Source organism: Lacrimispora amygdalina (assembly GCF_900205965.1).
Lineage (GTDB): Bacteria > Bacillota > Clostridia > Lachnospirales > Lachnospiraceae > Lacrimispora > Lacrimispora amygdalina_A.
The window spans coordinates 1-57,671 of the sequence record NZ_OAOF01000007.1 but is presented as its reverse complement, the minus strand read 5'-3'; the positions used below and the strand labels follow the sequence as shown (position 1 = coordinate 57,671).

The 57,671-nt window shown below is 37.7% G+C and carries 47 protein-coding genes and 1 pseudogene (1 of these 48 running past the window's edge); 7 read left to right on the top strand and 41 right to left on the bottom strand.

The features are described from left to right. From CRO04_RS11335 to CRO04_RS11260, 18 genes are all read right to left on the bottom strand, one after another. A protein-coding gene (locus tag CRO04_RS11335) for a LysR family transcriptional regulator (RefSeq protein WP_097004356.1) crosses the window boundary here: on the bottom strand, positions 1-45 show its 5' portion. The gene continues 834 nt to the left of window position 1, outside the view; 45 of the gene's 879 nt are visible here — the first part of the coding sequence; the start codon lies at positions 43-45; the stop codon falls past the left edge of the window. 129 nt (positions 46-174) lie between these two features. Further along, positions 175-660 carry an MFS transporter gene (locus tag CRO04_RS26820; RefSeq protein WP_330400842.1) on the bottom strand — a complete coding sequence of 162 codons (486 nt, stop codon included), beginning with the start codon at positions 658-660 and terminating at the stop codon, positions 175-177. Next, positions 612-1,217, bottom strand: a complete 606-nt coding sequence (locus CRO04_RS26815) for an MFS transporter (protein WP_242974436.1) — start codon at positions 1,215-1,217, stop codon at positions 612-614. Before CRO04_RS26815 ends, CRO04_RS26820 begins: the two co-directional genes overlap by 49 nt. 134 nt (positions 1,218-1,351) lie before the next feature. Continuing rightward, entirely contained in the window at positions 1,352-1,828 is a 477-nt protein-coding gene (locus tag CRO04_RS11325; protein ID WP_097004355.1) for a MarR family transcriptional regulator, read from the bottom strand. A gap of 163 nt (positions 1,829-1,991) precedes the next feature. Next, positions 1,992-3,776 (bottom strand): YcaO-like family protein, encoded by a 1,785-nt coding sequence (locus CRO04_RS11320; protein WP_166432534.1) that lies wholly within the window; start codon positions 3,774-3,776, stop codon positions 1,992-1,994. Next, positions 3,773-5,545 (bottom strand): ABC transporter ATP-binding protein, encoded by a 1,773-nt coding sequence (locus CRO04_RS11315; RefSeq protein ID WP_242974454.1) that lies wholly within the window; start codon positions 5,543-5,545, stop codon positions 3,773-3,775. The genes CRO04_RS11320 and CRO04_RS11315 overlap by 4 nt, the downstream gene beginning before the upstream one ends. 40 nt (positions 5,546-5,585) lie before the next feature. Further along, on the bottom strand, positions 5,586-7,307 hold the full coding sequence (locus CRO04_RS11310; RefSeq protein ID WP_097004352.1) for an ABC transporter ATP-binding protein: 1,722 nt from the start codon (positions 7,305-7,307) through the stop codon (positions 5,586-5,588). A gap of 4 nt (positions 7,308-7,311) precedes the next feature. Next, a complete protein-coding gene (locus CRO04_RS11305; RefSeq protein ID WP_097004351.1) occupies positions 7,312-8,076 on the bottom strand; it encodes an ABC transporter permease in 765 nt (254 codons plus the stop codon). A gap of 1 nt (position 8,077) precedes the next feature. After that, entirely contained in the window at positions 8,078-8,839 is a 762-nt protein-coding gene (locus CRO04_RS11300) for an ABC transporter permease (RefSeq protein ID WP_097004350.1), read from the bottom strand. Further along, complete coding sequence (locus CRO04_RS11295; protein ID WP_097004349.1) at positions 8,839-9,765, bottom strand: ABC transporter ATP-binding protein; 927 nt, start codon at positions 9,763-9,765, stop codon at positions 8,839-8,841. Before CRO04_RS11295 ends, CRO04_RS11300 begins: the two co-directional genes overlap by 1 nt. A gap of 18 nt (positions 9,766-9,783) precedes the next feature. Next, positions 9,784-11,253 carry a ParLac system radical SAM/SPASM peptide maturase gene (gene prlB / locus CRO04_RS11290; RefSeq protein ID WP_097004348.1) on the bottom strand — a complete coding sequence of 490 codons (1,470 nt, stop codon included), beginning with the start codon at positions 11,251-11,253 and terminating at the stop codon, positions 9,784-9,786. 121 nt (positions 11,254-11,374) lie between these two features. Beyond that, positions 11,375-11,521 (bottom strand): ParLac system Cys-rich RiPP peptide, encoded by a 147-nt coding sequence (prlA, locus tag CRO04_RS26230; RefSeq protein ID WP_166432533.1) that lies wholly within the window; start codon positions 11,519-11,521, stop codon positions 11,375-11,377. Between the two features lie 64 nt (positions 11,522-11,585). Further along, the gene (locus CRO04_RS11285; protein ID WP_166432532.1) at positions 11,586-14,150 is read right to left on the bottom strand and encodes a B12-binding domain-containing radical SAM protein; all 2,565 of its coding nucleotides are present in this window, start codon (positions 14,148-14,150) and stop codon (positions 11,586-11,588) included. Between the two features lie 40 nt (positions 14,151-14,190). After that, positions 14,191-17,103 (bottom strand): insulinase family protein, encoded by a 2,913-nt coding sequence (locus CRO04_RS11280; RefSeq protein ID WP_097004346.1) that lies wholly within the window; start codon positions 17,101-17,103, stop codon positions 14,191-14,193. A gap of 41 nt (positions 17,104-17,144) precedes the next feature. After that, positions 17,145-18,560: a radical SAM/SPASM domain-containing protein gene (locus CRO04_RS11275; protein ID WP_097004345.1), complete on the bottom strand. Its 1,416-nt coding sequence runs from the start codon at positions 18,558-18,560 to the stop codon at positions 17,145-17,147. 19 nt (positions 18,561-18,579) lie between these two features. After that, positions 18,580-19,983: a radical SAM/SPASM domain-containing protein gene (locus tag CRO04_RS11270; RefSeq protein ID WP_166432531.1), complete on the bottom strand. Its 1,404-nt coding sequence runs from the start codon at positions 19,981-19,983 to the stop codon at positions 18,580-18,582. Then, the gene (locus CRO04_RS11265) at positions 19,980-21,374 is read right to left on the bottom strand and encodes a radical SAM/SPASM domain-containing protein (protein ID WP_097004343.1); all 1,395 of its coding nucleotides are present in this window, start codon (positions 21,372-21,374) and stop codon (positions 19,980-19,982) included. Before CRO04_RS11265 ends, CRO04_RS11270 begins: the two co-directional genes overlap by 4 nt. A gap of 62 nt (positions 21,375-21,436) precedes the next feature. After that, entirely contained in the window at positions 21,437-22,321 is an 885-nt protein-coding gene (locus tag CRO04_RS11260) for a UPF0489 family protein (protein ID WP_097004342.1), read from the bottom strand. 777 nt (positions 22,322-23,098) lie between these two features. On the opposite strand from CRO04_RS11260, the gene CRO04_RS11255 reads away from it, so the two are divergent. From CRO04_RS11255 to CRO04_RS11240, 4 genes are all read left to right on the top strand, one after another. Then, positions 23,099-23,785: a response regulator transcription factor gene (locus CRO04_RS11255; RefSeq protein WP_097004341.1), complete on the top strand. Its 687-nt coding sequence runs from the start codon at positions 23,099-23,101 to the stop codon at positions 23,783-23,785. Between the two features lie 9 nt (positions 23,786-23,794). Beyond that, entirely contained in the window at positions 23,795-24,832 is a 1,038-nt protein-coding gene (locus tag CRO04_RS11250; RefSeq protein ID WP_097004340.1) for a sensor histidine kinase, read from the top strand. Between the two features lie 95 nt (positions 24,833-24,927). After that, on the top strand, positions 24,928-25,611 hold the full coding sequence (locus CRO04_RS11245) for an ABC transporter ATP-binding protein (RefSeq protein ID WP_097004339.1): 684 nt from the start codon (positions 24,928-24,930) through the stop codon (positions 25,609-25,611). After that, a complete protein-coding gene (locus CRO04_RS11240) occupies positions 25,608-27,935 on the top strand; it encodes an ABC transporter permease (RefSeq protein WP_097004338.1) in 2,328 nt (775 codons plus the stop codon). Before CRO04_RS11245 ends, CRO04_RS11240 begins: the two co-directional genes overlap by 4 nt. Before the next feature lie 148 nt (positions 27,936-28,083). On the opposite strand, the gene CRO04_RS11235 is transcribed toward CRO04_RS11240, so the two are convergent. Both CRO04_RS11235 and CRO04_RS11230 read right to left on the bottom strand, forming a co-directional pair. Next, positions 28,084-28,860: an SDR family NAD(P)-dependent oxidoreductase gene (locus CRO04_RS11235; protein ID WP_097004337.1), complete on the bottom strand. Its 777-nt coding sequence runs from the start codon at positions 28,858-28,860 to the stop codon at positions 28,084-28,086. A 279-nt stretch (positions 28,861-29,139) separates the two neighbouring features. Next, positions 29,140-29,460: a MazG-like protein gene (locus CRO04_RS11230; protein WP_097004336.1), complete on the bottom strand. Its 321-nt coding sequence runs from the start codon at positions 29,458-29,460 to the stop codon at positions 29,140-29,142. A gap of 486 nt (positions 29,461-29,946) precedes the next feature. Here CRO04_RS11230 and CRO04_RS11225 point away from each other — a divergent pair, with 486 nt between their 5' ends. After that, positions 29,947-30,813 (top strand): GNAT family N-acetyltransferase, encoded by an 867-nt coding sequence (locus tag CRO04_RS11225; protein WP_097004335.1) that lies wholly within the window; start codon positions 29,947-29,949, stop codon positions 30,811-30,813. A 398-nt stretch (positions 30,814-31,211) separates the two neighbouring features. Here CRO04_RS11225 and CRO04_RS27445 read toward each other — a convergent pair whose 3' ends face one another. From CRO04_RS27445 to CRO04_RS11155, 16 genes are all read right to left on the bottom strand, one after another. Further along, complete coding sequence (locus tag CRO04_RS27445; protein WP_420323210.1) at positions 31,212-31,595, bottom strand: carbohydrate-binding protein; 384 nt, start codon at positions 31,593-31,595, stop codon at positions 31,212-31,214. A gap of 22 nt (positions 31,596-31,617) precedes the next feature. Next, on the bottom strand, positions 31,618-32,688 hold the full coding sequence (locus tag CRO04_RS11220; RefSeq protein ID WP_099458945.1) for a glycoside hydrolase family protein: 1,071 nt from the start codon (positions 32,686-32,688) through the stop codon (positions 31,618-31,620). 105 nt (positions 32,689-32,793) lie between these two features. Continuing rightward, positions 32,794-34,560, bottom strand: coding sequence for a glycoside hydrolase family 43 protein (locus CRO04_RS11215; RefSeq protein ID WP_097004334.1), 1,767 nt, complete (start codon positions 34,558-34,560; stop codon positions 32,794-32,796). 22 nt (positions 34,561-34,582) lie between these two features. Beyond that, the gene (locus CRO04_RS11210; protein WP_242974434.1) at positions 34,583-35,539 is read right to left on the bottom strand and encodes an alpha/beta hydrolase; all 957 of its coding nucleotides are present in this window, start codon (positions 35,537-35,539) and stop codon (positions 34,583-34,585) included. A 63-nt stretch (positions 35,540-35,602) separates the two neighbouring features. Next, positions 35,603-38,257, bottom strand: a complete 2,655-nt coding sequence (locus tag CRO04_RS11205) for a carbohydrate-binding protein (protein WP_242974432.1) — start codon at positions 38,255-38,257, stop codon at positions 35,603-35,605. A gap of 115 nt (positions 38,258-38,372) precedes the next feature. After that, positions 38,373-40,469, bottom strand: a complete 2,097-nt coding sequence (locus CRO04_RS11200; protein WP_242974431.1) for a sialate O-acetylesterase — start codon at positions 40,467-40,469, stop codon at positions 38,373-38,375. Positions 40,470-41,243: 774 nt separating this feature from the next. Then, positions 41,244-41,606, bottom strand: coding sequence for a 4Fe-4S binding protein (locus CRO04_RS27440; RefSeq protein ID WP_420323209.1), 363 nt, complete (start codon positions 41,604-41,606; stop codon positions 41,244-41,246). A gap of 342 nt (positions 41,607-41,948) precedes the next feature. Continuing rightward, a complete protein-coding gene (locus CRO04_RS11195; protein ID WP_242974430.1) occupies positions 41,949-43,367 on the bottom strand; it encodes a glycosyl hydrolase family 18 protein in 1,419 nt (472 codons plus the stop codon). Positions 43,368-43,425: 58 nt separating this feature from the next. Continuing rightward, complete coding sequence (locus CRO04_RS11190) at positions 43,426-44,775, bottom strand: glycoside hydrolase family 64 protein (RefSeq protein ID WP_097004333.1); 1,350 nt, start codon at positions 44,773-44,775, stop codon at positions 43,426-43,428. A gap of 861 nt (positions 44,776-45,636) precedes the next feature. Continuing rightward, positions 45,637-45,963: a putative quinol monooxygenase gene (locus CRO04_RS11185; protein ID WP_097004332.1), complete on the bottom strand. Its 327-nt coding sequence runs from the start codon at positions 45,961-45,963 to the stop codon at positions 45,637-45,639. 130 nt (positions 45,964-46,093) lie between these two features. Further along, on the bottom strand, positions 46,094-46,546 hold the full coding sequence (locus CRO04_RS11180) for a MarR family winged helix-turn-helix transcriptional regulator (protein ID WP_166432529.1): 453 nt from the start codon (positions 46,544-46,546) through the stop codon (positions 46,094-46,096). A gap of 1,202 nt (positions 46,547-47,748) precedes the next feature. Continuing rightward, entirely contained in the window at positions 47,749-48,684 is a 936-nt protein-coding gene (locus CRO04_RS11175) for a CPBP family intramembrane glutamic endopeptidase (protein WP_097004330.1), read from the bottom strand. A 23-nt stretch (positions 48,685-48,707) separates the two neighbouring features. Then, positions 48,708-49,817, bottom strand: coding sequence for a helix-turn-helix domain-containing protein (locus CRO04_RS11170; RefSeq protein ID WP_097004329.1), 1,110 nt, complete (start codon positions 49,815-49,817; stop codon positions 48,708-48,710). Between the two features lie 95 nt (positions 49,818-49,912). Then, on the bottom strand, positions 49,913-50,161 hold the full coding sequence (locus CRO04_RS11165; protein ID WP_097004328.1) for a hypothetical protein: 249 nt from the start codon (positions 50,159-50,161) through the stop codon (positions 49,913-49,915). Positions 50,162-50,180: 19 nt separating this feature from the next. Then, the gene (locus tag CRO04_RS11160) at positions 50,181-50,921 is read right to left on the bottom strand and encodes an SDR family NAD(P)-dependent oxidoreductase (RefSeq protein WP_097004327.1); all 741 of its coding nucleotides are present in this window, start codon (positions 50,919-50,921) and stop codon (positions 50,181-50,183) included. Between the two features lie 22 nt (positions 50,922-50,943). Further along, the gene (locus CRO04_RS11155) at positions 50,944-51,867 is read right to left on the bottom strand and encodes an ACP S-malonyltransferase (protein ID WP_097004326.1); all 924 of its coding nucleotides are present in this window, start codon (positions 51,865-51,867) and stop codon (positions 50,944-50,946) included. A gap of 279 nt (positions 51,868-52,146) precedes the next feature. On the opposite strand from CRO04_RS11155, the gene CRO04_RS11150 reads away from it, so the two are divergent. Next, a complete protein-coding gene (locus CRO04_RS11150; RefSeq protein WP_097004325.1) occupies positions 52,147-52,788 on the top strand; it encodes a TetR/AcrR family transcriptional regulator in 642 nt (213 codons plus the stop codon). Further along, positions 52,778-53,935: a macrolide family glycosyltransferase gene (locus CRO04_RS11145; protein ID WP_207654439.1), complete on the top strand. Its 1,158-nt coding sequence runs from the start codon at positions 52,778-52,780 to the stop codon at positions 53,933-53,935. The genes CRO04_RS11150 and CRO04_RS11145 overlap by 11 nt, the downstream gene beginning before the upstream one ends. Positions 53,936-54,419: 484 nt before the next feature. Here the strand turns inward: CRO04_RS11145 and CRO04_RS11135 are convergent. From CRO04_RS11135 to CRO04_RS27430, 5 genes and pseudogenes are all read right to left on the bottom strand, one after another. Continuing rightward, positions 54,420-54,707, bottom strand: a pseudogene (locus CRO04_RS11135) (transposase); the annotation flags it as partial. Between the two features lie 252 nt (positions 54,708-54,959). Continuing rightward, entirely contained in the window at positions 54,960-55,049 is a 90-nt protein-coding gene (locus tag CRO04_RS27435) for an SEC-C metal-binding domain-containing protein (RefSeq protein ID WP_242974452.1), read from the bottom strand. Positions 55,050-55,172: 123 nt separating this feature from the next. Next, positions 55,173-55,874, bottom strand: a complete 702-nt coding sequence (locus CRO04_RS11125) for a hypothetical protein (RefSeq protein ID WP_097004323.1) — start codon at positions 55,872-55,874, stop codon at positions 55,173-55,175. A gap of 408 nt (positions 55,875-56,282) precedes the next feature. Beyond that, complete coding sequence (locus CRO04_RS11120) at positions 56,283-57,116, bottom strand: PLAT/LH2 domain-containing protein (RefSeq protein ID WP_097004322.1); 834 nt, start codon at positions 57,114-57,116, stop codon at positions 56,283-56,285. A 180-nt stretch (positions 57,117-57,296) separates the two neighbouring features. Beyond that, the gene (locus tag CRO04_RS27430) at positions 57,297-57,632 is read right to left on the bottom strand and encodes a LytTR family DNA-binding domain-containing protein (RefSeq protein WP_097004321.1); all 336 of its coding nucleotides are present in this window, start codon (positions 57,630-57,632) and stop codon (positions 57,297-57,299) included. Positions 57,633-57,671 lie beyond the last annotated feature (39 nt).

The window sequence follows — 57,671 nt, the reverse complement described above, 5'->3', positions numbered from 1 at the left end:
TAGCTTAGCCACACTTACGAAATATTTCAACCGGTATAAACTCATTCTTAGCTCTCCTCTGTCCAACTGTGTATACTCATTTCAATATTCTTTTCTAATTATAACTTACAGCCTGTCAAGAAAAAAGTGGACAATTTTCCGGTTACCCATTTACCTTCTGTTCCTGCCCTCCGGTCAGTCATGTGTTGCTTTATATAAAACAGGTATTGCAAGTGTGATCAGAATAATCCCCATAATTGCCGGTGCAGCATGACCGATCGATGTATAAATCTGACCGCCAATTACAGGCCCGATTATTCTTGCTAATGCCTGTATAGATTGACTGCCTCCCTGTATCCGTCCTTGCTCACTTGCAGAAACTGCCTTAGAAACCATACCATTAAATGAGGGTCCAAATATCGAATCTCCAAAAGCAAAGATAAACATTCCAATAATCAATAAAGGATAGAATACAAATAGTGCAGAAGCAGCTATAAAAATGTAACCTGCAATTTCTGAAATCATTCCAATGGTTGCTATATCTGTATCTCTCAGTTTTTGTAATAACTTTGGCATAATAAAGCTTTGTGAAATTATATCCTGTATTCCTATGATTGAAAACATAAGTCCAATTAACGCAGGCTTCCACATAAATGTATCAATTGAAAACTGAGAAAAAATTGCTTGTAAAGCGCAATTGGGTATCCAGAATAAAAAAGCTGCAGCCAGTATCCTTCCTGTCCTCCTAACGTTGGTCCAAAAGCAGTTCCTATTCCAACCACAGCACTTACCCAGCCAAATATTTTGGTTCTTTGATTCTCTGGTGTAATATCGGCAAAATATGCAAAAATAGTACTAATATCTCCACCCGTCAATCCTTCTATTACACGGCCAAGAAATAATATCCAAATCGCACCGCCAATTCCAAAAATCGTATAACCAATTACGGAACCCAATAAAGATATGAGCAGCACCGGACGCCTTCCATATCGATCACTGACCGCCCCAAGTCCAGGTGCTGCTATAAACACGCAGAATGCATAAACCGAGGTTAATAATGAAACTACAACTGCTTGATTTTGTACAGTTGTATAAGGTTGTACCAGATATGGGATAACTGGAATTACTATAGTAAATCCTAAACCAACCATAAATACTGAAATAAGTCCAAATAGTAAAGCTTTTGGATCGATGGTCTGCTCTGTCTTTTCGACTTTATTTGATTTAATTTTAAACATATCATTCTCCTTTAAGTTATTATTGTTTCCTTGTCAACATAAAATATAGCACCTTATTGTTTCCTTGTCAACAATATTTCAAAACAAAAAATGCAGCTTATTCTTTTCAGAAATTGGCTGCATCTCAATCTTATTTATTTAGTTAACATGTCATCTTTATTCATCTTACTAATCTCAGAATCTAAATGTTCATCGTACTTCTTTAAAAATGCAAGCATGTTATCAAACTGCTCTTCTGTTATATCTTCAAAAACAATACTATCTCTATCATTAAATTCTTTGTGTAATTTTTCATGAATATCATATATTTCCTGACCTGATTTTGTAAGCCGAAAATAAATTTCTTTTTTATTATCCGGTTTTTGATAACTCTCAATAAGTCCTTTATTCTCAAGCTTTTTTGTCATTTTGCTAATGGCTCCTCTTGTCATATAGAGTACTTCTGCAATCTTCGTAACATTGGATTCCGAATGGCTTCCAATACATTCAATGTAATGAACCTCAACAGACTTATACTCTTTTAAGCATTCTTCCATCTTGAGCTTATTAAACCAAGCCAGTTTATTAATTAATTCTCTAAAATTTACCAGAACCTGTTCTCTTTTATTCATGATAAAGCCTCCTGGGATATCTATAAAGAATAGCATATCACATTTTTGTTTCTAATTCAACAATTACAAGTTTAGTGTGATACCAGGTGTCTGGTTTATGGTTCCTTGTTTATGGCTTCTCCCACTCCGGCAGCGGATTCGAAGGGAACACTTAATCTACCTTTTAAATTTTTTGTAAGAAAGCTGACAAACGTTCCTCTCCAAAAGGAAAAGAATCAATTTTATCCTGCATTTTCTGAGTATATTGAGTCCAACTTAAATAAGAACATTTACCATTATAGCTACAAATAGAACAATCACCACAATTTGGCAAATCATATACTTCAAATATTTTTTCAGGTTCTGACATATCTTCTATTACTTTTTTCGCTGTTTGACCATATATTGGTATCAATATTTCATTTAAATTTTTCTGCTTACCTTCGTTATGCAATTTTAAATAATGTAGTACACACGTGAAATATGTTATGTTTTGAATCCTGTCTCCTCTAATATCAATATATTTTTTCAAATGAAAATATGCCTTTGTATAATTGCCAATGCTGCAATAAAGCAAGGTCATAAAATAGTCAAACTCATTCAACAAATACTGAAAATCACTCCCCTGTTCAAAAATAACTTGACAAGCGTTATATAAATCCTGTGCTAAAAAACCCGAATCTGCCGACATATCCTCAATTCTTTCAGCTAATTCCCCTAGTTCTTCTTTGCTTAATTGTTTAATTCTCAACATATATCTCTTTAATGATTTTTCACTATGAAACGCATCTTTCAGTTCTTCTAATGATTGCTGGTACATCTCTGACATTCCATTTACATAGATGCGGTAAGCAGGAAATCCAAGATACGACGCGTCTCTTATGAATATCTCGAAGCCCATTTCTTTCAATCTATTTAACATAAATTTTAAGGATATGTCATTGGATTCTGGATTTTTAAGAAAGGCATTTTTGTATAAGTCACTTTCACAATTTGTTTCAAAAATAGAAAGATTTCCCACGTATGCTCCAATGATTGATTGATTAATATCCAAACTGTCTTTACTTTCATCTGCATTTAATTTACTCCTGCTATCAAAAAGAGAGAGAAAAGAAAGCATCTTATGCTGGATTTTACTTGTCTGAAACACCTCTGTTATACACCGCTGCAAAGCAATATCAAAGACCGGATGAGCCCCTAACGAAATTGTATATTTCATATTTCTGCAATCCATAAGTATTACACCCAGACATGGGAATTTTCCGCCTAATGTAAAATCTTTAATGATGAGTTTATAACCTTTATTTTCAACATCTTTAATCATCTCAATCAATATACTATTATCGATATCTTTGACCGGTATATCAGGGAACTCATAATGGTCATCTATCATCTTTTTAGAAACATAGCGCTCCATTATCTCAGACAATCCCTGCACAATTGCTTCACTTGCATTATTACCAGCACACATACCATTAGAGCCAATCGTCATATTAATCAATGATTCCGGTAAGTATACAACCGATTCACTGTTGACATGATAATATGGAAAGCAGCTCAATTCCAATCCGCTAAATACATGTTCCAATTCATATATCTTTACTTTTAACATTGTGGAAAGTATATCTCCATAATTTGAGATTAATTTGTTTGCATCCACGGCTTTAGCACCAGGATATTTTAGAAATGTTTCACTCATTAATCCATATTGACGCTTGAACATCATACCGCACTGGATTCTTTCCATCATTTCACCATATGCGCTTGCTAAAGCATAACTCTTAGTTACCCCTTTACCATTAACGCCTTTTCCTGGAAATCCATCCAATCCTAAACGAAGAGCATGACAATTTTTAACATGCATTGTCCAATCCATTTCATATGGGAATAGACCTGCCGAATATAAAATTTCTCTAATTTTTTGTATTGTTTGTTCAGGTAAACAATCCTTCCTGCTTTGGTATCTCATACACATTTCTCCTCTATTCTTTTGAATTTATTAAAATATAGATCCGTAGGTAACAGTAGATTTGGACCTGGTCTGCCTTCTTGAATAATAGTGCCCTCCTCCATAACAACAATCCGGTCTAACCAATCAAGCATTTGTAAATTGTGGCTTATAAGAATTAAAGTATGGTTTTTAGGAATCTTTGACAATGTATTATAAAGTGACAGCATATTTTCTTTATCTAACGAAGATTCTGGTTCATCCAAAATTATTATTGGTGCCTTTCTGAAAAATGCCCTGGCAAGTGTGATTCGTTGTTTTTGCCCGCCTGAAAGATTGCTTCCTGACTCTGTCAATTCAGTATCATAACCTTTTTCCAGTCTAAGAATGAATTCATGGGCTCCAGCTTTTTTTGCCGCTTCTATTACATCTTCAAGATTGTCATTTCCACAAGCCCCACAAGATATATTATCCTTAACCGAAGCTGAAAACACTCCCAATGATTGAGACACATATGCTATCATTAGTCTGATTTGTCCCATATCCTTAATAGAATCCCGCCCGAATATTTTAATGCTTCCCTCATCTGCCGGAAATAGGCCAGAGATAAGCTTTATCAGTGTAGATTTGCCGGAACCGCTCAAGCCCACAATTGCTACCTTTTCACCATTCTTAATTTTTAAATTTATATTATTCAGTACTTTATTGCAATTCTGGTACATAAATCCTACATTAGTCAACTCTACCGCTATATCTTCACTTTCGTGATATAAATTATCCTTACTGTTATTTATGTATTCTGTTGGAAACTCTGAAATATATAAAAGTCTCTCAGCCGATACGATCCCCTGCTGTATTTGAGTCAATGAGCGGCTTATATTAAACAGCGGTGTCTGGACTTTACTTATCAAAAATATAAATGACAAAATCGATCCAATTGAAATCACTCCTTTTATGGATAATATACCTACATATAAAACAGCTGTGCTGATAATGACTTTATTGAGTATCGGTACTAAGCGACTTGCGATACTGGTGATTAGTGATCGTTTAATAAATAGCCCTTTTACTTTATTTAATTCTTTATTATATTTTTCTATCAAAACCTCTTGCAAATTATAAACACGAATAATCGACATTCCCTTCAGATAGTCAATTACCATACCAGTTACGATTCCATAAATCCCAGAAATACTTTTGGAGATCTTCTTTATTGAGAAATCAAATAAACGGCTGAAAATAAAAGTTATTAATAAGAAAATTAAAATTACGAATCCTGCTGCATGATTAATGCTGCACAGATATATATATGCAGTAATACAGATAAGAGCATCACGAAGGATTAAAAAAATATTTTCCAGCAATACATCTGAAATCTTTTCGGAATCAAAATTCAATCGATATATGATATCTCCTATTTCGCATTCAGATATAACCTTAAATGGCGCATGTAATATCTTATCAAGAGCATCTGTAGTAAGTTTTTCAACAGCTAATGACCTGAAAATTTTGCGCATATATTGTCCAAACCACACAAGTATTATAAGTATAATTGCTATTGGTGCACCTATTTTCAAATGACTGACAGCGACTTCCATTTCTCCTGCCTCTATGTAATCGGTTATTTTACCAAAAAATACAACAGATCCAATCAAAAAAATAATATCTGCAAGTATCAATACTGTGCTAAATAAAAAAAGCCATGAAAATTCCTTACAGCTTACAAAAATCCTATATAAAATGTTAATCTCCTTATGTTTTGATTTCTTCATGAACTTATGCTCTATCACACGCAAGAAAAGTTCACCTCCTTAACATCTTACTAAAAAATCAGATTTTTTGCTCCATAAGTTTTCCATTACATAGACAAAACACTTTATTGACTTTATTAAAATGTGCTTGTTTATGACTAATAATAATAACTACCTTGTTTTCTAATAAATCATCCAAAAAATCAAAAAACAATTTTTCATTTTCAACATCCAAATGAGAAGAAGGCTCATCCAATATAAAAATATCCGATACACGCAATAAAGCTCGTGCAATAGTCAGCCGCTGTAATTCCCCACCCGAAAGCTGTGCACCACCCAGACCTAATTGTGTAATGTATCCCTGTTCTTTTTTTATAATAAAATCATGAATACCCAAACGCCTTGATATATTATAAATGTTATCATCTGATGAATCTAGATTTCCATATCGGATATTTTCAAGTATCGAACCTGTAAACAGAATAGAATCCTGTGAAACATAAGCTATTTTATTTCTCCACTCTTGTAATTTAGTGGTATAAATAGATGAACCATTCCAAAAAATATCTCCATTTTCAGGTTCATAGAATCTTAAAATCAAATTAATTAATGTACTTTTTCCATCACCACTCTTACCATAAATAAGAGTTTTTTCACCTGGAAGTATATGTAGTGATACATCTTCCAGAATATTTTTTCCTTGAGGATAACAATAAGAAATATCTTTTAAAAATAAACCCATTGTACAATCTGTTTTTCTAGTTTCCAAAGTGCAGCCTGCTGACATACTTTTTTCCAACGAACTTTCCTCTGGTAAATCTAATAGTTCCAAAAAGCGCAATGCGTTGGCGATGGATTTTTGTAATCGACTCCAAATCTGTATAATTGATGAAATCGGGTCCACTATTCTTTCAAAGAGTATGAGAAAGCTGAAAATCCCCCCGATACTCAACTCATTTTTAGAAACTAGAAAAGCCCCATAGCCTATAATAAAGAAATCGCCAATCACCAACAGGCAATTCTGCAAATTCTCCATAATACCTTCCCAAAGATAAGCTTTTCTCCTCCATCTTTGAATTTCAGAATATTTTCCCCTAAATATACCTTTAAATTTATCCTCCAGCGAATAAGCTTTAATGACCTCTAAATTCTGAACAGCATCATTTATAAAAATATTCTTTGCAGCAGTTTGAGATTGTTCATTATAATAAATCTTTCTTAATTTGGCGGAGAGAAAATTCATAATAAATGGAATCACAGATATAAACAAAACCGAAGAAAACATGAGTTTCCAATTTATTATTACTAAATAAGACAAACTTAAAAAAAGCATAAATACGTCTTTCGAAGTTTGCCTCGTCTGATTCACTATTCCCGTCTGCGCTTGTGATACCGAATCCTGAACCCGCGACAAAATGTCTCCCGAATGATACTCTTTTAGAACCAGCATCTTAACCCTGAAAAGCTTTTTAACCAACAATGTTTGAATATTTAATATGGATAAAATATCAATATTAGTTCCTAAATAGCTTGCCAAAAAATACAGGATACCATTACTTACAACAATACCAAGTGTGATAAAAAAATAATTTTTCAGCACTTCTAAATTTGCAGCTGATACTGCATCGATCATATGCTTTAGGGCATCTGTTTCAAATAATTCTAAAAATGAGGATATTACAATCAATAATACAATACCAGCCTGTGGTAAAATGTATTCCCAATTCAGCGCCAATATACGTTTAAGCACTTGCAATGGTTTTAAAGAACTAATTACCTTAGTATCATTTACTGAATCCATTTTGTCAGTGCTTCACCTCCATGGTGTTGTATCGATGCAGTGAAAGTAAATAAAGAATCACACAATATATCAATATTACAACAAGCTTTGCAGCTACCTGGTACCAATCTGGCTGTGCCCTTATAATATCCTTCCATATAAGTAAATGATATGATGGTAAAAGGAATTTTAAAGCATGTACGCTTTCAAGAATTTTGCTCATTAAAAAAATAAAAATAGTAGAGATTACGCCCAATACTGTTGAATTTGAGAATATGGTAATAGTCAGGCTGATACATGAGACTAAGAAGAGGGGCATGGCTTCAAATAAAAATGCTAAAAGTACAAATAACATTCCATCTCTGGCCAAAATAATATTACTATCATATTTTACTGTAAAATCAGCCATAGGGAACACAGTAACTGCTAAAATAATATCTATTAACCAAATAGACATAATAAATATGAGTACAACAATAAACGCAGTTAAATATTTCGCTCCAATCACTTTCCAACATGATATATCCTTAGAGCGTATAATCTTTAACGTATTCGCCTGTAATTCGACTCCATATATGTAAGCCGTAAAGCTTATAAATGCAACAATAATTAATGTCTGGGTCAGATTTGAAATACTACTCAGCGGAATAGAAAATGCCGAAGTCCTTGCATCCCCCAAAAAACTCAATAGGCTGAATGCCAACGAAAATACAAATATAATGCGTACAATCTGCATCTTCAACGTCTTATGAAGCTCTGTTCTAATTAAATGTACCATACTTATTTTCATATTATCCTACATCCTCCCTCTTTAGCTTAGCCAAACTTAAAAAACTAAAAAAAGCTCCATATATCTGGGTTATTAAAATGCCAAAAATAATATGGCTCCAATCTATAGAAGCATTGAAGATGTAAGGCTTCAGTGTGATATAATTAATAGGCGTAAAATCTAAGATTGAATCACTAACGAATCTCGTCAGGAACAAAACTACAAATATCGCACTGAAAGTAACAACTATTGTATTAATATTGTTCTTGAGCAAAATTGATATATAGGTTGTCAACTGAATTATAAAAAATGTATTAATCCAAGTTCCAATGTAAAAGATTATAAAACGCAATAAAGGCTGGCTTAATTCTATCTGGTTTTCCCCATGCAGGACGCCTGTTCCAAAAAGAGTTGTTCCAACCAAAAAGCTGACTATAGAAGTAAGTAAAAGTATAATTCCTGCAAAAATCCATAAAGCAATATATTTATTTATTAAAAGTTGTTTCAAAGATACTGGTCTCATCATTAAATAACGATAAGTTCCATAATTAAATTCATTGGCAACAACCAGACTTGTCATTAGTATCATAACAAAATATATCATTATATAACGGTTGAAATTACCAAGAGTAAGAAAAACTGAATCAATATTGCTTACTCCTGAAGTATCTCCCATTTTGAAGCTTATAATTATGATAAAAACCATTACTATAGTAAACAAATAACTAATCTTTGATTCTATGGATTTGCTTATCTTCAGAAGTTCTACTGACAAATATTTCATTATTCGTCCTCCCTTGTAACCTGAAAGAAAAAATCTTCAAGGGTGATCTTCTTAGGTGAATAAGATTTCAGTCTTGCCCCTTTATTAACAATAGAAACCAGTATATCCTCCGGAGTTCCGTCATTTATATAGAAACAAATACTATCTGATTCATTTTCTTTCGAATCTATCAAAGTAATGTTTTTTTCGCTCTTCAAAATATCATTCAGTCCTGTTTTATCTGAACCAGCCACTTCATAAATCTTCTTTTCAGAGTTCAGAAGAGTTTTTGTATCACCTGTCACAACCAGCTGTCCTCGATTAATTATTGCTACTTTGTCACAAATCATTTCTACCTCTGAAAGTATATGACTGGATAATAATACCGTAACACCTAAATCTCTGCTGAGTTGTTTGATAAGTACACGGATTTCCTGAATCCCGTATGGATCAAGACCATTTGTAGGTTCATCTAAAATAATCAGCTCTGGTTTATTTAGTAAAGCCTGCGCGATACCTAATCTCTGCTTCATACCATAAGAATAGTTCTTTGCTTTGTCATTTCTCCTATTGTATAATCCAACTATTTCCAATACCTCGTCAATGCGCTTCTCGGTTATATTGCCAGAGTAAGCTCCAAATACCTTCATATTGTCTCTAGCTGAAAGATAATCATAGAAAGCTGGTCCTTCAACTAAGGCTCCTACCTTTTGTAAGACTTTATTCCTGTTTTCTTTTATACTAGTGCCATCAATATAAACCTCGCCTTCATTCGGTTTGATTAAACCAAGAATCATACGAATACTTGTTGTTTTTCCAGCACCATTAGGTCCTAAAAATCCAAAAATCGTTCCAGCTTCTATTTTTAGATTTAAGTTTTGAACAGCTACAAACTTGTTACCAAAAATCTTAGTCAAATTTTTAGTTTCTAAAATAGTTTTTGTCATTTTTTATTTCCCTTTCATCTACGAAAGACTCTGTGTCTCTGCTTTCCTTATATTTTTTATCTTATTATAGCACTTTTCTACCTCCCGAACATCTCTGAAACTGGATTTCAGAATTTTATTTAAATATTCCGGGTTATTCATATAGAGTTCGCCATAAAGAAACAGACTGTCTAAAAAACTGTCTTTAATTTCAGCACAGCTTTCTTCAATTGGCTTGTCAAAACTCCCATACTTTACATATGCTGAATAATAGCACATACCATCACAAATGTCATTAATCCAGCAATCTTTACATATTCCTCTATTCTTTAAAGGTGGAGGTGAACAATTAACCAGTTTGTTCAAATCTATTCCAGAATTAACATCACCAATCTTGAACTTTGAATTGCCAACAGTTTCCTGACAGCTAAAAAAATTACCCATTGGATCAACAACCAGTTTCCCATTCATAGCGAATGAGCATTCACTTCTTTTAGGTTTTTTATATATCTTTTTTAACCACTGTAAATGTCGGTCAGATACCTTTAAATCACCGTCCAAAAGTCTGTTTCTAAAATTATCAGCTATTTTCTCTATTTCGCTTTCAAATATTGGTAGATCATCACTGGCTACAATTAGTTTTTCAGGACAGGCACCAACTAATTTATATGCGATAGCGTCAAAACCCATAGCAAAAAGTTGATCAAAAGAATCGGAAAGACTTGAGTAATTCTCCTTTGTCACAGTTACCCTTGCGCCTAAATAGTCAAATTGCTCTTTCAACAATTGAACACCATTTCTAACCATTTCAAAGCTGCCTTCACCATTAGAAAAGAATCTTGTTTTGTTATGCTGCTCCTCACCACCGTCTATACTAACTGTAACAAAAAAATCATACTGTTTGAGGAATTCTGCAATTTCAGATGTTATACAAACTGCATTTGTTGAAATGCTAAAGCTTGTTTTTATATCATATTGATTCGACTTTTCTAAAATGTATGGAACAATTTGCTTAATGAGAGGAAAATTTAATAATGGTTCTCCTCCAAAAAAATTTACAATGGTTGTTTTGTCTGCGTATTTTGGGAAAAAAACATCCACAGCCTTTTTTGCAGTTTCATAACTCATATTAGAATTAAACATTTTCTTACTATCTTCATTATGGTAGCAATAGGAACATCTCAAATTACAGGCATCTGTTACGAGCAGCCAAAAATTTCCTGGTTTATTTTCTTTTAAATTAAAATCACTTTTTTTCTCTTCTTCAGATGCATATAGGAAGTTTAACTGATTCAGCAATTTTTCAACGTCAATCATTATGTTCCCATCATGCATCGCTTTAGAGATCACAGCCTTAGATTTACCATCCCATTCCTTTAACAAAAAGTATATCGGTTCTTCCACCTTGGCAAAAACACCCATTTTAAGGTTATATAAAAAATAATGGGAATTTAAATTAAAGAACACTGTTTTATTATTTTTATTTATGTAATACTCTGCATTTTTCATATTATCATTCCTTATTATTTATATATTCATTGGTATATATTTGATATCTTCCGACCTCTGCTGAAGGATGTAAAACAATATTACATATTACATAATAGCTATAAAATATTTATTTCTAAAATCAACCCCAAGTGCAAACACCATCACAACTTGCACATGAATCGCTTCTACATCCAATAAAGCAAACAGCCATATCTTCTGGCATTTCTTCTGGTTTGTTATTAATGATTGTAACCATTTCTTCATCATTTAATATTAATTTTTCCATGTTATAATCCTCCTTATATGTATTTCCTTCAGCAAAGTGCGGAAAATATCAAATTTATATTACCTTATGCCAATCTTATAACCAACAAATCACCTTCCTGTGTTAATCTGACATCAGCCATTTGAATGCTTTGCCCATCAGAAAAGATTATTTCCAGAGTTGATGCAACATCTTTATTTGTTATTTCTGTCAGGGTATGTACAAAGTCATTTGCATTATGTTTTAAGTCAAACCTGATCGTAGATGTTTTTGAAAAATATTCTTTATGAATAAAGCTTAATTCAAAGAAAAGCTTAATCAAATTTTCATACTCCATCGTTTTTAAGAATTCATAACCATTTTGTATTTGAATCTTCTCTATAAATGTATCCAAATACTTAGTTTTAAAATTTGGATACACATCCTGTATTGAATTGCCTAATGTTTTTATTAGCTGTTGAGTCTTACTAAAACAAGTCAGGAAATCATCTGTTTTTTTAATACTAAGCAGTATCTTTTCATTTTCTTTATCAATACTGCTTTTTATAATTAAGTCACCAATGACTCTGCATCTCAATTCATCCAGATAGTGCTCATACTCATCAGGCTTTAACTTTTGCTCACATAGTTTTAAACAAAGATAATATGCCTCAAAAATCTCACGTCGTGTCATATAATCAGTTTCTGTATAAGATAAGTTATCCAGTTCATCCAATTCCCTGTTATGTGGAATCGTCATGTCTAAATAAGGATACGAGTCATCACTATTTATAATTCTAATAAGATTTTTGTTCTTAATATCGGTTCCTGGATATGGAGTTGCTATCGCCCAATTACTTTCAGATGGACAATTTTCATTTATAAATTGAACAGATTTGAAGATACTCTGCCAGTCCTGTTTCGGTAGTCCGACCATCATGAAATAGGTAATCCATACACCAGTTTCCTTAACCTTTCTAGTTATCTCCTTAATCTTTTCGAGCTGCAACTGCCTTCCAAGAAAATCCGAAAGCACCTGATCCCCTGTTTCCACTCCTATAGAAATGCTCTTTAAACCAATGCGAACCAATTTCATAAGTACATCCCTGTCAATGGTCTCAGGACGAGTCATAATCATAAGACTTATATCCGCTTCACTAAGACCTCTTATTTCCATTTCTTTAATCAGGAGATCCGCAATCTTTTCAACCCTCCTTTTGGAAGCAATGAAATAGTCATCATACATCATGAATACCCTTACACCATCATCCATAAGACTGGTTATTTCCCTTACCACATATTCAGGACTTTTGAATCTAACTTTGCTTCCATGAATAGGCCTTGCCGCACAATAAATACATTTGTGCATACACCCCTGGGATGAATACAGCATGGCAAGTGATTTAAAAGGTACTATTAAATCACTCCAGTATCCTTTTCTTAAAAGTTGGTCTGTATATGCAATGAAAGGATAATCATCCATAGTATATCTTGGTTCTTGAGGAAAAGATAAATTCAGTTCATTATCTGAGCTCATGAAAGCACAATTGGGTATTTTTGAAAAATCTATTAGTTTTTTCTCCTCTTTTGCAGCCAGCTCAAGGGCAATCCGAATAATTATTTCTTCCCCAGGTCCTATGATTGCATAATCAATATCACTATCCTTTAATGTTCCTAATGGTTCAACTGTAGGATGAATACCGCCAACACCAATCAAAATGTTACCGCATATATCTCTGACTGTTTTAGAAAGTGATTTGACTGCTTTTATATGAATGCTTGTACAAGTTAAACAAACCATATCTGGTTTAAGTCTACGTAAAAAATCCTCAAAAGAAAAATTTTCCTGGACCATATTAAAGTCAATAATCTGAATATGAAATTCTGGTACTTCCTCATTAAAATAAGTTGGGTAATTTTCTTCTGCAATCTTCCTGACCAGTTTTTCATCTCTCAGACTTGAACATATACTCATAATCCCCATGTGTTTACGCGGTCCACGACTGCAATTATATTTTACGCTATTATCAGGAGGATTTATTAGGAGTATTACCTTATCACGCTTTTTACTGCTTTTGAGCGCATTGTTTACATCAGAAATTATCATCTCATCCCAATTATGTACCTCTATATTCACACTTTTAATAATTTTTGTATCATACTCTGGTATGTATTTCTGCTTAACTGAGACATAAATACCTTCAAAACCATCTAATGCACTAATTTGCTCTGCTATCTGTTCTATTGACCGAACCCCTCCCCTAAATAATGCTTTCCCAGCCAAATAGTCAGAGATACCTTTCATAAAACAAATAGCTTCTTTCGGTGTAAATACCTTATAGTCATCATCAAATATAATATCTTCTAATTGCTTTCCAAAATCATCTTTTGAATAAAGATATCGTATTTCTGCCATATTGAATAATCCTAGTTTATCAAGCATCCACAATATATAATAGGAGGAACCATTCTTTCTGAATTTTTTTAGAAATTCATCCAGTATTATAAGTTTTTCAATTTCCAAACACTTAAGAATATGGAATAAGAATAGTTTATTCAATAACTGTGTTCCCGACCAATCCAGTATGGAATTTATCAAGACACTGTACTCGTCGGCTGCTCCTTTCATTTCGGTCAGTGTTGTCTCAAGGTTTTCTTTTAAATCCAACATTCCCATCCCCCCTTACCGTCATATACTAAAACTCAGGACTTTATCTGAATGATGTTACAATACAATCTTTCCATCCATATTCTTTCAAAATATTCTTAGCGGTCACTTCATTCGTAAGTATTACTTCCCAACCATTTTCCAGATTAACTGCAAGTTCTTCCGCACGCTCTTTCATTTTTGCCATGTCTAAAGATAAAAAATATTCCTGCCTTTTTTGTAATAAGCTGCTTTCCAGTCCAGCCATATGACGTCTTAAAGCTATGTTTCCCCTCGCGCCGGGACTTACAGGTATTGCTTCCTGTGCTGCTACTCCATGAATGGCTTGCTTTAAATCAGATTCATTAATTCCTCCACTTTGTGCAAAGAATAGAGTTTCTTTAAATACCTTCAGTGTTGAATTGATATTTGGATCACGCATAGACAGAAAAGTCAACAAACATTCAAAACCATCAACATTTAAGTCTACACCATAAGCCCCACTCTGATTGCGTATACGCTCCCACAAAAATCCGGTCTTTAAGATATGAGCCAACACCTTTTCAGCCACCTCATCAATTGTAGCAAATTTTGAACAAGGTATCACTTTACCAACAAAATTAGTAGCAGTTTCAGTTATAAGAATTTCTTTCCCATTCATACACTTCTTTGAAAAGAAATAATTGTTTTCTTTTATTTTCAAAGATCTTTCTACAGGCAATTTATGAACGAATTCTTCTAATTTTCGTTCCAATTGTGGAAAATATTTTCTCTCAGTTGTAATATTTATCATCAACCGATCTTGTGAAATTATTAATTTGGTCAATTGGTTTAATTTATCAATAAGGCTATTTTGAATTTCCTGCATACCCCAATTAATATCTTTCAAATACATTATTTGTCCTACGCCGTTCCAGATATCCCGCAAATAGTATACTTCCGACAAAGAGGTTTTCAAACGATCGGAGACCAGACTGGCAGCATCTGGTATTAATCTCCGAAAACATTTATTCCTATATTCTACAAATTCAGTTCCATTATTTTTTAAATTATCAAATGTACTTTGATTGAAATTATTCTCAATCAAGTCTAAAATTTCACTGAAATTTTCAACAAATAGTTTGGTTGAAAACTGGCAAAAGCTATTTATTTCTCCAGTATCATTAATTTTTCTAACAGCATTCATGGAAAAATTGACTCCGCCTGTCACACCGACTGCTACACAAAATTTCTGTTTCTGATTAGTGTTAAGTACACTTCCAGATGCCAAAGCATTTCCCCAAAAGGAAAGTAGCCGTAAATAATCCTCTTCAATACCTTTCAAGTCAAAAAGTAATTCAACATACACAATCCCATTTGTCCTGACGTCGTTCCAAAATAGAGGTACAGCATCAAGCAGTCTTTCCTCTATAATAGGAAATGTGTCAATCTCTCTTGGTATATCCTCCTGTGATAATTTGTTAAATACCTTATTATTATCATTTATCTTTTCACTTCTTATTACAGGATAATCAGTATTTTTAAGCTTTGCCTTCTCATAAATCTTATTCAGTTCTTTCTGCATATAGTCTTTATCTGATTTAAGGCTAAGTAAGGTTCTGCTGGGATTGAGTAATAAGTTATCACGAATCAAATCTGCAATGAAGGATTCTCTTTGTTCTATATTTCTCTCTATTGTGTTGATTTGCTGATCAAAAATTAAGGACTCATGAGGAGGAACACCATGAAACCACCCCCGCAGCGCTTTTCTCAATAAGAAGAGTGTATACGGACCTCCATACCTTTTGATTTCCTTATTCTTAAAACGTATTTTTTGAAGTGCTGTTTTCATATGCTCAGCAGGAATTCCCTTATCAGCAATTCTCCCAAAACACTCAAAAATAATTTCTTCAACCTTCTTTACATTAACTTCCTTAATTCCTTTTAGTGATAAATTATAAACTACACTGTTATAGTCTGTATCCATACCAGTTAATTGCATAACTTCACCCACTAAACCAGTTTTCTTAAGTGAATTATTTAGTATTGCACCTTCATGCCCGGTTAACAGCTCAGAAACAAGTTCCATTGACAAAATATGATTAGGATTTGTAATAGATCCCAACAGCCAATTCATTGAAAGCACTTGTCCATCTTCATTCTCAGCAAAAATTTTTCCGGGATATATACCTTCTATGTATTTAGGTTTTTTCCAGCATGATTGCACTGGTATAATGCCATTAACATCTTTTGCTGTAAAACCTGCCAGCAGCTGTTCCGATAAAAATTTCAAATGTTTTTCAGTTGGAATGTCACCAGCTAAAAACACCTTAGTGTTTGATGGATGATACCATTTCTGATGAAAATCTAAAACATCCTGATATGAAGTATCCAGGATATGCAATGGTTCACCGCCTGGACTATACTTATAAATGGTATCCGGGAAAACCGACCGAATTGAAAGCTTACGTATTACAGGTATTGGTGATACGCAGTTGTTTAACACCTCATTAAAAACCACACCATTTATTTTATTGTCTCTATGATCTATGCTATAGGCCTCTTCGTAAAACGTTTCTTCTCTAAGGAGCGGGAAAAATACTGAATCGCCCATTGCCAGCATAAGATTATAAAAATCCTTTTCATTCAGACTGCTGCCTATAAATAAAGTCTTATCATGCATCGTCCAGGCATTAAGGTACGTACTCATACTGGATTTCAGCAAATGTGAGAAAACATTACTCTCATTAAATCTTCTTGATCCTCTTAAAATACAGTGTTCTAATATATGTGACAGTCCCCGGTCATCCTCAGGCAACGTCTTTACTATATATGCGAAAAGATTTTCCTTATCATCACAATGAATATGCCATACTTCCATTCCTGTTGCATTATGCATTAGCTGGATAGAAACTGCATCAATTTCATAGAGTGGTACCTTCTTTATAACAGTAAATCCATATAATTGCTGACCTTCGTATAAACCGGTGCTTATCATAATGGCATAGACTCCTTAACTATTTTTAATTATCCAAGACATCACAGCCGTTTATAATACTTGTTATTTGAAAATACCTCATCCACAAGAGAAGGTGAATGACTATACACCCTTGCATATAATTTAAATGCATCTTCTATCATGAATTTGGTGTGATTGCATGTAACATCATAAGGGGTATTCAAATCGTTATGATACACATAACCTTCATGAGCGCAGCCACCTCCGCACAGCTGAAGTGCCCAGCAATCATTACAAGGGCGTTCTTCTACGGGATTCACAAATTGTTTGTTTATATCTTCCCATTTTTCTGCATTTGAAATATTCCCCAAAGAGAACTCGTTACAGTCTATCAGACGATGACATTTATGTATATCTCCACTTGGTGTAAACATTAACGCATTATCAGTCTGAAAGGAGCATTCAGCTCCTATTAGCTTGTTATGCATGCTGACACAGTATTTATATGTATTTGAAAAGAAGCAATGCTTACGATTTCGTATATTCTCGTACATCATTTGATTTATTTCTGAAATCTGTTCATGAATGCCTGGAAGATCTGCACCTGATACGTATAAATTCTCATCAGATGTAATTGCCAGTGAGCAGGCTACATCATTGAATCCCAAATTCCACAGATGCATTACAGATTCCTTTAATCGGCTGGCATTCTCTTTTGTTAAAACTATGGTTGCCCTAAGTTTTTTAAATTTATTTTTAAATTTTGGTATATTATTTTCTATTATTTTATAACTGCCAATTCCAGAAGCTAAAGGTCTGTTATGATTTTGAATCTGGTCATTACCATCAATACTAAAAAGAAGTTCAACATTGTTATCTGCTAAAAACTCAACAAATGCTTCATCATATATTGTACCGTTAGTTGTCATATTGAAAACGAGTTTCCTATTGGCATCAGCTAAAATCTCTTTAATATATTCAATAGAAAACTTTATTACTTCACGGTTCATAAATGGCTCACCGCCAAAAAACGAAACATAAGATACTGGACCATCTGATAGATTCTCTTTCCAGTAGTCTATACATTTTTTAGCTGTAGTAATATTCATTTCTAATTTCTCTCCACCATAATTTCCACCATGAGCATAGCAGTATATACATCTCATGTTACAATCGTGGGCAACATTCAGCCATAAATGAGAAACACGTTTAGACAGCCCTTTACCCTGGGTAAAAAGAGACTTACGGCTAATAAACATTCCTTGCTTTTCATGTAATGAATTAAGTACAGCAATCCCGGATTCAATATCTTCTGCAGAATATTTATCGCTGAGATTCTCAATTATCTTTTTAATGTTAAAGTAAGGCAATTGCTCTATTATCTTATCAAGCATCGGTGAAGATTTTCCAAGTATGCCCGAATCAACATCAAAAAAGAAGTAGCTTCCATTCTCATTAAATCTTAAAACATTTACTTTCATTGGAAATTGAAGCATAACTCCCCCCCTTATCCTTTTATATTTCAGTGTTTTTAAAAAGCCTGTCTAAGCTCTCAGGAATACTCATATATAGTTCACTATACATTCTTATTCCTTCGCTTATTAAGAATTTGACCAGCTTGCAACTTATCGAATATGGTATGTTTACATCCTTGTTGTAAACAAAGCTGTCATATGCGCAGCCGCCTCCACACAACTTCTGAGCCCAACATTTATTACACACACGCTCATCCAAGGATTTCATAAAATTCTTATTCTTACACATATTTTCCCACTTATCTGCTGTATCAATATGACCGATAGAAAATTCTTTTTCACTTAATAACTCATAACATTTGAACATTGTACCATCAGGTGTAAAAACTGATACGGAATTATTTTCGAGTGCGCACCCACTATAGGGTAAATTTAAATGAATTTTTTTGCATATTGCAAGCGCATTTACCAAAATTCCAGACTTATGATGAATTATATTTTTTAAAGTCAGGGTATTCAGGTGTTTAATCTGTGAAAAGATTATGTCTAGGTCTTCTTCTGTAAAAGCAAGTCCATCATCACTTGTAATCGAAAGAAAGAAGGTTACATTTTTAAAGCCCATTTTGAATAAATGCTCTACTGATTTTTGAAAATATGGCGCACTTTTTTTAGTTACAACAATATTTGCATTTAATCTCGGAAAATATTCCTGGAATTTCTTTAAATTTTCTGAGATTACATTGTAAGTTCCTCTGCCTGATGCAAAAATACGCTGGGAGTCATGTATATCTGGCGTACCATCTACACTAAATAAAAGTTCTACGTCATGCTCTTTCAATTTTTTCACAAAGTCTTCATCAAAAATCGTTCCATTTGTCGTGATATTGTAACAAACTTTTCTTCCTGTGCTCTTGATTAAATTATCAATATATTCCATAGAATATTCGATAACTTTTCTGTTTAAGAATGGTTCTCCACCAAAGAAATAAACATTAACCTTATCAAAATCCCCCAAATTTTTATACCAATAATCAATGCATTTTTTAGCCCGTTCAACAGACATATTCATTCTTTCATCTTTGTAATCTCCACCATTTGCAAAACAATAAATGCATCTCATATTACAATCATGAACAATATTCAGCCATAAGTTCTTCAACTTAGGTGGAGAATTCTTTTGAATCACCTTATTTTTCTGGCTAAGCATACCATTTGATTTGTACATATTTTTTATATATTCAAAACTTTTTTTAATTAGTTCTTCTGGATATTCTTCTTTAAGTAAATCTAAAATTTCTTCTGGAGAATGTTCCGGATACAAACCTATAATCTTATTCAGTATAGCTCTGCTTTCAACAAAAAATCCTGACTGTATGTCATAGAAAAAATAGCGGTTATTATTGTCATAGGTAATTGTCTTTATTTCCATATAATTGGAACTCATTCCTTCACCCTCCATTTTTCTTTTTCATACTTTTGAAAAAAGTCTGGTCTTTTTTGCATTATCTCATAATACAAATAGAGTTGAAGCTTATATTTATGTAAATCCAAATCACAGTTAATTTCTTCTCCTTTGTCATAGGCACCTTTGTGCTTTATCCGGCAGCCTGATCCACAAATATTTCGGGCCCAACATGTGCTGCACTTCTCAGGAATTGGAATCTGTTCTGACAGCTTCTTATATTTATCATAATCAATGCCTGTGTCCAAATCTCCTATTTTGTACTCATCCCTCATCATCCAATCACAAGGGAATATTTCACCTTCAGGAGAAATTCCCACTGAGTTCTGGAATGCTCCACAATAATTGTATCTTGGTTTTCGGTTATGAATTTCATATATACGGCTGAGTAGAGGTTTGGAGTCCAGGTTTTTTCCATTTCCTATCTCTTCTGCTAAATACACAGCTAATTTGTCATATTCACCTTTTAGAGTTATTAACTGTTCTTCCGTGAACTCAAACTGCTTATCAGCATCAGTAACTTCTTCCATATGAACATGTTCAAAACCTTCTTCATAAAAATCTTTAGCCATATCAAAAACATTCATATTATAAGGTGTAACAGTTGCGCGTACTGCTTTCTTTCTTTCACTTTGAAGCATGTTCTTCCAACCATTGTCTTTTACTATATCAAAAGAACCTTCCCCACTTGCCAATGGCCTTAAGAAATTATGAACCTTAGGGTCAGGGCTGTCCACACTAATCATTGATTGTACATCATATTGGTTTAACAATTGCATTACTTCACTTGTTAGAAGTGTTCCATTTGTCGTTGTTGCAAATCTGACTTCTTTATTGTACCTCTTTCCCATTTCAGTACTATATTCTAGTACATGTAATATCATTGAAAGATTTACAAGAGGTTCTCCTCCAATGAATGCTATATATACTGTATCTTTATCCTTTGCTTCTTTAAATAAGAAATCAACAGCTTTCTCAGCCATTTTCAAGTCCATAACACCATTCTTGAAATGCCCTCCATCACCTGCAAAACAATATCTGCATCTAAGGTTGCATGCATATGCAGGATTCAATTCAACAGAATTAATGGCAATATCGCTTACCTGTTCTGAATTGTAAATAATTGACTTATACTTTTGGTTTTCTTTATCCATCCATGAAAACTGCTGAAAAAGCTTTTGTATGTATCCTTTTTTATCATCCGGATATTGAGCAAGAATCTCTTCCTCATTTTCTTTATTGTATTTTTCGAGAAGATCTTCAATTAAATCAGATGACTGAAAGAGAATCATAGACTCAGGAAGCCATATAAATGTCTTACCTAATACTTCAATTTTTTCGTATTCAATTTTTATATTACAATTAGATTTCATTATTTTACCCTTCCATAAATTAATTTTCTTTCGTGATTGAAATCAGCCCAAGCATTTGACGCTCATAATTCTTTAAAATTAATAACATCTAACTGATAAATTTCAGATAAAGCCTTCATTAAATTCTCCTGAATATAATCAACCTGATCTATTGGAGTGAACCGACTATGACTTGATCTACAAATATTAACCAATGAGGGAGTTATTTTTTTCTCTTTTAAAGTTTCAACTAGTGTATGTATTCGTGTCATTATTTCATTTTCTTGAACTTTCAAGGTATTTGGAAGTGTAACTTGAAAATCATTTATTATATAAAAATATCTTTCATCCTGCTTTATGGCATCAATTCTTGGCAGATTAATATAGTTAACCGGATGATATTTATTATTCATAAAACCATCATATTCATTTTTTGTAATTTCTACCCGTACACAGCCTAACTGCTTAGGGTCACCGCTGCAAGAAAAATAGTCTAAATCAATATCAAGGATCAAATTATCACGAGGAAAAATATGTTCAATCAATCCGGCATAACAAACAAACTCTGTATAACTTTCAGGTTTAATTTTGTTTTCCATGTTTGATGCATTCCCTGAAATTAAAATTCTACCATCGTTCTGATAAGAATATACGAATCTTTTGTTAGTACTTAAATTCTTATTAATATGATTTACCCAGTAAATCTGCTCAATTATACCAAGATAAACTGATGGTACTATAAAACAGGCGATATTTAATTCTTTATAAGTAAATTTTTTTGTTTCCGGAATATTTCCAATCGTTTGATGTATTGATGTATTAAAACAGGGAGTTCCCATATCCGGATGCTCATCAATATGTAACAAAAAATTTCCTTTTTCCATTATCCATTTATTTTTGATCGCATGATTCCATATATAAAATGCCTCGTGATGTTCTTCGCAAATTATTGTCATAATCTTTTTCATTCGCAATACCTCTCCTAATATTAACTACGAATTTTTTCTAATACATTTACAAAACCATTTATTTTGTCTATGAATATATCACTTGTATATTGTTTATGCAAATATTTCAAATCGCACAATTCGACTTTTCTTAAGCGATATTATTAATATTTTTCAGTGAGTTAGGGCTCTTATTTTTCTATACTTTGTTTTAATAACAGCTCCTCCCATTTTTAATTTCACCTAAGAAGCGATGAGATTTCTTTTTCTGTGATGATTATTAACTAACCTTTAACAATAAATCCTTTATCTGATAAATTTTAGACCTACTTTTTCTAAGATTCTTCAGGAATTATTGTATACTTAAAGATGAGCTAAATTCTGATATGGAGATCATTGCAGCTAAATACGAACTAAATTTTTTTAAGAAAGTAAAGTCGAATATATAGATAAAACGTCGAGTGATAATCCAAAAAAATACTGACGATTAAAGAAATCTCAATCATTTACAAAGTATCGAGGATTTGATAGATTCATAGCACAGGAGGTATATGAATTGATAATATTAAGATTTACTATCTTGATTTAGTTTGGCTAAACGAATACACTGTATACATATATCATGAAAGGATATGATTTCATTGTATATATGACTGTTTGGGAGACGTCTGCTGAAAAATAGAATATCGCAAAACGCTAAGTGAAAAAAATAGAGCCAAAAATTAGGATTAGCAGAGTATGTAGGTTTTCTTAAGAATGCAACTAAATCAATTGATGAACGGAGAAGGGAGAAAACAAATGAATAGACTATTACTACTTGAAGATGATTTAAGTCTGATTGATGGGCTTTCCTGCCTGTTAAAAAGGCAGGGGTTTGAATTGGATATTGCTCGAACCGTAGGAGAAGCCAATACCATTTGGACAGATGGTAAATACGATTTGTTGATACTAGATGTATCCTTGCCAGACGGATCTGGCTTTGAGGTTTGTCAAAAAGTTCGTCAAGTATCAAAAGTTCCGATTATTTTTTTAACTGCTTCAGATGAAGAAATTAGTATTGTTATGGGGCTTGATATTGGCGGTGACGATTATATCACCAAGCCCTTTAAATTAGGTATACTCATATCTAGAATAAACGCTTTGCTTAGAAGAGCAAAGCATTTTGAAATGACGGAGGCAGAAATCGTATCGAATGGGTTAAAAGTATTCTTGCTGCAAGGACAAGTCTATAAAGACGGCCAGCTTTTGGAATTAACAACAGCTGAGTATCGATTGCTTTGTCTACTTATGCAAAATTCCAACATCATACTATCTAAAGAAAAAATACTGGATAAGCTATGGGACGGTGAGGGTAGTTATGTGGACGATAATACATTGGCGGTATATATTCGGAGGCTAAGAATGAAAGTTGAAGACAATCCAGGGGACCCGCAAATGCTGCTGACCGTGAGGGGCATGGGCTACAAATGGAATGTATTGAATTGAGGTGAGTAGGTGAAGATTTTTACTAATAAGGATATTAGGTACTTTTTTCTTGCTATGTCCTACATCTTGATCGGTACTATTCTTTTAATTCAGTTATTATTATGGAGGTTTTACGGAACATGGAACCTAGTCATACTATTGCTGTCTTTATTTACTGCATTATGTCTATTAGGTGTCTTCTTACTCTATTTTTATAAGCAAAATCAGATTATGGAAAAAGCCATATCTCAAATCAACTTATATCTTTCAGGAGATTCAGATGTACGAATTGATTGCGACAAGGAAGGCAGTCTGTATAAGCTTTTCCATGCAGTAAACACATTGGCAACGGCACTCAATGCTCATGGAATAAAAGAAAAGAAATTGAAAGAGTTTTTAAAAGATACTATTTCTGATATTTCTCATCAGTTAAAAACTCCCCTCACCGCCCTCACAATTTACAACGGACTTCTACAGGAAGATATAGAAAATATTTCGGCTGTTAAAGAATTTGCCTTAAAGTCAGAGAAAGAGGTGGAACGTATTGAAATGCTTGTTCAAAATCTCTTAAAAATCACAAAATTAGATGCAGGTACTATTATTCTAAATAAAGCGCCTGAAAATATAGCAAAATTAATCAAAGATATCTATCAATATTTCGAATTTCGTGCTATTAATGAAAAGAAAAACATAGCCTTGTCAGGGTCAGATGATACCCTGCTTTTTTGTGACAGAGATTGGATATCAGAAGTCATTAGTAACATCATAAAAAATGCTCTCGACCACACCACTGCAGGAAGTCAGATTACAGTAGAGTGGAAAAAGCTCCTGACTGTCACACAGATAACTATAAAGGACAATGGCAGCGGCATACACCCGGAAGATATACACCATATTTTTAAGAGATTTTACCGTAGCCGTTTTTCAAAAGATACGAAAGGTATTGGCCTTGGGCTATCACTTGCAAAAACAATTGTCGAAGCACATGGCGGCAATATCACAGTGGACAGTGTATTGGGCAAAGGTAGTATATTTATTTTAAATTTTCTAAACCTTACTAAAATGTAAGCGTAGATTCATATGAAAGTAAGGTGCCAATGGTAACTTATCATTAAGTGATTGTAGTACATTGTAAAATGGTCACTAGAAAGGCGTGATAAGATATGGATTTATTAGAAGTAAATAGAATAAACAAGACCTATGGTACAGGTGAAGCTGCGGTAAATGCTCTAAAAAATGTGAATTTCAGGGTGCCAAAAGGAGAATTTATTGCCGTTGTGGGTGAGTCCGGTTCCGGGAAAAGCACATTGCTTAACATGATTGGTGCGCTGGATACCCCCACTTCCGGTAAAGTGTTCATTGACGGAAAAGATATATTCAGTATGAAAGAAGAAAGGCTGACTGTTTTCCGCCGCAGAAATATCGGCTTTATTTTTCAGGCATTCAATCTGATACCCGAACTGAATGTGGAGCAAAACATTATGTTTCCCGTTTTGCTCGACTATAAAAAGCCTGATCCAGCTTATGTTGAGGAAATACTTACAGTTCTTTCCTTGCAGGACAGGCGCAAACATCTGCCCCGGCAGTTATCGGGCGGGCAGCAGCAACGTGTGGCTATTGGACGCGCCCTAATTACCCGTCCCACGCTGATACTGGCAGACGAACCAACAGGAAATCTGGACAGCCAAAACAGCAATGATGTTATTTCACTTTTAAAAACAGCGTCAAAACGCTACCAGCAGACAATCATTATGATTACGCATAACCGGAACCTCGCTTCCAGAGCTGACCGGGTATTACAGGTGTCGGACGGTGTTCTCACAGATTTGGGGGGATTCTCCGAATGAATAGTTATCTTGGTTTAATTAAGGAATATGGAAAAATACATAAGAAAAAGACTCGAATTACAATCATATGTATTACAATCGCAGTTTGCCTTGTTACAGCTATTTTCGGCTTGGCCGAAGCAATGATACAGGCTCAGACCATTGGTCAAATCAAGGCAAATGGTTATTGGCATGTTGCTTTCAAAAATATAGATGATGAAACTGCAGCACTAATTCAAAATCGCCCTGATATCCAGGTGGCCGGTTGGCTTTCAAGTACACAAGAAGGAACGCTTGGTACAGAAGATATTTCTATAATGGGTGGTGATGAAGCTATTTCTGGTAATATGGGGCTCACCGTTAATAAAGGTCATTTCCCTCAGTCAGCAAAGGAAGCTTTGCTGGACGATCAATTTGTAAATGAGCATGGAATTTCATTACATGACACTGTAAAAGTAATGTTATCGGACGGTAGAATACATGACTTTGTTATTACCGGAACTTACAACAATACCCTGTCACAGCTAAAGGATGATACGCATGGTCTCTTTTTGTCCTATAATGCCATACGGGAAGCAGGCAGCGACACAAGCGGATATACTTATTATGTTCAGTTTAAAAGAAATTCTAATATGAGAAATGCTATTGATACAATAAAAGAGAATTTCAATTTGACAGATGAACAGGTTTCAGAAAATCCGGCGCTTCTCGGTATGATTGGACAAAGTCGCGATAGTTTTATGGTAAATATCTATATCACAGCGGTTATCTTGTTTATACTTGTACTTGCGGCTGGAACATTGATGATTGCTAGCAGCATTAACATGTCTGTCCGGGAGCGAGTTCAATTTTTCGGATTAATGCGCTGTCTTGGAGCATCAACTTCACAGGTCAAAAAATATGTACTCCTTGAAAGTATACGGCTTTGCCTATCTGGAATACCTGCCGGTATTATCGCGGGGACAGTCATAACAATGGCATCATCGGCATTTTTAAGATACGTCAATTCAGCATATTTCAGTGATATGCCAATATTTCACCTAAGTATAATAAGTCTTGTAAGTGGAACACTGGTTGGATTTTTAACTGTGACTCTGGCCGCACTTTCTCCTGCCAACAAAGCAGCAAAGGTATCCCCACAATGCGCCGTGTCCGGCAATGCGGCGAAAGGCACTATATTTACAACGAAAGCGGCATTGAATATAAAACGAATCAAGCCAGAAACATCACTTGGAATCTCTCATGCACTCTCTGATAAAAAGAATATTTTATTAATGACAGGTTCATTCGCTATCAGTATAATACTCTTTCTTTCCTTTAGCGTTATGGTTCATTTTATGGAACAGGGAATACGAGCGTTAAAACCATACACGCCTGATATTTCGATTGTAAGCCATGACAATACTAATTCACTTAATAAAGAGGTCTTGGAACAGGCAAAAAACATAAACGGTGTCAAACGCCTCTTTGGCCGTATGTTTGAAGGTGATTTATCTATAACAAGCGTACATGGTGATGCTAAAATCAACCTAATCTCTTATGAAGAAAATCAATTTAAGTGGGCAAAACAGGAATTGGTTTCCGGCAGCATTAAAACTGTGATAAAAGAAAAAAATTCTGTTTTAGTCGTTCATTCAGATAACTCAACCTTGAAAGCTGGTGACACTTTTACAATAAAAACGAAACATGGCGAAAATAACGTCTATGTTGCCGGGGTAGTTTCAAACAGTTCATTTGTCAGTGATGCTGGTGTACAAACCGTTATTTGTTCTGAGCAGACATTCCGCAGTTTAACTGGAGAACAAGGATATTCGATAATAGATATACAGCTTGCAAGGAACGCAAGCGAAGATACCGTCGCACAACTGCGCAAGCTTACTTCACTGGATCATATTTTTTCAGACCAACGAGAAGTCAATACAGGAGCTAAAGCAGCATACTACTCCTTTGCATTGTTTATTTATGGCTTTCTTGTAATAATTGCGTCTATTACTGTATTCAATATCATTAACAGCATGAACAACAGCGTTTCTAACAGGAAAAACAGATATGGTGTAATGAAAGCAATAGGAATGACGGGAAAACAACTCCATCATATGGTGATTGCGGAAGCGGCAACCTATGCAATATGCGGTTGTCTGGCCGGACTTATCATAGGTCTGCCTATTCACAGGCTGATATTTAAAATTATGATAACGTCACAATGGGGGCTTAATTGGCAAATACCATTTGGAACACTTGTAATTATAATCGGCATTACTTTATTATCAACGTTTTTGTCCGTCATACGTCCAGTAAAAACACTTAATAAAATGAATGTAACAGATATTGTTAACGCACAATAAGAGACAAAAACATAGGACTGGGTTGTGTATATTTAAAGCAGAGGTATATCTATGCCTATTAAAGAACAACAGTAAACTAACGGCGGTTTTAAGGGTTTTAAGATCCCCTTTAATGCCGCCGTGTAAGTATCATAAAAAAACCTCAATCTTAAACAAGAGCTCCACCGCCATCTACGACTATGAACTGGCCCTGAACATAACTGGAACTATCACTGGAAAGATAGAGAACCGTACCATTTAATTCCCCCTTTTTTCCTGGACGTCCTGCAGGATTCAATGTATTATACTGTTTGAGAAAGTTTTCTGACTTAAATAAAGTTTCACTCGTCATTTCACTTTCAAAAAGAGCCGGTCCAATGGCATTTACAGTGATACCATATTTAGCATAAGAAGCTGCCATACCTCTTGTTAAGCCAACCACTGCAGCTTTGGAGGAATTATAGGAATGTCTGATAAATACATCAAACTTATCTGCAACAACTGCATTAACGGAAGCAATATTAATAATTTTACCATAGCCTCTTTCCTTCATCTGTGGAAGTACATATTTGCTTGCTAAAAAGATTCCCTTCACATTCGTATCAAAGGATTTATCCCATTCTTCCACTGACATGCTGTCTACACCGCCACGAACAGCAATTCCTGCATTATTTAACAAAATGTCAATGTGCCCAAAGGTATCAAGTACTGATTGCATTGCTGTTTTTACACTTTCCTCATTCGTAACATCGCAGCCAACAGCGACTGCCTTTCTGCCTTTTTTTTCAATTTCTGCTTTTACTTCGTTTAACTTTTCAATACGTCTTGCCAGTAATGCCACGTCTGCTCCTGCTTTTGCATAAGCTAGTGCCGCATCTGCACCAAGCCCTGAACTTGCTCCTGTAACTACAGCTACTTTTCCAGTTAAGTCTAAAAAATTTTCCATATTTATATTCATCCTTTCTTTTTTAAATCGAGACTTCAAATAATGTTCCTAAAATCGAATTAGTTACGACGGCCTGTTTCCACAAATTCCGTACGGTCATATCATCCGGTCAACAAATATGGATTCACATCATTCGATTTTAATTCTGACTAAATTAAGTTTATGTACTAACAAACTTTTCTATGAATAAGCACCGCCTATTCTCCCCTAGAGGCGCTTCAAAATAGCACCTCCTGTTATTTCTCAAAAAATAGGATATAAAGTAAATAAATCGAATTATTATCTCTCAAGATTTGATAAGAACACATCTAATGATTTTATAATATCTATATCCATGCGATCTGCAAGCACAAGAATCCACCATATACATTCACTTAGTTTATGTTCTAATTGCGATATTTCATCACCCGAAACTGGCCAACGCTTTTGCTTAGCCATTGTCAACCGCCCGACAATCCCTGCATCTGTTAAAAAAGCAAGTGCATCCTCTTCTATTGTCCATTCACTGCCGTGGTATTGGTTCTCCAATTCATGATAATTGCTTCTTATTCTTTTAGAACGAACAATTACATCACTTAAAAGCATTTCTTTCTCTTTCATAATACCAACCTTTCTAAAAAACTATCCTTATAGTATTTTAATTAATTTCAATATAATTCTCTCACAACATAATGTTCAGCGGAAGCAACTGGAATTAAAACTCATCTTCTATAATATACTCATATAATCCACCAATTTCATTTCCTGGAAAATAGCTGTCCACCCGTATTAAACCTCTTAAAGCTTCTTGACAGTAAAATCTACGATCCCTAAGCTAAAAAGTACCAGAATATGCTGAATTTCAGAGCTTTCATGGTATAATAATCCTATGGAAAAGACTACTATTACTAAGGATGAACTGAATAATCTCTCTAAAAATATGATTGTTATGTTTTGACGGAATGCTTCCCTGCATGAAGGATTAATACAACGCCGAACACCTCTTTGATAAATAACATATTGGTTGATGCAATTGATACTCTAAGTGATAAGGAGCATCCGTTGATCCACACAGACAGTTTCAGTTTAGTGAAAGGAGATAGTAAAATGCAATATAAGTTATATACAGATGTGCATGAGTTTTATAAAGATACATATGACGTTCTAATGCGTGATGAGGCGCAAAATATGATTCTTCTAGGCAATATTATAATTGGTAATGAAGGCAAAGATAAAACAGATTGGCGAGATTCTGCAAAATGGGTAATGGCAACTGTTTCTGATGTTAACGGTATTTGCCTTATTGCTTTAATGACGCCTCCACATAATATCACACTTTATTCAACTGAAAATATAATTAATCATCAAGCTATAAATTGTTTAATAGATGGATTGGATGGATACAATATTCCAGGTGTGACAACCGAAAAAGGACTAGCGAACATATTTGCTAAAGAATATACGGCTCAAAAGGGATTAACATTTAAGACAACAATGAGTCAGAGAATATATGAGCTTACTGCCGTAAACCCTGATATTGAGAAATTTGGAGTTGTTCGATTATTGGAAGAAAAAGATATGCATTTTTTCCCTTATTGGATGGAAGCGTTTAATGCGGCAGCTGTATATGGAAATACTGAAATGTCTATTCCACATGATGCTAACGCGTATCATTACAGATTATCTACAAAGAAACTTTATGTTTTAGAAATTGATGGGTCACCTGTTTCTATGGCAGGATTTACGAGAGAGATGCAAACAGCTATCGGTGTAGCATTTGTATATACGCCTCCATATTATCGTGGCAAAGGATATGCCTCATCATGTGTGGCACAATTAAGTCAAATAGCATTAGATAAAGGTTTTACTAAATGTGTATTATACACGGATTTGTTGAATCCAACATCCAATAGTATATATCAAAAAATCGGATATAAACCGATTTGTGATTCGCTTATGCTAAAATATGAGTAGTCTTGGAATAAGGATATCTCTTAATATTCCCAGAGATTGCAATGGGGCGTTTGAACCCAAAATCGCCGTTACTCCCAGAATTAATCGAAAAGGCTTCGCCGGCTAAAAATGGCCTGCCGTAACTGTGAAATCACACAACCCACTTCTAATCAGGCTGTTACCCCTATTTATGATCTTCCAGCTGAGTGATAACTTACAGCTGTGCTCTGTCTATAAAAAAAGGCACCGAAATTTTTCATTCCGATGCCTTAGGATTTTTCTCTATGAAATGTCCAAACAAAATAAAGCAATTAGTATAATTAGAGTGCCTCATATAAGAAAACTTATCTACCACTTTTTCTACATGATTATTTAATTAAGAACTACTGCACCACATTCTTTGCTGCCCTTAAAAGGGCTTAATCGGAGCTTCCTGTACCAAATTTGAACCAGTTCAGGTTGAATAAGTATCCGCTTCCTCCCGTAAATTTCAGATATAAGTCATGCTTTCCGCTCACCCCACTAACATTGCACGTTGCAGCCGCCCAGGTCTGCCAACCCCCGGTCCCGGCAACCGGACAAGTCCCTATCAAAGTCCCGGTAAGACTATCCAGCCTTATCTCAATATTCCCTCCGCTGGTGGCACTGGCGACTCTGGCCTGAAAGCTTGCAGCACCACTGCCGAAATCAATATTGCTGTAAACTGCATAATCTCCGTTTTCGATATATCCGACATTCTCCCCACCTTCCGTACAGCTTTCGGTTTGAACTCCCGATTGGTTATTGTAACTCTCCGCTTCGATCTGAGTAAAGGCTGATATTGGGTCAGGAGTTGGCAGAACACCCCCCGGAATCTAATGCGGCACCATCAAACGGAATGACAATAACCTTACTGCCATGACTGTCATTGCCCAAGTCCTGGTCTTTTGCAACGTCTATCGCCGCAAGTGTCATTGCAACCACATGTCCATTCTCCATATACACATTGGGTCGTTCTAATTTATTCCAATGATTGACCGCACCATTTGAATAGCGGATAAAATTCGCTGTCGGGTCATAGGCGTATCCCGGTTCTAATTTCCAGTTGCTGATACCATCTTGGGAAGTGATGTGATACGCCTTACGTGTGTCCCACTTATTGACAATAATATGATAAAGGCCACCACTATACCACATAACAGGATCTTCCATATTGACTGTCGGACAACCGGGAATCTTCGCATAAATATTGGTTCCCTGAATGGTGTAAGGTCCAAGGACATTATCAGCAATACCAATTACCCCATCTCTTTCAATCAACCCATAACGTCCATCCGGGCGAAGCATAATGTAAACATTGGACGCTGTATATTTGGATGAGTAAGCATTTGGAGTAATCGATACACTACCCAGCTTTGACCAAGGGCCATCCAGTGAATTGGAGACAAAAATGTCAGCCGGCCGTCTGGTTTCACTCACGAGGATTGCATACCGCCCGTCTTTTAGTTGCAGCGGAACCACGTTGTGACCTTTACCGCCCTGATCGTTGGGCCAGCACATACCCTTGTCCGTATAAGGTCCATACAAATTGGAGCTCGTCGCATGAACAGCCACAGAGCCAAACCACCCGTTGTGACCGGCAGATTGATTCCACCGGCTGGCAAACATATGATACGTGCCATCCGGCCCCTTAATGATTCCTCCATCCCAATAAGCATACTTCGACATGGTCCTGTCTTCCAAACCGTTGGATTGATCACGAGGGCCCACTGCCGCAGCGCCCCAACAGGACGACGATAGGGAATCGATTATCGGTGTGGTTTTAAAATAATCAATATACGATGAAGCAGCATGTACTACATTGAAAGATGCCAATGATAAAACTAATCCAATAATAAATACTGATTTTTTCTTCATAATCCACAATTACCTCCTTATTTGAATTTAACGGTATTGTTATAAACAACTTTAGAGCGCACGTCTTTAAAGCAAACAAGGTAATTTTGTAATAGAATGTACATATTAAGGCATAGTCTGTTCATCCACACTTCCACCGGTAAACTTGAACCAGTTAAGGTTGAATAAATATCCGCTTCCTCCTGTAAATTTCAGGTATAAGTCATGTTTTCCGCTTACTCCGTTAACACTGCACATTACATCAGCCCAAGTCTGCCAGCCTCCGGTTCCGGCAACCGGACAAGTCCCTGCTAAAGGACCGGTAAGACTATCCAGCCTGATCTCAATGTTTCCTCCGCTGGCGGAACTGGCGACTCTGGCCTGAAAGCTTTCTGCACCATTGCCAAAATCGATATTGTTGTAAACTGCATAATCCCCATTTTCGATATACCCGACATTCTCCCCTCCTTCGCTGCAGCTTTCGGTTTGGATTCCAGACTGGGTGTTGTAGCTTTCCGCTTCTATCTGTGAAAAAGCCGATCTCTGGCCAGGAGTTACACCTGTGCCGGTGAACTTCCACCAGTTGAAGTTAAATAGAGAACCGCTTCCGCCGGTAAATTTTAAGTATAGGTCATGTACTCCTGTTGCACCGCTTACATTACAGGACTTAGTTATCCAGGTCTGCCAGCCTCCGGTACTTGAAACAGCACAGGTTCCCACCAGTTTCCCTGTCTCGCTGTCAAGGCGGAGTTCAATATTCCCGCCGTTAGTTGCCGAAGCTACTCTTGCATCAAAAGATGCCGCACCGGAACCAAAATCTACACCTTTTACTTTTATCCAGTCCCCGTTTTCGATATAACATACATCCATTCCGCCTTCACTGCATTTTTCTGTCTCAACACCGGATTCCCAGCAAATTGTTTCAGCTTCAGTTTTGACATATGGGTCTAGATTACTAAGCTGGTCCGGACCATTTTTGGTTATTGGAATACTGGGAATTGTGCCATCTGCATTGTATTTGAATTGTTCCAAGCCAACAGAACGATGGTAGCTTCCGCCTCCCGGTAAAGTACCGGTATGGTAAAAGAGGTAGGAGTTTCCCTTATAATCCATTACTCCCGGATGGTTTGTATAGCTGTTTTGCGAACCCATAATAGTTCCCCTGGAGGTCCATGGCCCGGTAGGACTGTTGCTGGTCGCATAGGAGATATTTTCGGATCCTCCGGTCATACCCGCGTATACCATGTAAAATAAATTATTACGCTTGTAGAACCACGGACCTTCGATAAAACTCGCTGGTTTTGGAGATACCTGGACAATACCGCCTGAGTATGAAATCATATCCTGATTCAACTTCACATAATAGAGGTTACCGTTCCCCCAGTAGAGATACGCCTGTCCGTTGTCGTCAATGAATACGGTAGGGTCGATATCCTGCGCCCCGTTATTGGTGATTAAGGGTTTCCCGAGAGGATCGGTGAACGGCCCGGTCGGGCTGTCTGATACTGCTACACCGATTACCCTTGCGCCCCCGGCGTTTTTCCGGGTCATCGGACCGTAGAAATAAAACTTCCCGTTCCTATTAATAACCTGGCCGGCCCATGCATCGCCTTGCGCCCAACTGAATGTTTTGTAAGACAACGGTGATCCATGATCCGTCCAGTTTTGCATGTCGGTGGAGGAATAGCATCTCCAGTCATTCATGGTATAAAAATTATTGACGATGGTGTCCTCGTCATGAGTGGTATACAAATAGCAAGTCCCGTTATAGACCATCGGGGCAGGATCCGCAGTATAATTCGTTTGTACGATCGGATTGTCTGCATAACACTCTGTTGACTGAAATAGGGAAATAGCCAACAGGAAAACTACAACTCTACATACTTTTTTCATAGATTTACCTCCAATCAATAGGTTAATTTCCGCCCTCGTTACAAGTTTCGGTCTGGATTCCAGACTGGTTATCGTAACTCTCTGCTTCGATCTGTGCAAATGACGATTTCTGGATGCTATAATCCGTAAATCCTTTCGCGCACGCCATTTGTGAAAAATTCCACAGACTTGGTTTCCAAACAGTCCAATCGTGACCTCTTCCTGGAATTTGATAATAGGTGCAAGGAATATTATTGCTCTTACAAAAATTAGCTATGCCATTACTGTAAGATAAATTATCATTGGTTCCAATGCAAAGAAACAATAGCTTCATCTGCTGACGGGTAGCTGCAGGATCTGGAAACAACTTGCTGGTGGGATAGGCAACAGGTCCGCCGCCTGAAAAACCTCCGACATAGGCGAATTTGTTCATATTTGTACACCCAATATTATATGATTGTGGACCACCATACGAGAGACCGGCAATTGCTCTGTGAAGGCGGTCAGTATAAACGGAATAGTGTGAATCGATGTATGGGATAAGGCTGTTGAGTATATCACCCGGAAGCTTACCATCAGATATTGACGATGTATTAGCATTTGGTGTTACAATGATAAACGGCTGAATATTGCCATCGGCAATAAGGTTGTCCATAATAACATTGGCTGCACCTCCGCCTGTAAACCAATCACCTTCACTCCCGCCGTAACCGTGCAATAAATACAGGACGCTGTATTTGTTGTTTGTTGAATATCCTGGTGGCAGGTAAATTCTCGCCTTCCTATGGCTTTTTGTTGCTGATGATTGATAAGTAATACTGTTGATCTGTCCGTGTGGAATGTTGTTCTTTGCTTGGTCATATCCTGCCGGCGGCATGGTTGGGAGCGCTTGCGCCGCCATTGAGTTTACAGGCATTGCTAAAAGTACTGCAAGAGTGAAAAAAGCCGGTACTGTTTTCCTGACAATTTCATTCATTAAGGGTTTTAGTCTCATTTTCATTTCCCCTTTCCTTTATATTGCCGGTATCCCAAACGGGATACACGGCAACATGATTAGAGTACACTATCTTCCCCCGGTAAATTGGAACCAGTTTATATTGAATAAGTAACCGCTCCCGCCGGTAAATTTCAAGTATACATTATGCGTCCCGCTTGCTCCGCTGACACTGCAGGTTCTGGTAGCCCACGTCTGCCAGCCGCCAGTCCCAGTGATAGAACAAGTGCCTACTAAAGGACCAGTAAGACTGTCCAGCCTGATCTCAATATTCCCTCCACTGGTGCCGCTGGCCACTCTGGCCTGGAAGCTTGCCGCTCCGGCGCCGAAATTGATATTGTTGTATACGGCATAATCACCATTTTCAATATACCCAATGTTCTGTCCTCCTTCACTGCAGGTTTCCGATTGAATACCCGATTGGCTGCTGAAACTTTCCGCTTCAATCTGTGAAGGCGATCCGCTTACCCGGAGCAGTGCCGACGATTCACCCATCTTCATGCCTTGTGAATTTACTACACACAACCGGTACGTACCGGCGGCGGCTGGGGCGGTAATCGATGTGGCCGTTCCTTCCGCTTTCGTCATTGTAGATCCCTCGACAAAACTGGTTGTTCCGGCCGGGGCAAACCATACCGTATTTGAAGAATTCCCGCTGCTCCTTATACTCATGCCAGTTCCGGCTGCAGCAGCACAACTTGCAGGGAACACATAATCCGGTGCTGAAAGCAGGTTCGCCGGGATAATATCCCTGTATGCTTCCTGGATTCCCGAATTCAAACAGGTGGTATACTGTGTCAAAGGCCATACGTTATCCGGTACGACAACCGGGGGATCAATTTTACTGTTTGGAGGATTAACGCCCATTTTACTTACGGTAGCATAGGTCCGCAGTATGGTTAAATCGTGTTTTTGTCCAAAATCCTCACAGTTGATGGTATACTTTACCCCCGGATCAATATCCAGTACGTTGTCATTTTCATTGATATAGGCAGTTCCTTCATCATTATGCAAACCATAGGTCGGACCGGAGGTTGCAGGAGGAATTCCCCTGACATAGTTCTGGTTAATGTTCGTGCCCGGCATCTGTCCGATGGTATAGATGGCTCCGCTGTCATGAAGCCTGGTTAAGGTATTAATAATCCGGTTATTACTTACTGTGTTGTTTTTACAGGTAGTGGAGTCAGTGAAATTACACCATCCCCATCCTAAATGGATTCCATTGTATGCTGTTGATTGAACATGGTTATTCGTTATTTTGATGGTATCCACAAAGTAAGCCGTGATGGCGGCACATCCACCAAATCCGTGAGACGTGCTTATGTTGTACAACAAATTATTATTGATGGTGTTATTCTTACAAACCCCTTCTACGCCGGGAGCATATTTTGCATGGTTTCCACCATCTCCGATATAAACATGCTGCGGATGCCCTACCGTGATGCCGCTGGATGTGATGTCCGTGATGTAGTTGCCCATAAGACTGGAATTTATAACATCGTTTACCATGGAAATTCCATCATTGCCGCTATGCTTCACTGTATTTCTTATAAAGTTGATGGAATCGCTGCTGCTTACGTTGATCATTCCCGGCAATGTATCAACAAGATCATACTTGGTGTTGTGCCAATTGTCGTTATAAAAAGCGATAAATGCCTGTGCCGCCTGACATGTGGATTTACCGTGTGATCCTGCAACATTCACAAGGCTGTAATCCGTATTTTCAAAAGTAATGCCCTGGAAGGTGATATTCCTGACCCTGTTAGTCGTTGATGTTCCTGCGATGTCGATCAGCTTCTCTACAACAGGAGCCTCTACATCGGCAGTGGCCATATTCTCACCTGGACGGATATAGTAATAAAGCGTTTTTGCCGTCTTGTCAAAATAAAATTGTCCAGGAGAATTTAAGAATTCGTAGGCATTATATATCGTATGGGTACCGGAAGCGCTAAAGGCTGCACCCCACCCCGGAGTCTGTGCTATCGCACCATAAGGCTGCTGTAAAAGAAGCACTCTGTTACTGCCGGATGTAATGACATCCCTGGTACAAACTATATTTTCATTCCAGGTAGTACCGTTTACGATCTCAAGGTCATCTTTGTTTCTGGCAATTGCCGGTACATCCGATGTATTATACTGAACCCCGTCACTCTTACTGCCGCTTGTCCATGCCCAACCAGCCTGTCCTGCAGTTACGGAATAAGTCCCGTACCCTCCGCGGGCTGTTACGGTTTTGCTGGTCATCGAAGCCCTCTGGTCATTCACATAAAGGTTTCTCAATTTGGTCGAACGATTGAGCGCAGCCTTATAAATATTGCCACTATGCTGAGTCCAGCCTGTAACTTTTGTTGCACCGTTCAGGATAGGCGTTTCATCCGGGTATGCCTGGTAATAGATCCTGTATCCGTTTGTCCCCGAATCCTGTGGTCCGAAAGTAACGGTACTGGTGATACTGTAGTTTCCGCCCCGCAAATAAATATAGATATCTCCGGTCATATTGCTGTTGATCATGCGGACAGCGTCCCGCGCCTTTGCAATTGTTTGGAAGGGTGCTGTTAGCGTTCCTGGGTTGCTGTCGCTTCCTGTCGGCGAAACATAATAGGTTGCCTGAGTCGCAGCGGATGCAGCTATCGGAAAGACAGTAAAAGTAAATATGCTGCATAATACAGTTATCAAAGAGAGAATTAATAAAACACTTCTTTTGGATGCCTTCTTTTTTAGCATACCCGTTTCCTCCTGATTTTTTAAAACGTATCTTTATAGTATATGAGGTAACTTCAAAATTGTGCCCAACAAGTACTTTTTAAAGACGGTAAAATCATAGGTTTTACATGCCAACTCACCAGCCAAGGGCCTGAATCATTTTTTCAGCATATCGCTTGCCCAGGGTAACTGATGAATCATGACTAAAATGGAGACGGTATTGTGTATCGCCAGGGTCTACTACCAGACCACTTGCAGAGACTACATAGCAATTTGGAATCAGGGATGGAAGTTGGTTTACCAACTTATTGTGACCTGCACAAGGACCGCTGTAAAGCAGTTCACCGGGGAGGAAAGGAACATTCCCCAGGTTTAAATCTTTTCTAAGGTCTTCCACCAGAGTTTTTACCTTGCCGGGCCAACTGGGGTCGCCGCTGTTGGATTCGCCCTGGTGGAAAATAATGCCTTCAATAACGCCTCCATTTTGCTGTGCAAGTCTTGCACGGTTAATGATCCAATTATATTTGGTGCCTCCCGACTTCATAAATGTCTCGATTCTTTCACCGCTGATCGCGCAGGGTATCAGTCCGATGGTATCACCCGCCGGGACTTTCTGAATCATGGTCTTGCCAAACCAGTCTCCAGGGCCGATAGCATTAAGCCAGGAAGCATGAAGAGGTGGACATGCCACATCCCACTTATTGGTTACCCGTCCAAGTGCAGCATTATTATCATACCCCAATACCAACACGCGGGGGTCTTCCACTCTATCAGACGCTTGCGCCAACGCATAACCTGCCATATTGGATTGACCTAATAACAGAAAACAGTGGAATTTAGCAGCATTTGGTGTTGGAGTTGTTGTCGGTACGGGTGTCTGTGCAGGCGTAGGGGTGAGACTTGGTCCGTTTACAACCCCTAGGATTTCCATGCTGTATGGCGTCGTAAATTTAAACCAGTTGAGGTTGAACAGGTATCCGCTTGCGCCTGTAAATTTCAGATAAACGTCATGTTTTCCGCTTGCCCCGCTGACACTGCAATTTACATCGGTCCAAGTCTGCCAACCACCGGTTCCTGCAACCGGACAAGTCCCAATTAAAGTGCCGTTAATACTATCCAGCCTGATCTCAATATTACCACCACTGGTGGCGCTGGCTACTCTGGCCTGGAAGCCTGCCGCACCGGTGCCGAAATCGATATTGCTGTAACTAACATAATCGCCATTCTCGATATACCCGACATTCTCCCCACCTTCGGTACATGTTTCGGTTTGGACTCCCTGCTGGTTTTCGAAACTTTCCGCTTCAATCTGTGTAAAGGCCGATATGGGGTCAGGGGTTGGTGTTGGCGTGGTCTGATCTGTAAATCCTGCTGCGCATGCCATCTGGGCAAAATTCCACAGACTTGGCTTCCACACGCTCCAATCATGGCCTTTACCTTGGAGAAGCCATTCGGTGTAGCGAATATTATTGGATTTGCAATAATCTCTTACCCTATTGTTATTGGATATAAGTCCATCTGCGGTTCCGCAGGAGAGAAACAGCAGTTTTGAATTCGCCTTAACCTTAGTCCCGCCGTCAGGAAACAGCTGGTTAACCTGTTTGGTGATGGGCGAGGAGGAAAAGCCACCGATATAGGGGAACTTATCCACGTTGGGCAACCCGATATTCAGCGATTGGGCGCCACCCTGTGAAAGGCCGGCAATCGCCCGGTGCTGGGCATCAGTATAAACGGAATAGTGTGATTCGATATAGGGTATAAGAGAATTCATCAAATCTTTTGTGAAATTCTCCCAACCATCCCTTACTCCCGCTCCAGTAGCATTTCCGTTTGGTAATACAAGGATAAATGGTTGAATTTTACCAGCTGCAATGAGATTGTCAAGGATGACATTGGGTGCGCCGCTGTTGTACCACTCGTCTTCATTCCCGCCAATGCCATGCAATAAATACATGACGCTGTATTTGTTGTTTGTTGAATACCCTGGAGGCAGGTAAATTCTCGCCCTCCGCTGGCCGTTTGTCGCCGCGGACTGATAAGTAATATAGCTGACCTGACCATGTTGTATATTGCTCTTGACCTGGTCATAGCCTGACGGTGGAGAGGTTGGAAGCGTTTCCGCCGCCACTGAACATACAGGTATTGCGAAAAGTACTGCAAGAAGTACAGCGAGTATAAAAAATGTTCGTCTCAATTTCCTGCTTATTTCTTTCATTAAGGTTTTTGATTCCATTTTTATTTCTCCTTTCTTTTTTTTGTTATTTAACAGAAACTTACCTTTAGATTAAATTCATCGTTACGTCACCATATTAACCTCCTTCCTTTTTAGTATGTACACTGCACTCTTATTGCTTATCTTTAAGTTTTCACTGCCCCCCTTTCACTACCTTATTGTTTATTATAAAATAAACTTATCTTTAAACCGCCGATATCCCGAAGGGGGAGATGCACGGCAGTATGATAGAGTATGCGATCAATTATCACCCAACAGGTAATTTTTGTATCAACACCGGCACTTCTATTAATTCGACATCCTTTCTCATTGAATTGTACTTTTTTAGCTCTACATCATGTTGTTATCTCATTATACGATATTTATCTAATATTTATATTACATGTAAGAAATGCGACACAGCACGCCATTTTTTCACTACTATTCACCCAATGGTTTATATGCTAGAGGGACGCCTACCGGAATAATAGTTTGACATAAGAGAAAAAACAGGCGGAAAGTTCCGTCTGCCCTTGACATGCCCAGCATGTGCAGTTATATATAAATCAAGGGCTGAACCTTCTTTTAGAAGAATTCAGCCCACTCAATATCATAGAAGATTCACATTTACAGAGATTTCTTCACATGCTCAACTATTCAAAAAGTGCCATAAAATAAGCATCTTCTGGGGAATAACCGTGTAATATAACAGAAGAAAGGAATAAGTATTTTCTTGGTTAATATTGCTTAGTTATTAAATCTCTCGCCAGAATGGCTTATCATCCACGGCACCATCTATAAAAATAGCGGGATTAAAAAGGTTAACAATATGTAAAGCGTTCCTGCCATTACTACAAACAAAACTAACGGGATTTTTCTGCCTGCAAAACTATTAGTTAATGCCCCTTTCTTTGGACATACAGCAATGCATTTTTGGCAGTTAAAACATTCAGCCGATATTACCTTCTTCATTCTATGCACTTCTAGATTTGAGGGACATTTCTTTGTACATAACGTGCAATTGATGCACTTATCTTCACATCGGACGATACCACTGGGGCTAAACCGACCTGCAGCTCCGGCGACAGCACCCTGTATGCAGATATATTTGCAGAAGAAATTATCAATAAAGAATGAGCCAAAAATTGTTACAAACATCAACATAATACTTATCCAAGCTAACCCAGGCAATATTCTTAATTAAATCTTTACCCAATATCATCTATAAAATGCCAAAAAAAGTCAAAATTTGTACTCTTTGACCTCATTTTTGCTCTTTTTTCGCTCCAAAACCACTATATGTTGTGGTTGAATGACCTTCTTCATGAAATCGAAGCTGACGTTCTATCATCAGTCATCAACAACGGAGTTTTATTCTATTTTTGTGCTCAATGGAAGTATTGACCTAATACAGCACTGGCTTAAACCATATCGGGGGACGACCGCCCCGCTTCTTTCGAGCGGAAACGAACGCCCCCGTTTGGTTATTCAACGTATTTATTATTCATGAGCTCTTACTGTGTTGCCGATGGCTTGCAGCAAGCTTTTGCTGGAATCCGTCGTGTCTTGGGTCAGCTCCCAAATCATAATTCCCCCAAGCTGCTCCAACGCGTATTGCGTTTTTTTCTGGATTGTTGGAATACCGTTATAATGAGCCTCCATGCCATTGATCATCGAAATGTCGGTGTTGTAGGCGTTAGGGTTGGCTTGCAAAATGGCGGCATACGAAGCCCAGGAAGGTCTGCCGTAGAACGGAACGCCCAAAACGACTTTTTGCGCTGGCATGCCCCGGGTTTCTTTCCAATACTTCCCGCAGAGAACGGCAAAGTTGTAGCTGGAATGGCGGTCGCCGTCGCCTCCGTCATAAGCCATCACGTTAAACCAGTCGACTGCGTTGATGACCGCATCGGTGTGGGCCGCAGAGTCCCAATAGACCACGCCTTCCGGTGTCACGCCACTAAGTACGGCTGAGGTCAGCAACATATTTTGCTTTTTCAGCTCCGTGCTCAAATAGAGCATAAGACTTTCGTATTGCTGTTTGCTTGCCCCGTCGTTTCTTGGGTGTTCCCAGTCCATATCCACGCCGTCAAATCCGTATTCCTTGGCCATTGCGATAATGGCGTTGCCCAATTTTTCGATTTTTTGCGGCGTATTGGTCGCAGCCATGAACGTATTTTCCAGAGGCGTTCCGTTATATTCCCAGCCACCGACCGCAAGCAGTACTTTTACGCCGTTGTCATGAGCGGTTTGAATGATTTGTCTGGCGGCGTCCGGGTTTTCCAGCGGCAGCAGCGAGCCGTCGCTGGTCGGAATGGCAAACGCGTAATTAATATGAGTAAGATTATTATATTGAATCGTCCCCACCTTGCCGGGTTCCCAGCTTGGATAATAGCCTACCACCTTGAAGTCTCCAGAAATGGGCGGATCGTTCGGGTCTGGGTCCGGGTTTGGGTCCGGGTTTGGGTCCGGATTGCCGGCCAACAATTCCCAAACGGCGGCGACGCCGGGAATTTCGCCCAGAGTCCACCACTTGGCTTTGTACAGTTGGCCGTTGTAAGTGACGATGTCTCCGCCGACATAAGCGTTACTGCTGCTCCATGCCGGATAACTGCCGTCCGATGGCGAAATCAATTCCCAATCTTCGGATTCGCCGGGAACACCCCCCTGGGTCCACCATTTGGCTTTGTACTCAAAACCGTTGTAGGAGACCATGTCTCCACCGAGATAAATTTTACCGCTGTCCCATGCCGGATAGGCACTGGCTTGTACAGTCTGTCCGACAACCTGTGCGGCGGCGGAAAGATCGATGGCTTGAGCGGCTTGAGCGGCTTTGGCTCCTAACAGCATTGGGATGAAAAGGGCAATCAAAAATACTAAAACAGCTAAGAATGAAACTTTCTTTCTATGACTTTGCATCATGATCCTGTCCTCTCTTTAAAAAAATATTTTATAAAGCCGATAACGCGTCAATGCCGGTTTACCAGCCGACTCTGACGATTAGGCCTTTGGGGTCCCCAACTTCGAGGTAAGCGGCTTGTCCGTTGACATCATCGTAGCAGAACCCGTAGGCCAGCCCGTCGATGCTGTGGTCGTGCCAGAACTTGGCGTAAAAATTGGCCGGTGCGGCCTGATAGTATTTGCTGACATTGTTCCAGTCGGCACGCTCCGTATAAACGTGCCGGTTAAGCGCAGCACAAACTTCGGGAGCGCTGGCTCCGCCGATCCCCAGCAGAATATCGCGCGTGGAAATGTTGCTATAATCGGCAAAATAGTTTTCATAGGCGCCCCCGGGCTTAAACGGCCCGACGATCGGACTGACGATCCGGTAGGGAGCCTGTAAAGTGCCTAGCGACTTAAACTCTTGCGGCACTTCATTCTGATATTTGGCAAACAGGCCGGAACGGGTTTCTTTTTCCAATTCGCCAACGGTTCGATCATAGTTGCCCGCTTTGTTAACCAACCGGTGCTGAACCGGGAACCCGAATTGGTCGACCCGGGTCGTATTTCCGTGATAACCGGTATCGTCCACCGTAAATTCCACAAAATCGAAATAAACGTCTTTGTTAGGATCGGTTGGATTGTTGAGGTCGGGGCCAGCGAATCCGGTTTCGAAAGTTTTAATAAAACAAGGAGAACCTACGCTGAGAAACAGTCTGCCGGATGTGATTTTGGGAAGATTGACCCAAGCGGCATCGCTTACCTTGTGATAAATATTAGCGTAGTTGACTCCGTTTTTGGTCAAATGTCCGGAGGCATTGTTAAGCGCCGTTGAGATGGGAATAAGCTCTCCGGACAAAGTCAGGTAGCTCCATTTCTTGTTGTCCGGGTTAATGCCGATGACTCCCCAATAAATATCATGGTCGGCATAGGCTCCTCCGGTACCGTTCATGATCTTCATGCTGACTCCGTTCCCGATCGGATTGGGAATCGAAGAGACAGGGATGGAGTAAATCGAATCTCCTGTGTCCGGCTGTCCCGCCGCGCCCCGATAAGTGAAGCTGCCCGTATCGTACGCTGCAGACCCGTTATTATAGGTGAAGAAATATTTGATCTCGGCTCCAGCGGCCGAATCAATGGGAAGTTCATATCTGTTCGCACCGGAATTGTAAGTCATTCTTACGTTTTGCTGAATGCCCGAATTCACTGTATAATGAGCGTCCACCCATGAGGTATTGACCGTCGAGTTAAACCATAAGGTTGCGTTATTCCCGAATACGTCCACGCCCTGGATATAGTCGGCGGCCGAAGTATTCGTGACATTCATAGAGAAAGATAGAACCAAAATGAGCAACATGACGACTATGCGTTGTATTTGTGATTTTTCCATAAAACACCTCCTTTTCTTATTAAGCGGATGCTGTTGGATTTCTTCAACCTCCTTAGCCGTAATCTTGTACAATCCACTCTGCCCATGATAGACTGAATATACATACGGTAAAAAAGACATCCAACATGAGGTATTGACCGTCGGTTTGAACCATAAGGTTCCGTTATTCCCGGATGCGTCCACGCCCTGGGTTTAGTCGGCGGCCGAAGTATTCTTGACATTGATAAGGCTCAAGTTATAAAATTTCGCCTCTTCAACTACAAGCTAAGACTACATTACATAACATTGAACTTCATTTTTTTGTTTTCACAATCATAGAATTCCTCCTTTCGTATTTTTAGAGTTATAACTCCCACTCTATAAATATAAACGTACTACTCCAGTGTTTGTAACACTTTTTTACATTTTTTAATATATTTTACAAATTTGGTAACCGCTTCAAAACAAGGCGTCATTCCATCTGCTTGTGAGAATTCCATTGAGACTTTTAATAAAAGCATCCTGTAAATTTTTACTGTCCATGATCAATCCTCCATTTTATAAGACGAAAGAATCGGCAGTCTTTTGATTTTAGATGTTCTTGACAAAATAAAAAAGCCATGCTTTTCATTTTTGAAAAACATAGCCTCTGTATTTTTTAGAGAAATTTTATCTCTCTGGAATTCTTAAAATATGAAAATCTCAATGTAATATAATTCCATTAAAATCCTTTCCTTTAATACGAAAACAGACCCCCTGAACGTTCTACAAGAATTCCGGTAGTCAATACTTATTCAATATATTATATACATTTGCATTGATAGCATCTGTTTTAAGATGTAACCTTTTATTTAGCACACTTGCTATAATTTCGTGTAGGAATTACTGGGCCGATCGTCCGATACATTTGAGAATGCTAGTTCTAGGCGTATCACGCAACATAGAAGTAGCTTCTCTTAACCCAGATTTTGCAGCACTCATGTGAGCATGAAAAGCTTCAATATTTTCCCACTCTTGGGTTGAGTAAAAAGTCCCAGGATCATTACTGTCTTCAAAGATTTCATAGCTCAAGAGTCCAGGCTTTTCCGTTGTCGCAATTGTTGTTGTAAAAGCCTTTCGTGTAACCTCTTCTTCACCTTCTTTAGCATGAATTTCAATGAAAATCGTTACACTGTTTTGGTATTTGTTGTTGTCGTTTTTTGTATTCATATAGTCCTCCTTTTTTTGACTAACTTAAATTCATATGAAGTATTCTCTCACTGGGAGTACGTCAATTATTTAGTTCCTTTGCAAATTATAAAATAATAAAATACTTAATATTGAGTTGCTGTGTTTATATTTACTCCTCAGTGAATTTGGATAACAGCTTTTTCATAGCTTGTGTAGTTTGCTTTATGAGTTCCAAATCTTTAGCATCAAGGTTACTTAAAAAATGGGCTGAAGATTTAACTAACTCCTCAGCAGATCCCTTTATAAATTTTTCCCCTTTATCTGTAAGTCGAATCAAGTATACCCTTCTATCGTTGCTGCTGTTTACACGTTCAACATAGTCCAGCTTAACAAGCTTATCAATTAAAACTGTTATATTTGGTTTTGTTACATAGAGTATTTCACTTAAATCACTCATTGAAAGTTCTTTTCCGCCCACTAGCTCATGCAAAATTCTAAAATGGGTTCTAGCCAGCCCCGATTTATTTAGTTGCTTGTCAATAAATTTCAAAGATTTACTGTTAAATTCATTGAAAACATTTGAGAATTCTTTAATTATTACCAATAATTCATCATTTTGCACCTTATACCTCCTTTGGATGATTGCTGAAAAATATTTAAAAGTTTTTACATCCGCTCCCTCATTATAATAATTAAGTATCTAGCAGGTAGATTATTTAACTGTTAACTGATTATTATACCAGATTTATTTTTTGTGTCTGTGTCCTGCCAACCGACTATCAGCGGCGCGGTGACACTTTACGCGGTTCAAAGTACTGGTGACCACTCTCGCAGAAGATTTCGTCGAGAGTCAGCCTCACGATTCGCTTGTTCTCTTGAAAACCCATGTAATAACAACTCCTTTCACAATTAGTTAACAATCTAATATTTAAATGTTTAATAGTTAAATATTTAATCTTTAGATTAACTATAATACTAGATTTATTAAATGTCAAGATATAAATAAAATCCTAACAAATATATTCTTTTTGCTATATCAACTATAGGGAGGTAATTTTCTGCCCTCGTTTTTTTCAATGCCAGAAGACACTGTTTTTTGGGTTTATATAATCGAGTAAGAGGTAGGTGATTAGTTCACCTACCGACCTCTCACAACACCTAGCGTACCGTTCGGTACTAGGCGTTTCCCTAGTTTACGCTATTGCAGATTTGTAATAAAAATTGAAAAACTGAAAACCGTCCTTTTCTAACTTTTGGTTTGACAAGGCGGTATGTGATTTCTATTCGTCAGACCAGAAGTTTGCCTCCAGCTTCCTTCAGATTCCACCTCACGGTAGACCCCCTTGCTCTTGGCTATGTGCTTGGCACTATCAACCCGCACTCGGGACTTTCAACCGTTGGATTGCGCCCATGCTGGGCGCACTAAAAAAGAGGCCATGCTCTCAATAACGAAGAACATAGCCTCTGGACATTTTGCCTAATGCAGATTTTTCTTCATATGCACATCGTATTCTCCACACATTATCCTTAAAGAATACATTGCAATACTCTAAATTAAACCTCCGAGGAAATGCTGCCGCTTCAATGCCGTTGCCTCCAGGGAGAGCAAGGGCATTGAAGCGGCAGGAAGCCGAAAATGACACCGATTCTTGAAAAGTAATATTCTAAGCGACTACTCCAAGAATAATCATTGCTCAATTCTGTAATAGCCTCTTGTACACACTTTTTTATCAAAAAAAGACATAGCTTTCTTCTTGGCGAAGAGCTATGTCTTTCTTGTGTCATTCACTCAATTTGGCTGCAGGCTTCTAACGGAGCAAAACCTTATTTCTGCCCCAACGTCCCCTCTTCTTGCCGAAGCGCTTCGTTTTTACCCAACGTCATTTTACGGCCAGCCTTTATTAGCAATATAACAGCTAAAACGATAAACGGAAGTCCTCCAATAAGACCAGTGATTGCCGGGCCAAGTATTGGGTTATATCCGCTCTTTGCAAAAATGATTGGCAATGCAGCGCCCGCGTTCACCGTTGAATGGATCATGGCAGCTGGAATGACGCTTTCCAATTTGATTGATATATAGCCTTCGATAATTCCAAGCGCAACGCAAAAAACAATCATGGCCAGAATGCCGAGCCACGGATAGCCCCAATAACCGGTTCCGTAATTGTGACCCATCATGATAACGGGCAAATGCCAGATGCCCCATAATGCCCCTGTTATAATTAACGCGGTCCTGTCAGATAAAAAAATACGCAGTTTGGGGAGCAGATACCCTCTCCAGCCAAGTTCTTCACCCATGGTGGGTATGATATTTACAAGCGGGCCGATAACAACAAAAATCAGTGTTTGAACAATTAGCAGTGTGGACACGTCAAGTCCCTGTTTACCACTTGAAGCAACCATCCCTTTTAAAGTTGTAAGCTCCGGGTCAAACGAACCAGGGAAAATCAGGAAATAAAGCGCTCCGCTCAGAAGCAACAAGACTGTCGGGCCGAAGTACAAAAGCAGATACTCTTTCACATGCCCCTTGAAGTGGGGGCGAAGATACATATTCCCAAATCCTTCTTTTGTTATAAGCCGTGTTAATAAATTGGATAGCGCAGGCATAAACATAGCGACTGACAAAATTACTACTGCCGCCCCGCTTCCATAAGTGAGCCCACAGATGGGTGCCAGCAAAAAAACGATCCAGGCAAGGATGATTGTAAGCGCAATAAATATAATCAGTCGTTTTTTAGCCGCCAATTTTTCGTGTTCCATATTAACATTACCTCCTATTTATATTATTCGCAGTTATGTTTAAGCTTTTCAATTATACTCTCATATCGCTGCTCATCTGAGAGAACCGAAAACACCGGATTATTAACGATCACATCATACATGCTTTTCCTGATGGTTTTTTCATCCCGCGGAAGATCTGTTCCCAGATCGAGCTGATCCAGCCATCCGTCCAGGCGGTCGAAAAAAGCATCGCCATGCAAACACAGGGGATAAATATCGCTTATTACGATCTCGGTGTACTTTTGCAGCATTTCAAGCGCCTTATCATGATTTCTCTGAGCAATAAATCCCTGTGCGGCTGTAATATAAAGACCGACCAGGACACCGGGATGCAGATGCCTCATGTCAAACGTTTCCGCTACGGCAAGCGAGCGACGCAGTACCTCGTCGAATTTGGATGGGACATCCGCACATAGCGTAAGAAATGCGGGAAAGAAGTTGAACAGGACGACGATATTCTGAAACATTCCGACCTGCAAAACGGATTTTGCCTCCTCGGTGCGCCCCGTCATTTGATAAGCGGAAGCCAAAAGCGATTCAGGGGGTAGCGCAGGCGCGACTGATCCGTCAAGCAGCTCCAGCACGGTATTGGCATCACCGGAAATGAGGCTACACAGGGCTTCCATAAACAAAGCCTGCCTGGTAATCGATACATCATCGCATTCCTCTTTGATCCGGATAAAAAGAACCTTGGCTTCCTCAGTCAAAGATGTCGTTTTTCGTGGGTCTTTCAGCAATTCTACATGGTTAATCATCAGTATTCCCAGATTCAGCAGCAGCGGAAAGCATGAATAGTATTTTTTAATTATATTTCGGCAGTCTTCCATCACCGAATCAAACGGTTTTGACGCAAAATCAGCCGACAGGTTTCGGTACAGCTTTTGAATATTCTCTTTTGTCATCTGCGGTTTATAATCTATCAGCTCGTCAATGCTGATGTTAAAGTACGCAGCCAGCTGTGGGAGAAAGGTTACGTCCGGATAACTTTGACCCGTCTCCCATTTGGAAACGGATGCCTTGGACACGCCAATGTAATTTGCAAGCTCATTCTGGGTAATGCCCTTTTCTTTGCGCTTATTTACAAGCACTTTTGCAATATTAATTTCCTTCATATCAATCACCTCTGATTATATTTTAGTTGGTAAGCAGAAGAAAATCAATGGGTTTGCAGTTGATAACGGTTGAATAAATCAACCTATGCGATACTTTACTCTCCTGATTCCTCAAAAGCCAGAAAACCGTAAAAAGTTGTCAACTTATCTTGTATGACATGTCTCGGCCGACATGCACCTGCTTCTAAATGTACCTCTGTTATAGTCATTCTTACACGATCAGAACTTTCTGGAATAATTATTTGCCTTGAGACCACAAGCACAGAGACCATTTCCTCTTTTTCAACGTCCAGTACCTCTGCAACCGTAGTTTGTACCATCTCAAATAATTCCATGTTATCCATTTTTTATCCACCTTTCTTTTTAACTGACCGGAAGTGTTCTTCCCAGGCCACCGCCAACCATTATATTTTCACCATTGATATAACCTGCTTTAGAAGAAACCAAAAATTCCATTAAATCTGCAACATTTTCAGCAGAGCCAAATTCTTTACAGGGAATTAATTTTTTTACACTTTTTCCAATCTGCTTTTGTGCGCCCTTTGACATCTGGGTATCAATCATCCCGGGACTTATACAGTTGACCCTGATTCCAAATCTGGCTACTTCTGAAGCAAGAGATTGCGTAAATCCGATGATACCGCTTTTAGAAGCACAATAATCTTCCATTCCGGGAATTCCAAAAGTACCTAAAATTGAAGATACGTTTATTATCACTCCTCTATACTGCTCCAGCATAATGGGAATCACTGATCTACAGGAATAAAAAACACTGAACAGATTTGTTTCCAAAACATTTTTCCACTCATCAATACTTTTGTTTACAAAGAGACTTTCCCCTGAAATACCTGCACAGTTTATTAAAACATCAACTCCGCCGCATTCTTTTTTGACTTTGTCTATTAAGGATTCTACCTCTTCATATTTCCGTACATCACAAGGGATTCCATGCAGATAGCCAGGAACTGTCTGCTCCAGATTATCGGCAACAGCCTTATTGCTTAAAAAAGTAAAAAACGTATTATAGTTCCCGCCTGCAAGTCTTTTGCAGATTTCACTTCCTATGGCTCCAGAACCGCCAATTACAACTGCAGTCTTATTCATAATTCACCCCTTTCCTCCTGTTTTACAGGATTCTGTCAAGCAAGATTTTATCTTCCTCATCTTCATAGGAATATACTTTTCCCTTACTTAAACTCCTTTTCATCATGCTTTTTAAAATACTTTTCGGTCCCAGATCTATGTAAATATCAACACCTTCCTCTTGCAGATATTTTATGGTTTCATACCAGCGAACGGTGGAAACCATTTGCTTTGACAACATACTATAAATATCTCCTTTATACGAAAGACTGCTGACATTTGAAATTACCTTGCATTTTGGTTCGGAAAATTTTATCTTTGATAATAAGGAAGAGAACTCACGGGATGCCATTTCCATATAGCTGCTGTGAAATGCGGCACCAACATTCAATCTGGTGGTTAATATACCATTTGACTCAAATGTTTTTTCCATTATATTTAATGTATCCCAGTCTCCAGACAATACGATTTGATTTACTGAATTGTAATTAGATATACTGATTTTTAAATTATGCTGTTCCATAGATTCTTTGCATATATTTTTCACATTTTCATAATTCCATTTTATCGCAAGCATTCCGCCTTGGGATTTTTCTGCTTCTGCCTGCATAAGTCTTCCTCTTTCAAGAACTAATTCCAGGGATTCTTCAAATGACAATGCCCCTGATGCGGTAAGAGCCGTAAATTCGCCAAGGCTGTGACCAGCCATATATTCAGGCATAATTTTATATTTATTAAAAAAGGCGCGATAATTTATGTAACTAACCACAAATATAGCTATCTGGGCATGATCGGTTCTTGTCAGATAATTTAAATCGCTTTCACAGGTCAGTTTGTATAGATCCAATGCAAAGCGTTCTTTGACATCCTGATATATTTTTTTCACCCAATCGTATTTTTCATAGAGACCTTTTCCCATACCGGCATATTGAGCCCCCTGTCCTGGAAACAGTATTGCAGACTTCATGAACCCATTTCCTCCTTTTCCCTCTCAGAGAGTTTTTACTTTAGAACTTAAATATTTTTTATCTGATATGAATTAAAACACAAAAATAAATAATTTTAAAAAAATGTCCACTTTCTGTCGCTTTTTGTCCATTTAATTTTATTTAAATAATTATTATTCAGCATAAAATTAAGTCTTTATGGTTTTTTTATCACTATTGATTGTTTTAGTTGACATATCCAAACTATTTTGGTATAATTATAAAAACCGACCGACGGTCTTTAATTGAGGTGAGTATAGATGTCAAGAATTGACAAAGCAAGTAACACAAAGCAGAAGATCATTACAACTGCCACTGCCCTGTTTTCCAGGAATGGATTTGAAAACACAACTATGCAGGATATTATGAGTTCTACGGGATTATCTAAGGGCGCATTGTACCATCACTTTAACAGTAAGCAGGATATTATGGAATATATCATTGCGCAAAGAAAAGACACTATAAGCAGTTTTTTTAAGCATCTCATTAACAATGCACAATTAAATTCCATTGAAAAAATTGATCTGCTTATAAGTGAGCTGCAGACAGATGATACTCTGGTGAATTTAACTCAGAATCATTGGGCGGAAAAGGTCCCTTATGCTTTACTGGATACATTAAGAAATTCAGTAAACGTTCTGAGTAAATATGTGGAAGAGATAATCCGCCAGGGAAATGCCTCTATGGAATTTAACTGTCAGTATCCCAAAGAGGTTTCAGAAATTTTTATTCTGCTGTTCGATGTGTGGCTGGATCCCATAATCGTAAACAGCACTTATCTGGAAGCATGTAACAGAATCCAGTTTATCGTGGCTCTGCTGCAAAAGTTCGATGCACCGCTCATTAGTCAAACGAGTGAAATAATATTAAAAGAAAGGTTAAAAGAATATTATGATCAGTAAAAAGAAAATTTTAATGGTTAATCTGCCCTTTTCCGGACACACCAACCCAACCCTTGGCCTTGCAAAGGTCATTATTGACCTAGGACATGAGGTCACCTATATTCAGGCCCCTGACTGGAAATCAAAGGTGGAAAAAACAGGAGCTCATTTTATTCCGTATGATGATTACCCTGATACATTATCCCCCTCCCAGAAAGAAATGAAAAGCTGGGGCTCTGCCTATAAAACGGTAAAGAGGATCGGGGGAGACTATGACTGTCTCATTTATGAAATGCTGTTTTTACCCGGCAAATCTCTGGCAGATGAACTGGGAATCCCTGCTTTCCGTCTATTCTCAACTTTTTCTTTAAATGAACATGTCTTAAATTATTTTGGTCAGACCGGCGGCTGGTACATGACCTGTATATTCCGCTATCCTGCTTTATGCCGCTTCATCTCTAAAAAACTCCAAAAAAAATATCATTTACGCTATGGCAGCATTGCAAAAGAAATGGCTGAAAATGCACCTCCCTTAAACTTCACTTACACCATAAAAGAATTCCAGATTTTTTCTGATGAATTTGATCCGATTCATTATAAATACATAGGAGCTGCGCTTAACGACAGGATGGCAGATCCCTCGTTTCAGTTTCCGGAACTGCGTTACCCATTAATTTATATCTCTCTCGGCACACTTTTAAATAACTCTGCATCATTTTTCAAACAATGCATTCAGGCGTTTAAGAATAAACCTGTTAATGTAATTATTTCTATCGGAACGATCGTGAAGGCTGAAAAACTAGGTTCCTTACCAGACAATATATCAATTTATCCCTTTGTACCCCAATTAGAAGTTCTGAAGCGCACAAGTGTATTTATTACACATGGCGGTATGAACAGTGTTAACGAATCAATCTATTATGGAGTCCCTATGCTGGCAATACCAGTAGGAAACGACCAGCCTGCCGTTGCCAGACAAATCGAAGCTCTTCATATAGGGAAATCTTTGTCCAAAAAACATCTGACACCGGAAATTCTGGCAGACAACGCCATGAGTATATTAAATGATGATACTTATAAGAAAAACATTCAGACCTATCAGGAGCTCATGCTCAACGCTGGCGGTAATAATCAGATTGCAAAGGAAATTCTGGAATATTTAAATTGAATAAAGAATCCTGATTGCCATGATATAAATAGTAAATGTAAATACAAACGGAAGACGGCGGTCAATGCTTGACATCCAACCGGCAAAGCAGCCAAAAGGCGATAAAAATGCAATGGTAAAGGACATAATCAGAGCATTAATGGGAGCCCGTTCTCTTGGGTTAGATATGTAGTAATTTCCTATGATTCGAAACTTATTTGCAATGTCGAACATAAGTTTCTAACAGTAGTTTCTCCTGATTCCTAATTTATATACTTTCGGACAGCAAAAATGGTCGTTACCTATAGCTTTCTTTTTGTGGGCTCTGCCCACACCCGACCTCTGGAATTATTAGTAAAAAATCGGGCATACTATAAGTACCGACGGAATAAGGAAATCATTAGGATGGTCAGACAGTTGTGGTGAACTGTCTGACCGGTTTTTATTTATAGATATTCATTCAAGCGTTACGGATACAAAAGCATTAACTGGCTGAGTACCAAATAAAACTACTTTTAGCTTTTGTCACTTTACGGAATTGTCGGTTGACTCCTTCAATGATATTTGTGGTATACATGATCCTTCGAATGTCTTCGTTAAATCAAAAAAACGGGCGTACCACTTCCCAGCTCTGTTCCCAGCTGGCTATTGCATAAGGGTATTTCTTGCCCCAGATTTCTTTCACAATCTCCAGTTCGGATAGGGCCAGATCTTCTGTAGGAGCCTTATAAACTGCCTTGAAATCCGCTGCAAATTTTTTAATATCTTTATAGGATACATATTTAAAAGAATTTGCATTTTTGATTGGACATGGCATATTCCACAGATATATTCATACGTTCCTGCATTGTCAGCATCATATAGCTATTAAATGCTTCATATCCTTCATAAATAGATATTCCAAGACAGCATCCATCTCATATAATTTATTCCATTCTTCTATTGTTGCTTCCGCTCTCATATATACCCCCAGCTCTACAATGATTATCTAAATTCAAATTACATTCGCATAAACTTAACTCACCGTTAATTCTATTACAATGCTTTAAAACTTACCACAGCACTTTTTAAATTTCTTCCCACTGCCGCAAGGACATAAATCATTTGGGTATACTTTTCTCGTAGTCTTAGTCATTTTTCCATTGATTCCATTTTCAAATAAAAGAGATGAAATATCAGTTGCTGTTGCATCAAGATCGATATTGATACCCATTTGACCTAACTGTTCTTGTCCTTCGGTCAGGATTGCAGCTGCTCGTTAACTTCCTGGCACAATTGTAGTAACTTCCGGGTGTATTGGTGTCTGACGCAACACTTCATCAGGGGCACACCCATGGTTGTACCACATTCTAACAGAATTCATAACCTTCATCGCATATCCAAGAAATTCATTTGCTTGATCAATATTTGAATCTCCAATCAATTGATGCAGCGTACATGTACATACAAATTCAGGGGTAAACATCACTGTATTTTTATAGCTACCATCTACATGGTTATATCCCTTCTCATCAAATTTATTCTCATATTTATGTATTAGCGTCACCAGTTCTGTAGCATGTATCACGCCGTAAAGATTTACAGCTGCCATTGCATAGTCTGCTATGATACGTATGTATTTTTTTCTCTTTTGATACACTTTATTTTGCGCTAATTCGTTATACCTTTCCAGGCAGCCATAATCTTTACATAACTGCTGCAATGAATCATCTGCTTCATAAAAAACCAAACAAAATCCTTCAAAAAGAGTTTCAGCACCCAGAACTTCTGCCATCAACTCTATTTGCTGCGCTTTCTTAAGCCTAGTCTCTGAAAATTCCAGTTCTTCTATTTTCCTAAATAATTTTGCCGATTCTTTCCCTATTATGGTGTCTAATTTGTAATCTATCCTTTTACCAGTTTCTCTCCTTAAAAATAATGCCATTATATGATATATAAAAAAGGCTAAGTTGCAGATCATTCGTTGACCTTTCGCTTAGCCTTAATACTATGAAATTCTCCTCTAATTTTCTATGTCATCTATATTTTTACTTAATTTTCGCCCTCAAATAGATGACATTTTTACTATTTTCAAGCCCAAAAATGGCTCTCAAACCAAAACATGTTGTGGTTTAAACCTTTTTAAATTAAATTGTCTTTATATTGGGACATTGCTACTCTTTCTAAGAAGCGCTCCATCATATAGTTAATTCAATTAATTGGATTGACGATGTTTCGTTTCTCCTCAACTCCATACTTGAACTGAATGGGAAAGCCTTAGAATTAAGACTCTCCCATTCTTTGGGTTATTGTGACACTTTATGAAGTAGAAGCATTGTTGAACTTATTCATAATTGGTGAATCTTTTTTTGCGTTTATCAGGTATTCCCTAGTTTTCCAAAGGTTCTAATACTTCAGTCCACATAGTTGGAACTTCTTTAAAGCCGGCAAATGTTCTGGTATACGGAATGGTAAAGCTATAGGTATCACTACCAAGCTTAGCTGTAAAATTATATTCACTTTCATTCCAAATTTCCTGTAGTGTTCTTTCTGTTTGGGCGCCGTCTATTGTAACTTCTGTTATAATTTCCTCTACCTGCTGAAGTTTATTATCAACCTGCTCATTCAAGGAAGTATTAATTTGGAAATCAAATGCAGCCTTAATGGCTTGATATTCTACCTCCAGAGATGTTTGTGTTGAAGTTTCAAATACATCAACTCTATTATAATCCACATCAACCAGAACAGATGTTTTTATGGTTTTTACAAACTTAATGTTTGGCGGAATATAGTGAAAACCTCCATAAACCCGTCTGTATTCAGTTGTATGAGTAGGTAAATCAAAATCATAGCCAGAAGTTGCATTCATCCGATGGTTTTCCTTATTATTTATCCAGTATCCGCTTGGGAACTGTACCGTTATTGAATAATCAGGATCATCTTTTTTTTCTATTTTAAAATAATCACAGAGCCAGTCTGGTGCAGCATATTGCATATCGGATCGAACTTCGATCATATAGATTTCTCCATAATCTTTATCGTATTCAATGCTGCAGGTATCGGTTTTGTTTCGTTCAAAAGCATTTCCGCTTATATATTTATTTAGTCGTACTTCTGGTGATATTCCTCGATCACCATATAATTTTAAAAAAATATTAGAATCGGTTCCTGCATTTGCTTGATCTACTGTGTGAATAGTAAATTTGTAAGTGGTGCTCATCATTTTACCTCCTAGTATTATATTTTTCGGTGAAAGCACTATTTAAATAACAAACTAATGAATGTGATATCTACGTACGTATGATATTTAATAGTATATCAAGTATATTTCGTTGTATAACAAAGAGGCGATGAAAGTAAAATTAGAGCTCTAAAAAGCCGAGAAATAGGTTTGAACTACAAGTTACCACCCGATTATCTCCTTAAATTCCTTAATGAATTTTCTACCGACTGGTACAGTATTTTTGTGTTTTTCTAATCTTAATAAAAAGGTAGAATTATAAGATGGGATAATCTCTGTAACCTTTTCAATGTTTACAATATAACACTTGTGGCATCGGTAAAAGTTCCAATAAATAAGTTTTTTTTCCCAGAATTGAAGTGTGTGTTGTACAGTGTATATACAATTATCGTCGGTTGTAATCATTATGTCGTTGCCATGTTTAGTGTAAAATAAAACTGTAACGAAATGCAATCCAAAAGTGTAACACTCCCTGCATAAAAAAATCCATTGTAACACCCTTCCAAATCCATTATCCTTATGTTTGTCGAGAACTTA

What these genes read in the sequence shown, in the direction of transcription:
- CRO04_RS11200 (WP_242974431.1), bottom strand. Translation starts at nt 40,469, where the DNA reads ATGGAATCAAAAACCTTAATGAAAGAAATAAGCAGGAAATTGAGACGA.
- CRO04_RS11210 (WP_242974434.1), bottom strand. Translation starts at nt 35,539, where the DNA reads ATGAAAATGAGACTAAAACCCTTAATGAATGAAATTGTCAGGAAAACA.
- CRO04_RS11205 (WP_242974432.1), bottom strand. Translation starts at nt 38,257, where the DNA reads ATGCTAAAAAAGAAGGCATCCAAAAGAAGTGTTTTATTAATTCTCTCT.
- CRO04_RS11120 (WP_097004322.1), bottom strand. Translation starts at nt 57,116, where the DNA reads ATGATGAGCACCACTTACAAATTTACTATTCACACAGTAGATCAAGCA.
- CRO04_RS11215 (WP_097004334.1), bottom strand. Translation starts at nt 34,560, where the DNA reads ATGAAAAAAGTATGTAGAGTTGTAGTTTTCCTGTTGGCTATTTCCCTA.
- CRO04_RS11300 (WP_097004350.1), bottom strand. Translation starts at nt 8,839, where the DNA reads ATGAAATATTTGTCAGTAGAACTTCTGAAGATAAGCAAATCCATAGAA.
- CRO04_RS11275 (WP_097004345.1), bottom strand. Translation starts at nt 18,560, where the DNA reads ATGCTTCAATTTCCAATGAAAGTAAATGTTTTAAGATTTAATGAGAAT.
- CRO04_RS11155 (WP_097004326.1), bottom strand. Translation starts at nt 51,867, where the DNA reads ATGAAGTCTGCAATACTGTTTCCAGGACAGGGGGCTCAATATGCCGGT.
- CRO04_RS11240 (WP_097004338.1), top strand. Translation starts at nt 25,608, where the DNA reads ATGAATAGTTATCTTGGTTTAATTAAGGAATATGGAAAAATACATAAG.
- CRO04_RS11285 (WP_166432532.1), bottom strand. Translation starts at nt 14,150, where the DNA reads ATGTTGGATTTAAAAGAAAACCTTGAGACAACACTGACCGAAATGAAA.
- CRO04_RS11295 (WP_097004349.1), bottom strand. Translation starts at nt 9,765, where the DNA reads ATGACAAAAACTATTTTAGAAACTAAAAATTTGACTAAGATTTTTGGT.
- CRO04_RS11170 (WP_097004329.1), bottom strand. Translation starts at nt 49,817, where the DNA reads ATGAAGGAAATTAATATTGCAAAAGTGCTTGTAAATAAGCGCAAAGAA.
- CRO04_RS11225 (WP_097004335.1), top strand. Translation starts at nt 29,947, where the DNA reads ATGCAATATAAGTTATATACAGATGTGCATGAGTTTTATAAAGATACA.
- CRO04_RS11145 (WP_207654439.1), top strand. Translation starts at nt 52,778, where the DNA reads ATGATCAGTAAAAAGAAAATTTTAATGGTTAATCTGCCCTTTTCCGGA.
- CRO04_RS11165 (WP_097004328.1), bottom strand. Translation starts at nt 50,161, where the DNA reads ATGGATAACATGGAATTATTTGAGATGGTACAAACTACGGTTGCAGAG.
- CRO04_RS11230 (WP_097004336.1), bottom strand. Translation starts at nt 29,460, where the DNA reads ATGAAAGAGAAAGAAATGCTTTTAAGTGATGTAATTGTTCGTTCTAAA.
- prlB (WP_097004348.1), bottom strand. Translation starts at nt 11,253, where the DNA reads ATGAAAAATGCAGAGTATTACATAAATAAAAATAATAAAACAGTGTTC.
- CRO04_RS11175 (WP_097004330.1), bottom strand. Translation starts at nt 48,684, where the DNA reads ATGGAACACGAAAAATTGGCGGCTAAAAAACGACTGATTATATTTATT.
- CRO04_RS11185 (WP_097004332.1), bottom strand. Translation starts at nt 45,963, where the DNA reads ATGAATACAAAAAACGACAACAACAAATACCAAAACAGTGTAACGATT.
- CRO04_RS11235 (WP_097004337.1), bottom strand. Translation starts at nt 28,860, where the DNA reads ATGGAAAATTTTTTAGACTTAACTGGAAAAGTAGCTGTAGTTACAGGA.
- CRO04_RS11260 (WP_097004342.1), bottom strand. Translation starts at nt 22,321, where the DNA reads ATGAAAAAGATTATGACAATAATTTGCGAAGAACATCACGAGGCATTT.
- prlA (WP_166432533.1), bottom strand. Translation starts at nt 11,521, where the DNA reads ATGGAAAAATTAATATTAAATGATGAAGAAATGGTTACAATCATTAAT.
- CRO04_RS11150 (WP_097004325.1), top strand. Translation starts at nt 52,147, where the DNA reads ATGTCAAGAATTGACAAAGCAAGTAACACAAAGCAGAAGATCATTACA.
- CRO04_RS11245 (WP_097004339.1), top strand. Translation starts at nt 24,928, where the DNA reads ATGGATTTATTAGAAGTAAATAGAATAAACAAGACCTATGGTACAGGT.
- CRO04_RS11270 (WP_166432531.1), bottom strand. Translation starts at nt 19,983, where the DNA reads ATGAGTTCCAATTATATGGAAATAAAGACAATTACCTATGACAATAAT.
- CRO04_RS11320 (WP_166432534.1), bottom strand. Translation starts at nt 3,776, where the DNA reads ATGAGATACCAAAGCAGGAAGGATTGTTTACCTGAACAAACAATACAA.
- CRO04_RS11190 (WP_097004333.1), bottom strand. Translation starts at nt 44,775, where the DNA reads ATGGAAAAATCACAAATACAACGCATAGTCGTCATGTTGCTCATTTTG.
- CRO04_RS26815 (WP_242974436.1), bottom strand. Translation starts at nt 1,217, where the DNA reads ATGTTTAAAATTAAATCAAATAAAGTCGAAAAGACAGAGCAGACCATC.
- CRO04_RS11195 (WP_242974430.1), bottom strand. Translation starts at nt 43,367, where the DNA reads ATGATGCAAAGTCATAGAAAGAAAGTTTCATTCTTAGCTGTTTTAGTA.
- CRO04_RS27440 (WP_420323209.1), bottom strand. Translation starts at nt 41,606, where the DNA reads ATGTTTGTAACAATTTTTGGCTCATTCTTTATTGATAATTTCTTCTGC.
- CRO04_RS11125 (WP_097004323.1), bottom strand. Translation starts at nt 55,874, where the DNA reads ATGATCTGCAACTTAGCCTTTTTTATATATCATATAATGGCATTATTT.
- CRO04_RS11220 (WP_099458945.1), bottom strand. Translation starts at nt 32,688, where the DNA reads ATGAAGAAAAAATCAGTATTTATTATTGGATTAGTTTTATCATTGGCA.
- CRO04_RS11265 (WP_097004343.1), bottom strand. Translation starts at nt 21,374, where the DNA reads ATGAAATCTAATTGTAATATAAAAATTGAATACGAAAAAATTGAAGTA.
- CRO04_RS27435 (WP_242974452.1), bottom strand. Translation starts at nt 55,049, where the DNA reads ATGACTAAGACTACGAGAAAAGTATACCCAAATGATTTATGTCCTTGC.
- CRO04_RS11305 (WP_097004351.1), bottom strand. Translation starts at nt 8,076, where the DNA reads ATGAAAATAAGTATGGTACATTTAATTAGAACAGAGCTTCATAAGACG.
- CRO04_RS11325 (WP_097004355.1), bottom strand. Translation starts at nt 1,828, where the DNA reads ATGAATAAAAGAGAACAGGTTCTGGTAAATTTTAGAGAATTAATTAAT.
- CRO04_RS11160 (WP_097004327.1), bottom strand. Translation starts at nt 50,921, where the DNA reads ATGAATAAGACTGCAGTTGTAATTGGCGGTTCTGGAGCCATAGGAAGT.
- CRO04_RS11280 (WP_097004346.1), bottom strand. Translation starts at nt 17,103, where the DNA reads ATGATAAGCACCGGTTTATACGAAGGTCAGCAATTATATGGATTTACT.
- CRO04_RS11255 (WP_097004341.1), top strand. Translation starts at nt 23,099, where the DNA reads ATGAATAGACTATTACTACTTGAAGATGATTTAAGTCTGATTGATGGG.
- CRO04_RS11310 (WP_097004352.1), bottom strand. Translation starts at nt 7,307, where the DNA reads ATGGATTCAGTAAATGATACTAAGGTAATTAGTTCTTTAAAACCATTG.